Raw genomic sequence first — 56,558 nt, 5'->3', positions numbered from 1 at the left:
ACGCCCCCAGGAAGCTCTGCTCTGCGCGAAAGCGAAGCGTCAGCAATTGTTTTATCTGTGCGAAAGCGTAGCGACAGCAACAACAAAGCGCCCAGCCGGAACGGAAATCAACCACACGTTTTGGTGATGATCCATAAAATTGAGCAATAGGAAACAATTATGCTATGAGTGTAATTGATATAGGAAGGAATTTGAATATATGGCCAAGAATGTTGAAGAGCTATTCACACTGCAACCAGTCGTAATGAAGCAGCTTCAAACGATTTTTGACAAAAATAGATTAGCACATGCATACATTTTTGATGGCGAAAAGGGGACAGGCAAAGCTGATATAATGCGGTTTTTTGTCAAATTAATGTTATGTGAGCATCCAAATCAAAATGTTCCATGTGAAACATGTCGAAATTGCAGACGTGTTGATTCGGGTAATCATCCAAATATTCATCAAATTTATCCAGAGGGTCAATTTATAAAGATTGATCAAATACGTGAATTAATTGCAGAAATGAAGATGATGGGTGTTGAAGAGGGACGTAAGATTTATGTACTTCATCATGCAGACCGTCTCAATATTGCATCTGCAAACATGATACTTAAATTTTTAGAGGAACCTGATGGTGAGGTAACTGCGATTTTATTAACGGAGCAAATGCAGTCAATTTTACCAACGATTCGCTCTCGCTGCCAGCATATTAAATTTCAAAAAATGCCTCGACACATATTGTTAAAGCATTTACAAGATAACAATATTGCTTACTCGATGGCTTCTACAGTGAGCATGATGACGAACGAGCTCGAAACAGCTATGATTTTAGCAAATGATGAGCAGTTTGCACATGCTCGAAAAACAGTGTTAAAATTAGTAGAGGCAATTCGTCAGAACGTACATGAAGCAATGCTTGTTGTACATGAAGAATGGTTGCCATTGTTTAAAGAAAAAGGCGAGATGGAGCAGGCATTAGATTTACTACTATTTGCTTACCGTGATATAGTGTCAATAAAAGCTAATCCCGAATCAGCTTGTACTTACCCAGACATGTTACAGACATTTAAAGAAGCTGCGTTACATTCGACTTATGAACGTCTATCTAGTCAAATGGAGTCTATTTTACAGGCACGTTCATCTTTACAGCGTAACATGAATAGGACGTTAATGATGGAGCAGTTAATGCTAAATCTGCAGGAGGGGTATACATTTGTATAATGTAGTGGGTGTCCGCTTTAAAAAAGCGGGTAAAATATATTATTTTGATCCAGCATCATATCTACTAGAGGACAGTCAATATGTCATTGTAGAGACAGCTCGCGGTGTAGAATATGGTAAAGTAGTTGTCCCTCAAAAGGTGGTTGAGGAAAATGATGTTGTTTTACCACTTAAACAAGTTCTACGACCAGCGGATGAACGTGATCGTATTCAAGTAGAGGAAAATGCCGCCGAATCAAAACGCGCATTTGAACTAGCAAGTACAAAAATCATTGAGCATAATCTAGAAATGAAGCTCGTTGATGTTGAATATACATTTGATCGTAATAAAATCATCTTTTATTTTACGGCTGAAGGACGCGTTGATTTCAGGGATCTTGTAAAAGATCTAGCTTCGGTTTTTAGAACACGTATTGAACTTCGTCAAATTGGTGTACGTGATGAGGCGAAGTTGTTAGGTGGTATTGGTCCATGTGGCCGGATGCTTTGCTGCTCTACATTTTTAGGAGATTTTGAGCCGGTTTCTATTAAAATGGCTAAAGATCAAAACTTATCTTTAAATCCATCCAAAATTTCAGGTCTTTGCGGTCGTTTAATGTGCTGCTTGAAATATGAAAATGATGAATATGAGGAAGCGAAAGAGGGCATGCCAGACATTGGTGAATTGACGATGACACCAGATGGCCGTGGTAAAGTTGTAGGTTTAAATGTACTGGAGAGACTCATTCAAGTATATTTACATGAGCAGGAGCGTACAGTCGAGTATACACTAGAAGAACTGCTAGCATGCGAAAAAAATCTTATATAAGATAGAGAATTGAACGAGGTGGCTTGGGTGAAGGACCGTAATTTCTTAGATACCGTTATGGAGTTCGAACAACAGCTCGAAGCAATGCAGGAGCAATTTGGTGCATTGAAACAATTTGTAGCGTTAATGATGGAGGAGCATAAGACTCTCGAAACAGAAAATCATCACCTTCGTACACGTCTAGAAGAACTACTTTCTAATGAAAACTCTGTACAAGCTACTGATGAGAAGAAAGAGAATCCGTTAGATATTGGCGAGGGTTATGATAACCTAGCACGTTTATACCATGAAGGCTTCCATGTTTGTCATGTTCATTTCGGAAGTTCACGTAAAGGTGAAGACTGTCTGTTTTGTCTATCATTTTTAAATAAACAAAATGTGTAATAGAAGGCTGATTCCCACTTTAGTGGTGTCAGTCTTTTGTTTTGTATAGTAGGAGGAGGAAACATGGAAGATTGGTTGAGAGGTGACGAACGGTTAGACTATTTATTGGCTGAGAATTTACGTATTATTCAAAGCCCCTCTGTCTTTTCGTTTTCATTGGATGCAGTGCTACTTTCGAAATTTGTCAATGTCCCATACCATAAAGGGAAAATTGTTGATTTGTGTTCAGGTAATGGTGTAATCCCATTTTTTCTAAGTGCCAGAACAAAGGGACATATTACAGGAGTAGAAATTCAACCACGTTTATTTGATATGGCTGAGCGAAGTATCCGTTACAATAAGTTAGAAGAGCAAATTCATATGGTCCTTGGTGATGTGAAGGAAATTCCTAAGGAGCTTGGTATTGAAAAATATGACGTTGTAACCTGTAATCCACCATATTTTTTAGCACATGAAGCTAGTGATAAAAATTTAAGTGAGCATTACGCTATTGCCCGTCATGAACTATATTTAACGTTAGAGGAAGCAATACAATCTGCAAGTAAATTATTAAAACAGGGCGGAAAGGCCGCTTTTGTTCATCGTCCGGGTCGGCTATTAGATATTGTTACGGCAATGCGGGCAAACCGTATAGAGCCTAAACGTATGCAACTTATTTACCCGAAAGAAGGTAAGGAGGCCAACACACTATTAATAGAAGGGATTAAAGACGGTAAACCAGATCTAAAAATATTACCACCCCTGTATGTGTATAATGCGGATAATGAATATACAGCAGAAGTGAGAGAAATCCTTTATGGAAAAGAACAATAACCATTATTTTTATGTGTTAGAATGTGCCGATCAATCCTTTTACGCTGGCTACACGAATAATGTAGACAGGCGTGTCGCTGTACATAATGCTGGCAAGGGAGCAAAATATACAAGAGCACGAGGACCAGTGGAATGTATTTATGTAGAGGAATTCGATACGAAGCAAGAGGCGATGCGTGCAGAATATGCTTTTAAACAGCTAACACGCACGCAAAAAATGAAATATATAAGGAGGGATGAGTCATGAAATCTCAAAAAAGTACAATGCACGATCATACAGGTTGTTTATATTTAGTTGCAACACCTATTGGTAACCTAGAGGATATGAGTGTGCGTGCGCTACGTATTTTAAAGGAAGCAGATATTATTGCTGCCGAGGATACACGTAATACCAAAAAGCTATGCAACTACTTTGATATAGCAACACCACTGATAAGCTATCATGAACATAATTTAGAGGTGGGGGGAGAGAAGCTATTAGCCTTCTTACGTGAAGGAAAAACAGTTGCATTAGTTAGTGATGCAGGTCTACCTTGTATTTCTGATCCTGGTGCGGATATAGTCGAAAAAGCAATCGAGCAAGACTTTCCAGTTGTGCCGGTGCCAGGTCCCAATGCTGCAATATCAGCATTAATCGCTTCTGGATTAACACCCCAGCCATTTTTCTTTTATGGATTTTTAAATCGAGGAAAAAAGGACCGTCGACAGCAATTAGAGCAACTAAAAAAACGTCAGGAAACTATTTTGTTTTATGAGGCTCCTCATCGTTTAAAGGACACTTTAAAAGATATGGAATCTATTCTTGGTAATCGTCGAATTGTATTAGCTCGCGAGTTAACTAAAAAATTCGAAGAGTTTTTACGTGGTACGTTGGCCGAAGCAGTGGTATGGTCACAAACAGAGGAAATTCGAGGGGAATTTTGTATTGTCCTTGAAGGAAACGACAATGCCGAGGAAGAAAATAGTGAAGAAGCCTATTGGATGACAATGTCTGTCGTTGAACATGTCGATTATATTATTAATGATACAGGTGTTACATCAAAAGAAGCTATCAAGGAAGTAGCAAAACTACGTCAAGTAGCGAAGCGAGAAGTCTATAATGAATACCATAGTTAATGGAAAGAAAGAGGTTGCCTAAATAAGGCACCTCTTTTTTGTATATCTAATCAAATTAGTGGCTCATTACCAACAGTTCGGGATGACAATTGTTAAAACGCATGCCATATCAGTTGATTGGAGTGGAGGCTGGGCGACTCCTTGGATAGAGGAACGAAGGCTAAAAGCATCACGTCCTGTGATAACGCCTTCGTGACCAACTTCGGTGCCGCTGCCGCTTCGCTTTCGCGCAAAAAACATCTGTTGGCCCAAGCGGCTCATCGGACGCCCCCAGGAAGCTTTGCTCTGTGCGAAAGCGAAGCGTCAGCAACAAATGATTTAACTGTGCGAAAGCGAAGCGTCAGCAACAAATGTTTTAACTGTGCAAAAGCGAAGCGTCAGCAACAAATGTTTTAACTGTGCGAAAGCGAAGCGTCAGCAACAAATGTTTTCTGTAGCGAAAGCAAAGCGTCAGCTACAAAGCGCCCAGCCGGAACGGAAATCAACCCCACATTATGGTGGGGAGCATATAAATCATATGAATTGATAATAATTGTAAAAAATAGTATCCTTAATCATAAAAGGTCTGACCTGGACAATATAAGGGACTCAAGAATTGGGTATATTATAGTTATCTTCTATTAAATGAAGATAACGACTCCAGACGCAATTAAGCCAAGGAGATTGACAAAAAATAAAACACCCAAATCACTGTGTTTGATTTAGGTGTATATCAAATTATTTTTTTAAGTTAGATTGGATTTCATTCACTAACATTTCTGCGCCTTCAGGGCTTAAAATTAATTTGCCTCCAACTAGACGGAAGTTATCATCAGAAACTTCACCAGTTACAGCACATGTCATGTTAGGCATATATTTTTTTAAGATGATTTTGTCATCATCCACATAGATTTCTAAAGCGTCTTTTTCTGCAATACCTAATGTACGACGTAGTTCGATTGGAATTACTACACGACCTAATTCATCGACTTTACGAACGATTCCTGTTGATTTCATAATATTTTTCCTCCTAATGTTAAAAGTTATATTGGTATTTCGTCAAATTTCGACATAATTCCTTGTCTGATAGTTATCATACCAAGTAATGCCATAAACGTCAATTAATTAATACACTAATAATATTGTTTTGAAAAAATTTTTTGAGGAGAAAACAGATATTTTGGTTTTTTTAAAAGGTTTTTATTATATATTTTTATTTATAGTAAAAAAGCTTCTTATTAAAGACATTAAATGGATTGATTATATTATTCGACATTTTTCGCGTACGATAAACTTTCAATCAATTATGCCTCGGCATAATTGCGTCTGGAATCTGCTTTGTGCTTAGGCCTGCAGATGTTTTTTGTGCGAAAGCGAAGTGACAGCAACAGCACCGATGTTGCTGTCACTCAGGCGTTTTCACAGGATGTGAAGGTCTTAGCCTGAGTTCCTCTATTTCAGCGGGTGTTTGGACACCTGCTGAAAGAAGTTGAAACGAATTTCGTACTTAGTTAGAATAGATAGTATACTGTGAAACAATGGAGGCAGTTCTAGTGAGCGAAAAAAATAAAACATTCTATATAACAACCCCTATTTATTACCCAAGTGGGAAATTCCATATTGGTACTGCGTATACAACTGTAGCATCAGATACAATTGCACGTTATAAACGTTTACGTGGTTATGATGTACGTTTTTTAACTGGAATGGATGAGCATGGGCAAAAAATTCAAGAAAAAGCTGCTGAAGCGGGCAAACATCCTCAAGAATACGTGAATGAAATTGCAGATGCTGCGAAAAAACTTTGGGCATTAATGGACATTTCATACGATGACTTTATTCAAACAACGCAAGAGCGTCATACGAAAACTGTCGAAAAGATATTCCAAAAGTTTTTAGATAATGGTGATATTTATAAAGGTGAGTATGAAGGTTCGTACTGTACACCATGTGAATCATTCTTTACTGAGACACAATTAGTAGATGGTAACTGCCCAGACTGTGGTCGTCCAGTACACAAGGTTAAAGAGGAATCTTACTTCTTTAATATGAAGAAATACGCAGATCGTCTATTAGCTTATTATGAAGAAAACCTTGATTTCATTGAGCCTGAATCTCGAAAAAATGAAATGATTAATAACTTCATTAAACCAGGGTTAGAAGATTTATCTGTTTCAAGAACTTCATTTGATTGGGGCATCAAAGTTCCTGGAGATCCTAAACATGTAATTTATGTATGGGTAGATGCCTTAACTAACTATATAACGTCATTAGGTTATCTTTCAGAGGATGAAACACTATTCAATAAATATTGGCCGGCAGATGTACATGTAGTTGGTAAAGATATTGTTCGATTCCATACTATTTATTGGCCAATTTTCTTAATGGCACTAGATTTACCACTTCCGAAAAAAATATTTGCCCATGGTTTTATCATGATGAAAGACGGTAAAATGTCTAAATCAAAGGGCAATGTTATTTATCCTGAAATGTTAATAGAGCGTTATGGTTTAGATGCGACACGATACTTCCTATTGCGTGAGTTACCATTCGGCTCTGATGGTGTATTTTCGCCAGAATCTTTTGTTGAACGTACAAACTTCGACTTAGCAAATGATTTAGGCAATTTATTGAATCGTACTATTTCAATGATTAATAAATATTTCGATGGTATTATTCCAACTGAAAATCTTCAGTCGACAGAGTTTGATGCAGCTTTAAAAGGACAGGCTGAATCGGTACGTATTAAATATGAAGAAAGTATGGAAAAAATGCAATTTAGTGTCGTATTAGCCGACTTATGGACGCTAGTTTCGAGAACGAATAAATATATAGATGAAACTCAACCATGGGTGCTAGCAAAAGAGGAAACAGATAAGCCAAAATTAGGCGCTGTTATGCGAAATTTGGCGGAAAGTTTACACCAAATGGCTGTCATGTTACAACCATTTATGACATCTACTCCTAAGCGAATTATTGAACAATTGGGGTTAGATGACAAATTCTTAGCATGGGAAACAATTGAAACATTCGGCAATACTATTCCAGCAAACATTAAAGTGGTAGAAAAAGGGATTCCGATTTTCCCTCGTCTAGAAAGTGAAGTTGAAATTACGTATATTCGTGAGGAAATGCGTGGTTCAGTGAAAACTCCGCAAGTGGAAGAAGCAAAAGATGAGCAAAAAGCTGCGGATATTCCAGAAATTCCTGAAATTACTATTGATGATTTTATGAAAGTAGATTTACGTGTAGCCACTGTAACTGCATGTGAAACCATTCCGAAAGCAGACAAATTATTAAAGCTTCAAGTGGATCTAGGATATGAACAACGACAAGTAGTTTCAGGTATTGCAAAGTTCTATTCTCCAGATGAATTAATTGGTCAAAAAGTAATTGTAGTCGCTAACTTAAAGCCAGTTAAATTACGCGGTGAATTATCGCAAGGAATGATTCTAGCTGGTGAAAAAGATGGAATTTTAAAATTAGCATCGGTCGATTCAAAACTAGAGAATGGTGCAAAAGTAAAGTAAAAAATTTTAGGAAGGCCTGCTGAATGAAAAAAATTCAGCAGGCTTTTAAAATCCGTTAGAAAAATGGGTGATTTATTATCTTGAAATAATTTATGCACAGTAAATAATAGATTTTTTTAGGTATATAGTAATAGACGAGGGGTCTAGGGTTATGTGTAATGTCATAATACTAAATTGTTTGTAACAAATTTGTAACACTTATGCAAAATATGAAATAATAATTTTTAATAAAATCTATGTTAGGAGAATGACGATGTTCATTGATACACATGTACACTTAAATGCAGATCAGTATGAAGAAGACTTACAAGAGGTTATAGATAGAGCTCTTGAGGCCAAGGTAGAAACGATGGTTGTTGTTGGTTTCGATCGCAAAACCATTGAAAAAACAATGCAACTGGTTGAACAATATGATTTTGTTTATGGTGTTATAGGCTGGCACCCGGTTGACGCCATTGATTGTAGACAAGAGGATTTAAATTGGATTGAGGAATTAGCAGCACATCCAAAAATAGTGGGTATTGGTGAAACTGGGTTGGACTACTATTGGGATAAATCACCGAAAGATGTTCAACAAACACTTTTCCGCAAGCAAATTCATTTGGCGCAAAAACTGAATTTACCAATCATTATCCATAACAGGGATGCAACTGGAGATGTTGTACAAATTTTACGTGAAGAAAATGCAGCTTCCGTGGGAGGCGTTATGCATTGCTTTAGTGGCAGTGTGGAAACCGCACATGAATGTATTGCTATGAATTTTATGATTAGTCTTGGTGGGCCAGTGACATTTAAAAACGCACGAATGCCGAAGGAAGTGGCGACAGAAATACCATTAGAGCATTTAATGATCGAAACAGATGCACCGTATTTAGCGCCACATCCATATCGAGGAAAACGTAATGAGCCAGCTTTAGTACCGTTAGTTGCAGAAGAAATTGCACGTTTAAAAGGATTGACGATTGAGGAAATTGCACAGGTAACGACGGCCAATGCGAAAAAAATTTTTAAGATTGACAATTAACTAGCTGAGACGCCTCCAATACTAGGTTTGTGGTTGGCCAAAATAGCGATGTCAATTTTCTTAGAAATACATTCGGGTTGACAGTGCCAAATCTAGTACGTATAATCCAACTTTGTATTAAGGAGGCGTTTTTTCATGTCAAATAATTCCATGAAAAACTTGTTCTTAGGATCATTGAGGAGTAAGCAAACAGTAATAAGTATTATTTCACTTGTTCTGTTTGTATCTGTAATTTCATTCGTACTTTATCAAGGTACAAAAAAAACCGTAACGCTTGATGCGAACGGAGAAGCAATCGAAGTAACAACACATGCCAAAACTGTAGAACAATTATTACAAGGTCAAAATATAGACGTAGCAGAGCATGACAAAATATCACCCTCTCTGAACACCAAAATTGTTAATGGATTAGCAATTTCATGGGAACAGGCAAAAGAAGTAACTATTTCAGTTGATGGAAATCAGTCAAAAGTTTGGACAACTGAAACACAAGTGAAAGACATTTTGAAAGAAGCGAATATTGAAGTATCAGAGCATGATTCTTTAAAACAAGGCGTAGATACAGAAATAGGAGCAGACAACAAGATCGATATTCAAAAAGCGTTTCAAGTATCACTTGTCGATGGCGTAAACAAAAGACAAGTATGGTCCACTTCGACTACGGTCGCTAACTTTTTAAAACAACAAGGAATTCAGTTAAACGAATTCGATCGTGTCGAGAATAACCTGAAGGACGTAATCACTCCACAGAGTAAAATCACAGTAGTTCGCGTAGAAAAGGTTATCGATGTAGTGGAAGACTCTTTAGATTTCACAATTGAAAAGAAGCAGGATGCTTCATTGCAAAAAGGAAAACAAAAAGTTGTAACAGCAGGCCAAAAAGGTTTAATGACTAAAACGTATGAAATCGTTAAAGAGAACGGCCAAGTTGTAGCTAAAAATCTACAATCTAAAAATGTTGTAAAAGAACCGCAGACGCAAGTGGTTGCAGTAGGTACTAAAGCTGTAGTCGCAACTGTAGCTAGTGCATCGACTGCATCGACTGTATCACGTGGTTCAACAGAGCCAGCTAGCGGTAAAGAATTTTATGTAACGGCAACAGCCTATACACCTTATTGTAATGGCTGCTCAGGGACATCTGCCACTGGCATTGATTTACGATCAAGCTCTGGATTGAAAGTAATTGCAGTAGACCCTTCTGTTATTAAGCTTGGCTCAAAAGTTTGGGTTGAAGGCTACGGAACAGCTATAGCAGGGGATACTGGCGGTGCAATTAAGGGTAATAAGATCGACATACTTGTACAAACGGAATCTCAAGCTAGTACTTGGGGAGTAAGAAAAGTTCGTATAAAAGTATTAAATTAAAAAAATTGTAAAATTAATCAAAATGTTTTTCACTTATTGGCTTTCCTGTTTTGACTGGCGGGAAAGCTTTTTTATCTTTTTTCAGTAATTTGTACTGGAGGATAAAATATAGTCGTATCTACATAAAGTAAGCTGTAACATCAACTGCACGGTCTATTTGAAAGAGAAAGTACCAGCAATAGCATAGTCGAGGGAGAAAATTATAAGAAGATGAGTAGCCGTGTATTTCTGTACAATCATACAGTGCAGTTGTAAAATGGTCTGAAGATAAGGTAGAAAAGAGGAGCCTTTTTGCAAATAAAAGAAATCATTGTTGTTGAAGGAAAAGATGATACAACAGCTATTAAGCGAGCTGTACAAGCAGATACAATAGAAACAAATGGATCGGCGATTTCAGAGGAAACACTGAAGAGAATTCAACATGCACAGGATAAAAGAGGTGTTATTGTTTTTACTGATCCAGATTATCCAGGACGTCGAATTCGTGCCATTATCGAGGAGCATGTAAAAGGTGTAACACACGCTTTTTTACCAAAAGCAAAAACAATTGCGAAAAACGGTAAAGGACTTGGCATAGAGCATGCAGCAGATGAAGATATACGCGAGGCACTACGGCATGTCTATACCCCTAATGATGTTGAGCCAACCACTGATAACATTACGCTCGAAGATTTAATGATGGCACGTTTAATTGGTCATCCACAGGCGAAAATTCGTCGTGATCGTCTTGGAGAAATTTTGAATATTGGTGCAACAAACGGTAAACAACTTCATAAAAGATTAAAAATGTTTCAAATTACAGAAAAGCAATTTGGTGCGGCAATCGCACAGGTAGATCAGGAGGAAAATGATGCATAAGGATATTGCAACACCCATTAGAACACAAGAAATTTTAAAAAAATATGGATTTTCATTCAAAAAAAGCTTAGGTCAAAATTTTTTAGTAGATCCGAACATTTTGCGAAATATTGTTAGTCACGCAAATTTAACTGAAAATAGTGGTGCAATCGAAGTTGGTCCTGGCATTGGAGCATTAACAGAGCATTTAGCGAGAAGTGCAAAAAAAGTTGTATCTTTTGAAATTGATCAGCGATTATTACCTGTATTAGAAGACACGCTTAGTCCATATAATAATGTTACGATTGTACATTCAGACATTTTAAAGGCGGATGTTGCTAAGGTAATTCAGGAAGAGATGCCAGGTATTGAGGATATTATGGTTGTAGCGAATTTACCTTATTATGTGACGACTCCGATTTTAATGAAATTACTTAATGATCGTTTGCCAATTCGCGGATTTGTTGTCATGATGCAAAAGGAGGTAGCAGAGCGTATTACGGCTAAACCTGGAACGAAGGAGTACGGTTCTTTATCAATTGCGATTCAATATTATGTGAAAGCTGATATTGCCATGACAGTGCCGAAAACTGTTTTTATGCCCCAGCCGAATGTGGATTCTGCAGTGATCCGTCTTATTAAACATGATGAACCTCCAGTAAAAGTAATTGATGAGGATTTTTTATTTGTTGTTACTCGCGCGTCGTTTGTACAAAGACGAAAAACAATCTTCAATAATTTACAATCGGGTTTACCAAATGGTAAGGTACACAAAGAAAAAATAATGGATGCTTTACAAGCAGTAAATATTGAACCAACACGTCGAGGAGAGACCCTAACCATTCAAGAGTTTGGAAAATTAGCCGATGTACTACACCCTACGTTTGCAAAGTAAAAATTTTTTGTTAACTTTTTTGAGTATATGTAAAAAAATATGGTCTTTTTATGAAAAATAAGTTGACAACATTTATAATAGGCTGATAAAATATTATATTTTATTGACATTTTTGGGCGGGTCGCTTATACTATTAAATAGTGAGGTGTAAGCGAAAATGCCAAAAACTTTAGCGGACATTAAAAAGTCGTTGGATTGTCATTTGGGTAAACGTTTGCAGTTAAAAGCAAACGGAGGTCGCAAGAAAACGATCGAGTGTGCAGGGGTATTGCGTGAGACATATCGCGCTATCTTTGTGGTTGAGCTTGATCAAGAAGACAATACGTGCAAGCGCGTATCGTATAGCTACACAGATATTTTAACTGAAGCAGTAGAGATTACATTTTTAGACGAGGCAAAGACTGCTATCGCAAAATAGTTTCTAGTACTTATTTCTATATTTCGAAACACTCATGTATGTTAAAACTACATGAGTGTTTTGCGTTTTCTGGGGCATACTAAATTCGTCAGTTGTAAAAGGAGGAGTTTAGTATGCCTAGAAAAGGTATCATGTCACCTCGTTTAAAAGAAGAGATCGCTAAAGAGCTTGGATTTTATGATGTTGTGCAACGAGAAGGCTGGGGCGGCATTAAAGCTCGAGACGCCGGTAATATGGTCAAACGTGCCATCGAAATGGCTGAGAGAGCAAGTAGTGAGCAAGAGAATAATAAGTAGCCTGTGAACTAGACTACTTATTATAACTTCTTTCTGCAAACCACTATAAGTGGTGAGAGGAGTCACTTTTCAGCGGGTGTCCAAACATCTGCTGAAATAGAGGAATTCAAGCTAAGAACTTCACATCCTTGTGAAAACGCCTGAGGTCCAACATCGTGCTGTTGCTGTCGCTTCGCTTTCGCACAGACAAAACACCTTGCTGCCGCTGCGTTAGCACTACGCTTTCGCGCAAAAGCCATCTGTTGGATTAAGCCTCCGGCGGACGCAATTATGCCGAGGCATAATTGATCTTTATTAGCAGGGATGAAAGCTTCCTGTAGACACAACAACGCAACTGACGAAAGAGAACCGTTACACCAAATAGGGGTATACGGTTCTTTTTTTCCATTTTCGCTTTCCCATTATGGTAAAATAAAATGAATTAAAAGATGAACGACAGATTTATCTTCATTCAGGAAATCTTTAATATAGCGAAAATAAACGCCAGCTACTGATATTTTGTAACAGTTACAGAAGACACCTACATGTAAAGGTAGTGAGAGGTTCGAATATCGACTGAATGATCTGGCGGTAATTGATAAGTGTAGCTATAAGGAGGAAGAAAGATGCTTTATGTAAAGGCGCCTGCAAAAATAAATTTAACATTAGATGTGCTTTATAAAAGACCAGATAATTATCATGAAGTAGAGATGATCATGACAACTGTGGATTTAGCTGATCGTATTTGTTTAGAATCTCGAGAAGATGGTGTAATAGAAATAATTTCGACTGATAATTTCGTACCAAATGATCACCGAAATTTTGCTTATCAGGCAGCGCGTCTAGTTAAAGATACATACGGCATTGGACAAGGTGTATCCATTACTATAGAAAAGGAAATACCAATCGCAGCGGGATTAGCGGGTGGCAGTAGCGATGCGGCTGCTACATTGAAGGGTTTAAATGAGCTGTGGAATTTAGGGTTATCTATAGATGAGTTAGCTGAATTAGGTGCGAAAATTGGCTCAGATGTTTCGTTTTGTGTCTATGGAGGCACGGCATTAGCAACGGGGCGTGGAGAAAAAATTCAGGAATTGCCTGCACCACCAAACTGTTGGGTAGTCTTAGCTAAGCCTAAAATAGGCGTCTCTACTGCTGAAGTGTATGGAGGATTAAAGGTTGAAGGGTTAGAGCATCCAAATACGAAGCAAATGATTCGTGCTATTGAAACGGAAGATTATGAGCTACTATGTGCATCATTAGGAAATGTTTTGGAAACTGTAACATTTAAACTACATCCAGAGGTAGTAATGTTAAAGGAACAGATGAAGCGTTTTGGAGCAGATGCGACATTAATGAGCGGAAGCGGTCCGACGGTGTTCGGTTTAGTGGATAGTGAAGCTCGAGTAAGCCGCATTTATAATGGTTTACGTGGTTTTTGCGAAGAAGTATATGCAGTTCGGATTTTAGGTGAGCGAAATACGCTTGCTTAAAACCGCAAATTTATGTTAATTTTACCTATAAATATTCGTGTTTAGGAGAGGGTCGCATGAAATGGAAACGTAGTGAACGACTAGTTGATATGACGTACTATTTACTAGAACATCCACATCAGCTGATCCCGCTAACTTATTTTTCTGAACTATATCAATCTGCAAAGTCTTCCATTAGTGAAGATTTGACGATTGTAAAAGAAACTTTCGAAGAAAAAGGAATCGGGTTATTGATGACAGTACCGGGCGCTGCAGGAGGAGTTAAGTATATTCCTAAAATGTCCGAAGCCGAGGTCCGTTTAGTTATTCATGATTTAAAGGCGGAGCTTGAGCATTCAGATCGTTTGTTACCAGGCGGTTATTTATTTATGACGGATTTACTCGGCAATCCAGATTTAATTAATCGAGTTGGTAAGGTATTTGCATCCGCATTTGCTGATCAACAAATCGATGTCATAATGACTGTCGCTACAAAGGGAATTTCTATTGCTCACGCGATAGCAAGACATTTAAATGTACCGGTTGTTGTTGTCAGAAGAGATAGTAAGGTAACTGAAGGCTCTACTGTTAGCATCAACTATGTATCTGGTTCTTCCAGAAGAATTCAGACAATGGTATTATCAAAAAGAAGCATGAAGAGTGGGCAACGAGTGCTAATTACTGACGACTTTATGAAGGTCGGTGGTACAATGAATGGCATGAAAAATCTATTAGAGGAGTTTGACTGCCAACTAGCTGGTATTGCAGTGCTTGTAGAAGCTGAGCATGCAGACGAAACTTTAGTAGATGATTATTACTCACTAGTGAAGCTTCATGAGGTCAATGAAAAAGACCGTACAATTGCATTAAGTGAAGGTAACTATTTTTCTAAAAGGGGAAATGACAAATGAAAGTAGTAGCAACAACAAATGCACCAGCAGCAATTGGACCATATTCACAAGGAATTATTGTAAATGGCATGTTTTATAGCTCAGGCCAGATTCCACTAACAGCAACAGGTGAATTAGTGGAAGGTGATATCACTGTTCAAACAAACCAAGTATTTGCAAATCTAAAAGCCGTTTTAGAAGCTGCCGGAACATCTTTAGACAGTGTTGTTAAAACGACTGTTTTTATGAAGGATATGAACGACTTTGTTGCGATGAATGAAGTATATGCTAGCCACTTTGGTGATCATAAACCTGCTCGTTCAGCAGTAGAAGTTGCACGTCTACCGAAAGATGTTAGAGTAGAAATTGAAGTTATTGCAATCGTTAAATAAGAAATTTTTTAGCTCACTAGAAGAGAATCTCTTTTAGTGGGCTTTTTTTTATCCTTGTTTTCTGTAGCGAAAGCGAAGCGACAGCTACAATTACGCCAAGGAGAAATTGATTAAACTGTCAAAGAATTGTCAAAAATTAAGCAAATTAAAGGAAATATTATACTAATAAGTATTCAAATTTTTTAGAAAATTTGATAGACTATAAAAAGGAAAATATTCGGTAATAATGAATATTATATTTACATTTAGGCATCTAAGAAGAGAGGTGGTGAGAAAATGGAAGTTACTGATGTAAGGTTACGTCGTGTACAGACGGATGGTCGCATGCGTGCGATTGCTTCCATTACACTCGACAATGAGTTCGTAGTTCATGATATTCGTGTGATCGATGGCAATACAGGTTTGTTCGTTGCTATGCCAAGTAAACGGACGCCAGACGGCGAATTTAGAGATATTGCGCATCCTATTAATTCTACTACTCGTAATAAAATTCAAGAGATTATTTTAAACGAGTATCATAATTCAAGCGATGCAGAAGCAATAGAAAAAACAGAAGAATTCGAAGGAATTGGCGTATAGTTAAAAGGGAATAAGTGTAAATTTAACTACGGTGATTTATACTTATGGTGAAAGTAAATAAAAAGAACTCTTCTTAATTGGAGAGTTCTTTTTATTTTGAGAATAAGAGAAAACGAGCAGTTTTTAGGACATACATATTAACATTCGAGCATAAGGTGCATTTGATTTGGAAATTCACCTTTTTGTCAAGTCAACATGCCTTGAAAATAGATGGATTTTGCTATATAGTCATAAGAGAAAATGAGCGTATTGGAGGACTTACAGATGAGCAACATTTTTGCTGTCATTTTGGCTGCAGGTCAAGGTACACGTATGAAGTCCAAATTATATAAAGTGCTCCATCCAGTATGTGGGAAGCCAATGGTACAACATGTGGTGGATCACATTCAAACGTTAGATGTGAAGCGCATTGTAACGGTTGTAGGACACGGTGCAGAAATGGTGAAACAACAGCTTGGCGATAAAAGCGAGTATGTTTTACAGGCTGAACAGTTAGGGACAGCTCATGCTGTACAACAGGCTGAGACAATTTTAAGTAGCGAAGAAGGGACAACATTAGTTGTTTGTGGTGATACACCACTTATCCGCCCTGAAACGATGCAAGCTTTGTTCGAGCACCATCAAGCAAAGAATGCCAAGGCAACAATTTTAACAGCCATTGCTGAAAATCCAACAGGCTACGGTCGTATTTTACGTGGCGACAATGGACAAGTGGAGCAAATTGTTGAGCAAAAGGACGCTTCGGCAGAACAGCAATTAGTGAAAGAGATTAATACGGGCACATACTGCTTCGATAATAAGGCCTTATTTGAGACGTTAAAGCTTGTGAAAAACGACAATGCACAGGGTGAATATTATTTGCCGGATGTCATTGAAATTTTACAAAAACAAGGCGAAATCGTTGAAGCATATGTAACTGGAGATTTCGAAGAAACACTGGGTGTTAATGATCGTGTTGCTCTGTCTCAAGCAGAGGCGCTAATGCGTACAAGAATTAATGAAAAGCATATGCGTAACGGTGTCACAATTATTAATTCAGAAGCAACATACATCAGCGCTGAGGCAATGATTGGTCGTGATACTGTCATCCAACCAGGTTCTATAATTGAAGGTACAACTGTTATTGGTGAAGATTGTATAATCGGGCCAAACACACAAATCATTGATAGCCGTATCGGTGACCGAACAACTGTACATTCTTCTGTTGTACGTGAAAGCGCTGTAGCAGAAGACACAGCTATAGGACCGTTTGCAAATATTCGACCACTTTCTGATATAGGTAGCCATGTGAAAATTGGTAACTTTGTAGAAGTGAAGAAAAGTAAACTAGGTAATGACACGAAAGTATCCCACTTAAGCTATATTGGAGATGCTGAAATAGGAAGCAATGTCAATATTGGCTGTGGTTCCATTACAGTAAACTATGATGGGAAAAACAAGTTCCAAACAATTATTGAAGATGATGTATTTGTAGGATGTAATACTAACTTAGTAGCGCCAGTGAAAGTTGGAAAAGGTTCATTTATTGCAGCAGGATCTACAATTACAAAAGAAGTTCCTGAGGATGCGCTAGCAATTGCTCGTGCAAGACAAGAAAACAAGCCGAATTATGTAAGCAAATTAAATTCAAAATAATTATCAACTAAACAGGAGGCCATCATGCCGTATCATTATGCAAACTCACAATTAAAAATATTTTCACTTAACTCTAACAATCCGCTTGCTCAAGAAATTGCGCAAGAAATGGGTGTTGAATTAGGTAAATCTTCTGTTAAACACTTCAGCGATGGAGAGGTTCAAATTAGCATTGAAGAAAGTATTCGTGGTTGTGATGTGTTTATCGTGCAGTCTACTTCTGCGCCTGTAAACGAACATTTAATGGAGCTTTTAATTATGGTAGATGCTGTAAAACGCGCATCTGCTCGTACAGTAAACGTTGTAATGCCTTATTATGGATATGCTCGTCAGGACCGTAAAGCAAAAGCACGCGAGCCAATTACAGCTAAATTAGTAGCAAACTTACTTGAAACAGCTGGTGCAACACGTGTTATCGTTTTAGATTTACATGCACCACAAATCCAAGGTTTCTTCGATATTTTAATCGATCACTTGATGGCAGTGCCTTTATTATCTGATCACTTCAAATCAAAAGGTATCCCAGAAGAAGAAATCGTTGTTGTTTCCCCAGACCATGGTGGTGTAACACGTGCTCGTAAAATGGCAGAACGTTTAAAAGCACCTATTGCAATTATTGACAAACGCCGTCCAAAACCAAACGTTGCAGAAGTAATGAACATTGTTGGTAATGTTGATGGTAAAGTGGCAATCTTGATTGATGATATTATTGACACTGCAGGTACAATTACAATCGGCGCGGATGCATTACGTGCTGCTGGCGCGAAAGAAGTTTATGCTTGTTGCTCTCACCCAGTACTATCAGGCCCAGCAATCGAGCGTATCGAAAACTCTTCGATTAAAGAATTAGTTGTAACAAATACAATCCAGCTTCCAGAAGAGAAAAAATCTCCAAAAATTACAGAGCTTTCAGTAGCTAAATTGATGGCAGATGCAATCTCTCGTGTCTATGAAAATAAATCTGTAAGTACTCTATTTGATTAATATATATAAACGAGCCCCAATATGTGGCTTATTAAGGACAAATCTACGTTTGCAAGTAGATTTGTCCTTTTTATAAGTTTCTTTTGTTTGAATTTTCTTATAAAAGGGTATAATAGTAATTGTGACTTAATAATATTTACACTACTTTATAAAAAATAGAGGTAAATATTATTATAGCCTTATCAAATGTCATTGTTTTAACTTCTTTAAGCAAATGTTTTTTGTTCCGAAAGCATAGCTAGTAGTGACATTTATAATAAGGCGTAAATAATTTTTCTTGGAAGGGGAAGTAAGATATGAGTACAGTATTAAGTGTTAAAAAGCGCGAAGTTGGGTACCGTTCGACATTAACCCAACTTAGAAAAGGGGGAGCCATTCCTGCAGTTATTTACGGCTATAAATTAGATTCGACCCCAATTTCTATTTCAGCGAAAGAGTTCAGAAAATCCATTCAAAAGAATGGGCAAAATGGTGTGTTTTCGATGGAGTTAGATGGTAAAAAAGTGAATGTTGTTGTATCAGAAATCCAACAATGCTCTATGAAAGATGAAGTAAATCATATCGACTTTTTAGCAATTGATATGTCCGAAGCAATAGAAGCTGAAGTGCCTATTAAACTTGTTGGAGAGTCAGTTGGAGTTAGTGTGGGTGGCATATTAATGCAGCCTAACCTAGATGTGAAAATTAATGTAAAACCAGCAGATATACCAGAAGCTATTGAAGTTGATATTACTGAACTTAAAATTGGCGAAACAATTACGGTAGCAGATATTCGAGATATGATTGACTTTGATATTATCAGTGAAAATGGTCATACATTGGTATCAATTATGGCTCCAACAGTCGTTGAAGAATCGACAGTAGATAGTGAACAGGTACAAGAGTAAAAATATTTGTTAAGGAAAGGCTACAGAGGAAGCTAAGCTACCTCTGTAGCCTTTTGTATTTTATTTAGTAAGGGCATTGGCGACGTTATTCGTGCGTATGCTTCCTGTTTAAGCCCTAACCATTTTGCGATAGGTATGGTTGAAGTGATGATTTTAAATAATATCAAGCTGTTATTGAACTTTTACTTTCAAAAATTGTACAAACTGCTTTCTGAGTGCATGATATGGTAAAATAATGACTATTAGATTTGAAAGAAGAGGGGTACTTATGAAAATTATCGTTGGTTTGGGAAATCCAGGTAAACCTTATGAGCATACAAGACATAATATTGGCTTCGATGTTATTGATGCATTAGCTGAAAAATGGGGTGCACCTTTAACTAATTCAAAGTTTAATGGTATGTATGCAATGGTACATCGTCCTGAAGGAAAGGTTCTACTTGTTAAACCTTTAACATATATGAATTTATCAGGGGAATGTGTTGGTCCCCTAATGAACTATTTTGATATTGATGTGGAAGATTTAATTGTTATTTATGACGATTTAGATTTAGAAACAGGTAAATTACGCTTGCGTCAAAAAGGTAGTGCAGGAGGACATAATGGTATTAAATCATTAATTCAGCATTTAGGCACACAAGAATTTAATCGCATACGAGTTGGGGTTAATCGCCCACCAGCTGGTATGAAGGTAGCAGATTACGTGTTATCGAAATTTTCAAAAGAAGATCAGGCTGTCGTTGGCGAAGCTATTGAAAAGTGTGTAAATGCTGTAGAAGCATCTCTTTCAAAGCCATTTCTTGATGTGATGAATCACTTTAACGGGTAACAATAAGTTAAAGTGTAGCATGGATATTACAGTTGTTTAGGATGACGATTAAAATGTTTTTTCCTGCGACTACAGCTAATTAAATATATAGTATAGTCTTAAACACAATGCAAAAACTATTCTCTATTCTAAATGGCGCTAAGGCAAAATTGGAAGTGCATAATCTGTTTTAGAAATGTCTATACTTTAAGTAGAAAGTTGCTTAAAGGAGGATGATTTGGAGATGTCAGTTCGATACCGATGTCGGCATTGTGAAGTAGAAATAGGGACGCTACCATTTGATGCAGATGATACAATTCGAAAACTACATATTTTCGAATTGGGTGAAGCGGATGATTATGTTGAGAAAGATCAACATGGACAAACGACGGTGCACTGCATTTGTGAGCAATGTGAGGATTCGCTGAAACAATATCCAGATTATCACGCACTCAATAAATGGATTCAATAATTGGAAGGATGCTTTGGCGCACATCATGTGCGTTCAAAGCTTTTTCCGTTTAACTTCTTGCTACAAATGTTTTTTGTAACGAAAGTGAATTGGTAGTTACAGATGTCTCTTGAGCGAAAGCAAAGCGGCAGTTACAGATGTTCTTTGTAACGACAGCGAATTGACAGGAGTCTTCCACCTTTATAGGTTGTGAGATGAATGAAAGTATAAGTTGCTTTTCAACAGGTGTTCAAACATCTACTGAAATGGAGGAACTCAGTCTAAGAACACCACGTTCTGAGGCATTACTGAAACGGCTGACAATGTGTCGGCCCTCATGTTGTTGCCGCTGCCGCTTCGCTTTCGCGCAGATAAAACCCTGTTGACGCTGCCGCTTCGCTTTCGCGTAGATAAAACCCTGTTGCTGCTACGTTAACATTGCGCTTTCGCACAAAAAACATCTGCAGGCCTATGCTAAAGCATATTCCGAACGAAATTATGCCAAGGCATAATTTATAAAATAAACAATAAAAATGCGTATTATGGTACTAGATTACTAGAAATGGCGAAGAGAATTATGCGCTGAAAGGGGCTTTTGACATTGGAAGTTTTACGACAGCTTGTGATGCAAGACAAACATATCGCATCATTTTTACAGGAGATTCAGAGCGGTCACTCTGCAACACAGCTTATTACAGGATTAACTGGAAGCGCGCGCCCGATAATGGTCGATGCGTTATTTGAATATGTACAAAAACCTATTTATATTATATCTCCTAATCTATTGCAGGCTCAGAAAATGGCTGACGAGCTGGCGGGACTTTTAGGTGAGGAGCATGTTCATTATTATCCTGCCGATGAGTTTATTGCTGCAGATTTGTCTGTTGCCTCCCCAGAGCTACGTGCTGAGCGTATCGCAACACTCGATCGTCTTGCTAGAGGTGAAAAAGCTGTTTATGTGATACCAGTTGCGGGCTTACGTAAAATGATGCAGCCTAAAGAGCATTGGCTACAGTATTTTTTACAAATAGCAGTAGGTGAGGATATTCAGATTGATGAGTGGCTCCAAACATTAGTAGAGATGGGGTACGTACGTAATTCGATGGTGACAACACCTGGAGAGTTTGCGCTACGTGGTGGCATATTAGATATTTATCCACCATATTTAGAGTCACCGATTCGTATAGAATTATTTGATACGGAAGTGGACTCGATTCGAACATTTTCTGCCGATGATCAGCGTTCCATTGATAAATTGCAGAAGATTCGTATCCTCCCTGCGTCAGAAGTTATTTTGACAAAGGAAGAAAGAGTGGCATTGGCAGGTCGTTTAGAAACGGCATTAGCAACAAGCTTAAAGAAAGTTAAAAAGCAGGAGACGAAAGAGTTACTGTATCAGCATATTCAATATGATATTGAATTGTTGCAGCAAGGGAATTTACCGGACTACGTAAATAAATATGGTTCGTTATTGTATGAGAAAACAGCCTATTTAGGAGATTATTTTGCACATGATGGCATTGTGCTGTTTGATGAGCTCGGGCGTATCCAGGAGGTTATGGATGCCTGGGAGCGCGAAGAGGATGAGTGGTTTTTATCACTAATTGAAGAAGGGAAAATGGTGCACGATGTAAAGCCAGCGTTCTCTTTAAAAGAAATTCTAGCAATGCTGTCTCAGCAAAAACTATATTTCTCATTATTTTCGCGAACTTTTGCAGGTGTATCCTTTAATAAGACGACGAACTTTTCTTGTAAACCAATGCAGCAATTTCATGGTCAAATGTCATTATTACAAAGTGAGATTGAACGCTGGCTGCTTGGTAAATTTACAGTATTAATTGTTGCGAGAGATAAAGAACGTGTTAAACGTGTGCAGCAAATGCTTGAGGAATATGATATTCATACGACAATTGGTAATCCGACAGAAGCGGGTATTTATATTGTAGATGGCTCACTATCTAGTGGCTTTGAATTACCATTACAACGCTTGGTAATTGTTACAGAGGATGAGCTGTTTAAACAACAGGCGAAGAAAAAAGCACGTCCTCAAAAAATGACGAACGCGGAACGTATCAAAAGCTATACAGAAATTAAACCTGGCGACTATGTTGTACATGTACATCACGGTATTGGGAAATATATTGGTTTAGAAACACTAGAGGTAAATGGTACACATAAAGATTATCTACACATTCGATACCGCGCAGATGATAAGTTGTATGTTCCAGTAGAGCAAATAGATTTAATCCAAAAATATGTAGCATCTGAAGACCGTGAACCGAAGCTACATAAATTAGGTGGAGCAGAGTGGAAAAAAGCCAAAGCAAAGGTATCCTCTGCTGTCCAAGATATTGCTGATGATTTAATTAAGCTGTATGCGAGACGTGAAGCTGAGAAGGGTCATGCATTTGCGATTGACAACGACGATCAACGCAATTTTGAAGCTTCATTCCCTTATGAAGAAACAGAGGATCAGCTACGTTCAATTATCGAAGTAAAACGCGATATGGAGCGTGAGCGTCCTATGGATCGTCTTGTGTGTGGGGACGTAGGGTATGGTAAAACAGAGGTAGCGATTCGTGCCGCATTTAAAGCAATTCAGGATGGTAAGCAGGTAGCTTTCCTTGTACCGACAACGATTTTAGCGCAGCAGCATTACGAAACGATTCGTGAGAGATTCCAAGACTTTGCTATGAATGTAGGTCTCTTGTCTCGTTTCCGTTCGAAAAAAGAGCAAACAGCGACGTTAAAGGGCTTAAAAGAAGGGCAAGTTGATATTGTCGTTGGAACGCATCGAATTTTATCTAAAGATTTATTATTCCAAGACCTTGGACTACTGATTGTTGATGAGGAGCAACGTTTTGGTGTAACGCATAAGGAAAAAATTAAACAACTTAAGACGAATGTCGATGTATTAACGCTAACGGCAACTCCGATTCCAAGAACACTTCATATGTCGATGGTAGGTGTTCGTGATTTATCAGTAATTGAAACGCCACCAGCAAACCGTTTCCCTGTACAAACCTATGTAATGGAGCATAGTGGTGCATTAGTGCGGGAAGCTATTGAGAGAGAAATGGCGCGTGGTGGGCAAGTATTCTACTTATACAACCGTGTAGAGGATATGGCTCGTAAGGTCGATGAAATTCAAACGCTTGTCCCCGAAGCGCGTATTGGGCATGCACATGGCAAAATGACGGAGTCAGAATTAGAATCTGTCATATTAGCATTTTTAGAAGGTGCCTATGACGTGCTTGTAACAACAACCATTATTGAGACCGGCGTAGATATACCGAACGTTAATACATTGATTGTTCACGATGCTGATCGAATGGGCTTAGCACAGCTTTATCAATTGCGTGGGCGTGTTGGGCGTTCTAATAGGGTAGCATATGCTTACTTTATGTATCAACGCGATAAAGTTCTTACAGATGTAGCTGAGCAACGATTACAGGCGATTAAAGAATTTACAGAGTTAGGTTCAGGATTCAAAATTGCTATGCGTGACTTATCTATTCGAGGTGCTGGTAACCTGCTTGGAGCGCAGCAGCATGGCTTTATTGATTCTGTTGGTTTTGACTTGTATTCACAAATGCTGGAAGAGGCGATTGCTGAGCGCCAAACAGGTGTGAAAAAAGAAGAGAAGCCTGACATTGAAATTTTATTGAGCATTGATGCGTATATTCCAGATGTATACATTCCTGACGGCTATCAAAAAATACAAATGTATAAACGTATTAAAGCAATGGATCAAGTGGAGGAATATGGCGAAATCACGGAGGAATTAGAGGATCGCTTCGGAGATCTTCCAATTGAAACAGAGCGCTTACTGCGAATTGCGCGTATGAAGGTATGGGGCTTAGGTGCGGGTGTATTGTCAGTAAAAGAAAAGCAAAAAATTATCACAATATTGTTGTCTGAAGAGGGGACAGTACAAGTTGATGGCAGTAAAGTAGTTGAAGAATCCATGAAATTTGAACGAGCTGTCGGTTTTGGTATGGATGGTATGCAATTGAAATTAACGATTGATGAACGAAAATGTGGGAAATATCAACCCTTTGATATTTTAGAAGAAATGATGCATATTATTGCTAACGCAAAAAAACAACAATAGATGAAAAGCTGATCTTATCTCTCTAGGATAATGGTCAGCTTTTTATTATAGAAAAAACAAAACCGTCAAGGAGATCTTAGTGAATGTTGACGCTGTTGCAGACGTAACGTTAGCGCTGCGCTTACGCACAAAAACCCTTGTTGCAGACGCAACGTTAGCACTACGCGTACACACAAAAAACAGCTGATGCTGCTCCTTGCTTTCGTACAGATACATTGCTGAAGTTTTGTTTTGCCATTATTAACTTTGCGTGACGTGCCAAAAGATGCATGCCAATTGAAAATTTGAATGGACTGTAGATGGAGTGGCTTCTTGGATATCGATTTCGCAAATAAGACCGTGGAGCTAGCCAATAGGAGGGAGGAGGTTAAAAGAATTAAATCCTGTGAAAATGTCTTTATCATAAGAATCCTTTTGGCTCATTGACGCAATAACAAAAGTTGAATTATTATTATTTCTTGTTAAAAATTTTTTATAAATTATTTATAAAAATTTGTTTTTGTGGTTAATCTAAGATAAGTTGATTGAAGTTAAAAATTCTACATGCTAAATGTATTTGAAGTACAATTGTTTAGGTTTTAAGGCCTTTTTGAAAAATATTGTTGGGTGTGAAATCCTATTTCTTCAGTTTTTGCATAGATTGCTTCATAAAAAACCATACTAAAGTTGAAAAAAATTTTCATTGTAGCGAAAGCGAGGATTAAGAATGAAGGCAACAGGAATTGTTCGTCGTATTGATGATTTAGGGCGTGTGGTTATTCCAAAAGAAATTCGTAGGACGCTACGTATTCGCGAGGGTGACCCACTAGAAATTTATACAGACCGTGAAGGTGAAGTCATTTTAAAGAAATATTCTCCAATTAATGATTTAGGAGAATTTGCAAGGGAATATGTAGAAACGTTATATGAAACGTTAGGTACTCCAGCATTTGTAACCGACCGTGATGAAGTAATTGCTGTCGCAGGAATCGGTAAGAAAGAGTATATTAATCGTCGTATTACATCCTTTGCGGAAAGTTTTATGGAAGAGCGTTCAACAAAAATAGAAAAAATGGAAACAACTATCGAGATTGTTCCTGGACAATATGAGCAAGTGAAGTCTTATTGTGCAACACCTATTATGGTAAATGGTGATCCAATCGGTTGTATTATCGTTTTATCTAAGGTACATTTTGTCGGTGAGGTTGAAGTGAAAGTTGCAGAAACAGCTGCTAACTTCTTAGCTAAACAAATGAATAGTTGATGAGAATTGAAAGTTATTGCGCGGACCTTTTTAGGCTGAACAATAACTTTTTTTTCGTACATAGTTTTATGGTAACCCTATCGAGCGCGTCAAACTTTTGAGATATGCTATACTATTGGCATTGTTAAAGAAGGAAAGAGGGCAATTTATGTCGGAACGTTTTGGCATGAAAAGCTACATGAAGGGCGCGGCCTTACTTACAATTGCTGCCCTTATTGTGAAGGTTCTTAGTGCAATTTATCGTGTGCCTTTTCAAAACCTTGTTGGTGATGAAGGATTTTATATTTATCAGCAAGTGTATCCAGTTATATCTATTTTTGTCGTATGGACATCTAGTGGATTTGCAGTAGCTATTTCTAAAATGCTTGCAGATAATGATTGTGTTTTAGACCCGCTAGAGCGAAATCAGAAACGAAGCGGTATTATGCGTATTGTTTTTCGTTATTTAACAGTACTATCGTTGTTGTTTTTTTGTGTTTTATTTGGTGGAGCTGAAATAATTGCACGGCTCATGGGCGATACTCAGCTTGCTCCTTTAATACGGACGGGTTCATTTATAACACTTGTTATGCCAGCACTTGCTATTTTAAAGGGTGGCTTCCAATCAAGAGGTATTATGGAGCCAGTTGCTTATGCACAAGTCCTTGAACAAGCTGTGAGGGTATCCGTCATTTTAGCAGGTACATTTATCATTATGAAGACGACAGAATCACTATATAGTGCTGGACAAATGGCTATAATAGGTACAGTTATTGGAGAAATTGTAGGCTTTATATTACTTGCGTTTATCTTTAAAAAACGTTTTGGTCTATTTAATGATAAGAAACAGCGGCGACGTATCGAAAGTATCCCCATTATTAAAGAGGTCACATTGCTAAGTTTAAGTGTAAGCATGAGTGGTCTATTGTTGCTTGGCTATCAGCTAGTTGATTCCTTTACAATTTATTCACTATTAGTAGAAAGTGGTATGGATCAGAAGGTAGCTAAGGCAACAAAAGGCGTTTATGATCGTGGGCAACCATTGGTGCAGCTCGGAGTTGTTATTGCTTCTTCACTTTCACTTGCTATTGTACCCCTTGTTGCACATATGTCCAAAAGACAGGGAGGCCGTAGTGCAATTCCGTTTATACAATTAACGTATAGAGCGTCTGTATTATTTGGGTGGGCAGCATCTTTAGGTTTAATACTTGTTATGCCTTATATAAACGCAATGCTCTTTAAAACAGATGCGCTGTCGGAAGTACTCATGGTATATGTGTTACAAATTGTGCCTTTGTCGATTATTTTGACATTTACAGCTATTCTGCAAGGGTATGGTAAATTAAAAAAGCCGGCTTTATTTTTGATTGTAGGCTTTATGTTAAAAATAATATTGAATGTGCTGACAATTAGTTTGTTTGGTGTATTAGGTGCGGCAATTGCTAACAATGTGGGTCTGTTGTTTACTGCTCTCATGCTTGTTTTCTATTTAAAGAAAATAACTGCCATTCAATTAGCGCCAGCCAATTTTTACAAGAAAGTTGGAATAGCATCACTCAGCATGGCAGCTGTAGTACTAGTTTGGTTGCAGTTTATACCATCGTTGTTAAATCAATTCTTATCACCTCGATTTGTCGCAGTGGTAGCAGGTTTAACAGCCGTGAGTTTAGGTGCATTTGTAATGATGACAATAATTGCTAAGTTACGAGTGCTAGCCGAAAAAGAGTGGTACTTACTACCGTTTGGGCGCAAGATGGCAGTTTATCAATTATGGTTAAATCGGAAGAAGTAGGTGGAATTATTGAATACTTTAACAGTTATTGGTCTAGGTGCGGGTGATTTAAATCAGCTGCAAATGGGTGTCTATAAAAAATTAAAAGCTGCTAGAAAATTATATGTTCGTACAGTTGATCATCCGGTATTAGAAGAATTATCAGCTGAGGGCTTACAATTTGAAAGCTTTGACACAATCTATGAAAAACATAATTCGTTCCAGCCCGTGTATGAAGAAATTGCTGAAAAACTTGTGGCTGCTGCAGCGATTGAAGATGTAATGTACGCTGTACCAGGACATCCACTAGTTGCGGAGCAAACTGTACAATTGCTTATTGCTGCCGCGGATGCAGGAAAAGTAAACTTAGTCATTGAAGGTGGGCAAAGCTTCTTAGATCCAATATTTGGCGCGTTAAAAATCGACCCGATTGAGGGTTTTCAACTGCTGGATGGCACTAGCTTTTCTATGCATGATATTAACATGCGTCAACATATTTTAATAGCTCAAGTGTATGATACATTCAGTGCATCGGAAGTAAAGCTAACGTTAATGGAGAAATACGATGACGAATATCCTGTTACAGTCGTTACAGCAGCGGGCTCGTCACAGGAAAAATTAGTGACAGTACCACTTTATGAGCTCGACCAAAGCGTTGAGGTGGACAATTTAACAACGGTATATGTGCCGCCTGTGAAATCACAAGAGGACGCTTTACGAGACTGGACAACTTTCCGTCAAATTATTGCTGTTTTACGAGGTCCGAATGGCTGTCCGTGGGATCAAAAGCAAACACATGAATCACTGAAAAAATATTTACTAGAAGAAGCACACGAATATTTGGCAGCGGTAGATGCAGAGGATGACTTTGCGATGATCGAGGAGCTTGGAGATGTACTATTACAAGTATTCCTTCATGCACAAATCGGAGAAGATCAAGGTTACTTTACATTGGAAGATGTATTATCTTCAATAAGTGAAAAAATGATTCGTCGACACCCGCATGTGTTTGGAGATGTATTGGTGGAAGATGCAGAAGGTGTTGTAGCAAATTGGGAAGTTATAAAAGCGGAAGAAAAGGGTATAAGTGATAAGCCGCTATTAAAAGAGGAATACCGGGCGTCCTCTGCTCTACAAACAGCATATAATTATCAAAAAAGAGCTGCGAAGGTAGGATTTGATTGGCCTGATGTAGAGGGCGCATGGGATAAGTTTGCGGAGGAATGGCAGGAATTTCGTAATGAGGTGACGAAAGGTACTAATGCGTCACGTCTTGATGAATTTGGAGATGTCTTGTTCACGCTTGTGAATTTAGCGCGTTTCTACAAGCTATCTCCAGAAGAGGCTATGTTACATGCGAATGAGAAGTTTGCGAGCCGCTTTGGTTATGTGGAAGCAAAGGTAAAGGAAAGCGGAAAACCATTTTCTGATTATACATTAGAACAATTAGATGCTTTCTGGAATGAAGCGAAGCAGCTAGAAAAGGAGTAAAAATATGCGATTAGATAAATTTTTAAAAGTATCACGTTTAATTAAACGTCGTACATTAGCGAAGGAAGTAGCAGACCAAGGTCGTATTACGATCAATGGTAAGGTCGCGAAAGCTAGTAGTGCTGTTAAAGTTGGCGATGAGCTAGCTATTCGTTTTGGACAAAAAATTGTGACAGCGCGTGTAGAGGAATTACGTGATACTGTGAAAAAAGAAGATGCCGCAAAAATGTTTACTATTTTGAAGGAAGAGCGCCTTGAAAAAATTGAACCTGAATTTATTGATGATGATGACTAATTAATAATAGTGTAGGAGTCTTCTGAAGTTGTCCATGGCTTTTTCCGTAAATGGGGGATAAAAGTGTAACAACTTTAATAAAGTTGTCATGCTTTTAAGGTTGTCCGCATAAAGTGAACAGAAGCTAGGACGACTAAAGGAGGAAGAAAATGACGCTACATCAAGAAAGTAACCGTTACACAATTCCATCTGGAGAGCATATTTTAACGATTCGTAATCGTAAAAGAATGGACATGACTTCTGTAAAATCAATTGAACGCTTTGATCAGGAAGAGTTTTTCATCAAGACGTCCCAAGGGCATTTGTTAATCCGTGGAGAAGAACTGCATATCGTTCATTTAGATGTTGACAAAGGGTTATTGACACTTGAAGGAACTGTAAAAACCTTACAGTATGACGAGGAGGAAAGTGGCTTCTCGAAAGGTTTCCTTCATAAGTTATTTGGATGATTGTTAGTGAACAATTTGTTCAACTATTAGTCATGGTTTTGAGCGGTATAGCAGTCGGATTCATTATTGATAGTGTAAGGCTCATTGTTTTTTCAACTCCAAAAAGGTCAAGCCTTCGAAGATGGATGATGGTATTTGAACTACTTACCTGGATTCTGCTTGGGGGTATGACATACTATTTATTATTTTGGCTAAAAGATGGCGCTTGGCGGGCTTATGACCCGCTAGCGCAAATAGCCGGAATTTTTTTGTATCAAACATTTTTTCAGACTTTTTTACGTTTCATCGCAAGGGTTTTAGTGAATATAACATGGAGACCTTTGTGGTTCATCATACGATTAATATTTGCTACCATTCGACAAATTTTTAATATATTAATAAGTATTGGAGCATTTGTTTTAAGACCTTTTGTCAAAATTTATTCGTATTTGTCCAACACTTTTTTAAAAAAATTTCGATTTATAAAGTATAATAAAAGACAACAATAACTTTCGGAGGTGCGGGCATGACTAAACGTCGTTCATCAAATGATCGCAAACAAAACTATACTAAACTTGATAATGACTATGTCCGTAACACGGATAAAGCTATAAATCGTAAAATTGAAGCGCGAAAACGGAAAATGCGCCGTATTGCCTTTTTTGCGATTGTACCAGTCGTTATTATTGCCGTTCTCTTAAATATACTTTTGAATCAAAATGAAACGCTAGCTGCAAAAGAGCAGGAAAAGGTTGAAGCGAAGGAGCATCTTTCTGATTTGAAAGAAGAGCGAGAATCATTAAATCTTAGAATTAAACAGTTAGAGAATGATGAGTATATCGCAAAGTTACTACGCAAAGAGTATTTCCTATCCAAAGAAGGCGAAAGAATTTTCATTATGCCGGATGAAAAAGATGAAAAAGATGAAAAAGATGAAAAAGAAAAAAAGGGCGATATACCAGATAAAAAGGACGCCGTATCAGAAAAGAAAGGTAAAAAAGACGACTGAAAAGCTATGTATTGTTGACACTCTTTTTTTGTTATATATAATGAAGAGAGAAACTTATTGTAGTAAAAAGTTTGATAAATTGATTACATGACTCAAAAGAGTCGCTTAATTTTTAAGGAGGAGCATTTTTTTTATGTCAATTGAAGTAGGCAGCAAGGTACAAGGTAAAGTAACAGGAATCACAAATTTTGGAGCATTCGTTGAGCTGCCAGATGGCAAAACAGGCTTAGTACACATCAGTGAAGTTGCTGACAATTATGTAAAAGATATCAATGAGCATCTAAAAGTTGGAGATGAAGTTGAAGTAAAAGTGATGAATGTTGAAGCGGACGGAAAGATCGGTCTTTCAATCCGTAAAGCAAAGCCTCAAGCAGAGAGACCAGAGCGTCCAGAGCGTCCAGCACGTCCACGTCGCGATAATCGTTCTAATGATCGTAACGATCGCCATCAACCAAAAGAGAATTTTGAACAAAAGATGGCACGTTTCTTAAAAGATAGTGATGAACGTCTAGCAACACTAAAACGTGCTACAGAGTCAAAACGCGGTGGTCGCGGAGCTAGAAGAGGGTAGTTTGCTGACTGTTTTAATCGTAGAAAAAGTGTATAAATAGAGTTGGGATTAGCTTGTATTAAGCTAATCCCTTTTTTAATAATCTTTCCATCGCATCTAGCTATAAGTCATAATAACTTTTCTAGTAGGATCTACGTGTCGTCCTACAACGTGGATGTTGGTCTGTTCTTCTTTTTAGGAGCTGGTACGGATGATTGTTCAGTGAGTGTTTCTGAAGTCTTTTCGGCTGGATTAACAACCATTTTGACGAGTAAAAACACACCGTATACACTAACCGCTAATCCGGTTAGGAGTAAAAATATTTGTACAGCAAATGGTAAATTTAGAAGAATGGATACGAGAATAATCATAGAGCCGCTTCCGCAAATTAAAGCAGCTTTAGTTAATGAACTCAAAGGAAATAAACCTCCTAGTTAACACGTTCTTTTCATTATTAGTATGCCATATTTTTCAGAGTATCACCATAATGTGGGGCTGATTCTGTTTCTACTGGGCGCTTTCCAATGAGCGGCAGCAACAGATGTTTATGTGCGAAAGCAAAGTGCTAACGTAGCGACAGCAACAACGGGGTTTTGTCTGTGCGAAAGCGAAGCGACAGCAACAACGGGGTTTTGTCTGTGCGAAAGCGAAGCGACAGCAACAACAACAACAACGGAGAGTTGGCCGAGAAGCCGTCATTATAGGACAGGATGTTTTTTAGCCTTCGTTCCTCTACTTGTTGCTCCTGCGTCTCATACAGTGAAAAAATAAGTAATGTGATATTGCTAATATGTTACTTTGTAGTTTAAAAGGCTGTTGCACTGTTAAGTTACAAAAAAACAGGCGTCTCAGAAATAATTCTGAGACGCCTGTTTGAGATGACCCCTACGGGATTCGAACCCGTGTTACCGCCGTGAAAGGGCGGTGTCTTAACCACTTGACCAAGGGGCCTACTATGGTGGCGGCCGAGGGGATCGAACCCCCGACCTTACGGGTATGAACCGTACGCTCTAGCCAGCTGAGCTAGGCCGCCAATAAGATTATGGAGCGGAAGACGAGGTTCGAACTCGCGACCCCCACCTTGGCAAGGTGGTGTTCTACCACTGAACTACTTCCGCGTTTTGTTTTAACAACAAGTTATATAATACAAGCCTTTGTTACTAACGTCAAGTAGTTTTTTAAAAAAAATTAATAAAAATATATGGTTTTATTCATTAATTAAAGATTTGCTAATAAAAAGAGGGAGTATTATCTTTTGATGGCTCATCAACATAACGTCTGGTTGATTTCCGTCCTCACTTGGCGCTCTCCTGGGGGCGTCGGAGCAACAAATGTTTTCTGTGCGAAAGCGAAGCGGCAGCAACAAATGTTTTCTGTGCGAAAGCGAAGCGGCAAGATGTTGGTCACGGAGGTGTTAGCACAGGACAGGATGCTTTTAGCCTTCGTCCCCATATGCACTGCAAGGTCTCATCTGTGACGCTAATTCCCAAGGAGTCTCCTAGTCTCCACTCAATTTTATAATAAATGACATCCGCAACTTTTGGTGATGAGCTCTTTTTATGGGAAATTTATCAAACCTTTTGTTCTTAAGTAGAAAAGTATCATCGACACTGTTGACTAGAGTAATTATGACGAATAAAGGAACATCAATCGATGAAAAAGAATGGATGAAGGGGCATTAGACCTCTCGGGGTATAGATTTTGTAAAGTATCTTATATAACGACAGCAGAACAAAATTAATTAAATTTTCCGTCATTTAAGACCTGCCCCATACGAAGAAATGTTTCTAATCTTGTACAGCTTAATAGTTTATGTAGAAATTGTTGCCATTTCTCGTATTTATGCATATGTATTCGTCGAAATGTTTATATTTTTTTCTGCCACCGTCAGACAATCTTTCCATACATAATTTTTTATAATAACTCCAAAGTGCGGAAAGGGGATAGTGAAATGACGAGTATTGAATGGTATAACACGGCAAATGTAGACGAACAAAAATCAGGAGTAAAAAAAAGGCAATTGTTAATAGGCTCTTTATTTTTTTTAACATCCTTCTTTTTAGCTCAGTCCGTTGTATTTGAAGCAGCCGTGCCTTTCTCGGTTCCTTTTTGGGCAATTATTCGAACGAAGTATAAGGAATACGCCAAATATGTTTTGTTTGGTGGTCTGATAGGATGTTTTTTCCTTGGTCTTGGACAAGTCTTCATTTTAGCATTACAAATCGTCATGTATGAATGTATCATGCGCTTCCGCTATTGGCAGCTACCACAAAGTATAGCAGTCTCCTTATCGGTACTATTTGTGCAAATAATGTGGCAGGGAGTTATGTATCAAGGTTTACCACCGGTGCTTGTGCAATTTTATGTAGGTTGTGAAGCGGCTTTAGCTCTTATTATGACGCTGTTTATACAAGTGTTGTTTGTCAATTCTCATGAGTGGTTTACGACTCATTGGACTTATGAGAAGCTAGGCTCTGGATTAGTTGTATTCGCTGCTATGCTTACAGGGATGCAAGCAGTTGTCATTAGCTATTTTTCACTGCCCGTTTTTTTATTACAACTATTCATTTGCTTCGGTGCGTTAGTAGGAAGTGTACCATTAGCGACGGTTATCGGAGCCGTGCTCGGAACTCTTATTGGTGTTGCAAAACTTTCATTTACGGGTATGCTGTCTGTAGCCACCTTAACGGGATTGTGTGCAGGGATGGGTGCTCGCGTTGGAAGATTTGGTGTAGCAATTGGTAGTATTTTGCCAAGTGTGTTTTTTTTATTTTACGATGCAACATTGCCGTTAGATAGCGTTCATTTTACATCGATTGCTGTTGGGAGTATTATTTTTCTAACCATCCCAAAAAAATATTCTGATAAGGTTCGGGACAAGCTGTTTCCGCAGCGCGAAGAGGTCTTACTTGCCCGTCAAAATTGGTTAACAGAGCATGTTGCGTTTAAATTAGAGCATTTTCAGCATTTTGTACAATTTATGAAGGAGCTTGTGTTTGAGCGCTTTATGACAGCCCCAATAGAAGAGGCGAAGGAAGTGTCACCGATGAATACATGCTTAAGCTGTTTCCGCTATGATCGCTGTTGGGGAGCGCAAAATAACGGAATGGACAAGCTTATGACAGACTGGTTCCATATGAAGGGCGTTGGGAAGGATTCTTCTCTGCATCGTGTCGAAGAACAAATACGCTATAAATGCGTAAAATCAACGAAAATTTTCGAAGAATTGGAAACAGAGCTGTACAGAGAACGCATTAATGGACAGTATTTTCATGGTAAGAAAATGATTGCGCTTCAGCTACGTGATATGAGTAATCATCTAAATCAGTTAATAGCGGAGATGAAAGAAGAGACTATTTCATTCGTTAGTGTGGAAAAAGACATTACCCAACGATTAAAGGATGCACATATTGAATGTTTTCAACTAGATGTGCTAAGTAATAAGCCGGGAGCGCGAAAAATTGTCTGCGCTTTAGCACCAGCACGAGTCAATTGGGAGGAAGACACAACATTAGCTGAACGGATGATATTGCCAATTTTATATGACATTTTTGAAGAACCATTTGAAATTGAAAAAGTAGTAGCAAGTGATATACCATTTCGTCATATTCAGGTAAGCTTTAGATCAGCTATTAGCTTTGAAGTAGAGTATGATATATATAGCATGTCTAAAGATGCGACGTTATATTCCGGTGATTCCCATGCATTATTTCAATTACATCCAGGACTATTTGCAATTTTATTGTCAGATGGTATGGGTCAGAGTAAAGAAGCACAGCATGAGAGTAGAAAGTTAATACATTTAATGCGAGAATGTTTAAATTACAATATGAATCCAGAGACGGCGATGCATACGTTGCATTATGTCATGTCCTTAAAGCAACAAGATGATATGTATGCAACGCTTGATTTTGCACTTGTCGATTTACAACACGGTGATTTATGGTCGTGGAAGGCTGGGGGAATGTCTACGTACATTTTACGTGGGAAAGAGGTGCTGAAGGTTGAAAGTAATGCAGCGCCAGTAGGTTTTTTATCCATTTCAGCAGTAGAGGCGGAAAAAAGAAAGCTTAAGGCGGGCGATGTAATTTTGATGCACTCTGATGGATTATTTTCAAGTGTTGATGATTGGGACGAGCAGGAAGAGACATTTTTAGCGTATGCCCAGCAGGTAGCAAGCACTACTAAAACCATCCAGGAAAAACTAACGACGATTATGCAATCTTTTCAATCTTACTATGCCATTGAAGACGATTGCACTGTATTAATGTTAGAGGTTACACATGTTGTGCCTACATGGGCTGTGTTTAGACCGGTTCAACACTCTATGAGCAATTCATCATAATAGAGAACGAAAAGGGGAGGAGAAGCGTTTGTCACTTGAATTAAAGATCAAAAAATTTATCGAAAAAGAGCAATTATTACAGCAAGACGACCATCTTCTCATCGCCGTTTCGGGTGGAGTGGATTCAATGGCTTTGCTCCATTATTTTGTCAAAACAAAAGAGCGGTGGGGAATTACGGTAGAAGCCGTGCATGTTGATCATATGCTAAGGGGTGAAGCATCTGCTGAGGACAGAGCTTTTGTCCAAAAATATTGTGATGAGTATGGTGTATACTTATATGCAAAGGCTATTCCTATACCAGAGATTATGGCTTTAGAAAATGGGAATACACAGCTTATTTGTCGTAGAGAACGGTATCAATATTTCAAAGAGGTCATGGAAAAAACAAATGCTAGCAAGCTTGTAACTGCACATCATGCGGACGACCAACTGGAGTCAGTATTAATGGCCCTGACAAAAAATGCAACGATAAATGGTATGCAAGGTATACGTTCACAGCGTGTTTTTGAAGGAAAAACATTAATTCGTCCGTTTTTAACGGTTACAAAGTCCGAAATAAGGGAATATTTACTTAAGCAAGGTTTAGATTATCGGGAAGACGCTAGCAATGCTAAGGACACTTATGTACGCAATCGTTTTAGACATCATGTGGTGCCTTTGTTGGAGGCGGAAAATCCACGAGTAACAGAGCAAGTAACCCACTTTACAAAACAATTGCAAGAAGACGATGCCTATTTAATGACATTAGCGGAGGATGTATTTTCTAGAATAGTAAAAAGAATAGACGGAAATACATATAGCATGGAAATTAAGGCTCTTCAATTGGTACCACTTGCTTTACAAAGGAGGCTCATTTTAATACTATTAAACTATCTTTACAAAGATTCAAGTACGATACAAAGTTATGCTTTATTGATTTCAATTACAAAGCTTTTTGATACGACAGCTGGGTATGCTGAAGTTCACTTGCCAGAAAATTTTATAGCAGTTCGCCGTTACGGTAAATTTACGATTCGGAAGAGAGGGCCATTAGAAGGTCAAGCTTCTCCTGAGAAAATAATTATTTCAACTGCTAATGAGTGGACAACGCTGACAAAGGGTGAACGTTTATGCGTAGTCGAGTTGCCTGATTTATCGTCTGAAATGCTGACGGATACTGCACAACTTTTTTATTTTAACGCTAGCAAACTCAAACTTCCACTCTATGTTAGGGCGCGTAAGGACGGGGATAGAATGCTGTTAAAAGGAATGGATCAGCCAAAACGCTTATCTCGCCTTTTTATTGATGAAAAGATTCCTTTAAATGAGCGGAATAGCTGGCCGTTACTGATTTCTCAATCTGAAGAGGTCGTAGCGGTAATTGGTGCGCGTATGGGAACGTTGTTTTCAACCTCTCCGCAACCAAACGATGATACAGTGCTCATCGTAGACTAAGGTCTTTGTAAAATTTCACCGCAAATGGTTGAACATTTTTTTATACACATGAGGAGGAATCGATATGTTACAAAATGACATCGAAAAAGTTATGATTACAGAAGAACAATTGCAAGAAAGAATCGCTGAATTAGGAGCACAATTGACAGCGGATTACAAAGATTCATTCCCGTTAGCTGTTGGTGTTTTAAAAGGAGCGATGCCTTTTATGACAGACTTAATGAAACGTTTCGATTCTTTCATTGAGCTAGATTTTATGGATGTTTCTAGCTATGGCAATGCTACAGTTTCATCTGGTGAAGTAAAGATTCTAAAGGATTTAAATACAAGCGTCGAGGGGCGTGACGTAGTAATCATCGAGGATATCATTGATAGTGGCTTAACGTTAAGCTATTTAGTAGACTTATTTAAATACCGTAAAGCAAAATCCATCAAAATCGTTACATTGTTAGATAAACCATCAGGTCGTAAAGTAAACTTAGCAGCTGATTATGTTGGTTTTGAAGTACCAGACGGTTTTGTTGTAGGATATGGTTTAGACTATGCGGAGAAATACCGTAATTTACCATACATCGGCATTTTAAAGCCAGAAGTTTATTCTTTCTAACAAGGAAGAAGTTAACGAAAGAACACCAGCTATGAAAAGTAAGGGCATCCAGCGAAACATAATTCAAAAATCTGGGTACACTGTTAGATACAACTACGCTGAAACATACTTGCATAAATATTTTCGATTTCGACAAAAATCGGATGAAACTTTTTTTATGTAGGGCTTTTCGTTGTATGATGAAATCATGATATGTTAAGATTTTACTTATAATTTTTCTGTTTGTAATGAGGAGGCTGGAGATGAATCGAATATTTCGATATACCATATTCTATTTACTGATTTTCTTAGTGATTATCGGTATATTTGGTACTTTCAATGGTGGAAAGGCACCGACGAAAGAGTTAACTTATCCTGAGTTTCAAGAAGCTCTAGATAAGAAAGAAATAACAAGTGCTACAATTCAACCTGATAAATCAGTATACATCGTTGAAGGTACATTGAAGGGGTATGAAAAAGGGGAAAGCTTTACTGCAAACATCCCTACCAATAACCAATCTTTAATGGAACGCATCGATGAGGCTGCTAAGGATAAGAATAGTAATATTAAATATTTAACAGCACCAGAAACAAGTGGATGGATTCAGTTCTTTACAGGAATTATTCCTTTCATCATTATCATTTTCTTATTCTTCTTCCTAATGAGTCAATCTCAAGGTGGCGGTAATAAAGTGATGAGCTTTGGTAAAAGTAAAGCTAAACTTTATGACGATCAGAAGAAAAAAGTTCGTTTTACAGATGTAGCGGGTGCTGATGAAGAGAAAGCTGAGCTTGTAGAGGTTGTTGATTTCTTAAAAGATCACCGCAAATTTACTGAAATAGGTGCTCGAATTCCAAAGGGTATCTTACTTGTAGGTCCTCCTGGTACAGGTAAAACATTACTTGCACGAGCAGTAGCAGGTGAGGCAGGCGTACCATTCTTCTCGATTTCAGGTTCTGACTTCGTAGAAATGTTTGTCGGTGTCGGTGCATCACGTGTGCGTGACTTATTCGAAAATGCAAAGAAAAATGCACCTTGTATCATCTTTATCGATGAGATTGATGCAGTAGGTCGTCAACGTGGCGCAGGTCTTGGTGGTGGCCATGACGAGCGTGAACAAACATTAAACCAATTGTTAGTTGAAATGGATGGTTTCGGAGCAAACGAAGGTATTATTATTATCGCTGCAACAAACCGCCCAGATATTTTAGATAAAGCGTTATTACGCCCTGGTCGATTTGACCGTCAAATTACAGTAGGACATCCTGATGTAAAAGGTCGTGAAGCAATTCTAAAAGTACATGCGCGTAACAAGCCTTTATCAGATACAGTGGATTTGGCAGCTGTTGCACAACGTACACCAGGTTTCTCAGGCGCTGACTTAGAGAACTTGTTAAATGAAGCTGCACTTGTAGCAGCTCGTAAAAGCAAACGTACAATCAATATGGCAGATATCGATGAGGCATCTGACCGAGTAATTGCTGGTCCAGCAAAAGCTAGCCGCGTTTACTCAGCGAAAGAGAAGAAACTTGTAGCCTTCCATGAAGCTGGGCACGTAGTTGTTGGTTTAGAGTTAGATGAAGCAGATACAGTACACAAAGTAACAATCGTCCCTCGTGGCCAAGCTGGAGGTTACGCGATTATGTTACCGAAGGAAGAACGTTTCTTCACAACAAAACAAGAACTACTAGACCGTATTGCTGGACTTCTTGGTGGTCGTGTGGCAGAGGAGATCGTACTTGGTGAAGTATCTACTGGGGCACATAATGACTTCCAAAAGGTAACGAGTATTGCGCGTGCCATGGTCACTGAATATGGTATGAGTGAAAATCTTGGTGCAATGCAGTTTGGTTCAAGTCAGGGTGGGAATGTATTCCTTGGTCGTGACTTTAATTCAGATCAAAACTACTCTGATTCAATCGCTTATGAAATTGATAAGGAAATGCAAAAAATTATCGATTCACAATATGAGCGTACTAAACGAATCCTAACTGAAAAAAGTGGATTACTTGATTTAATTGCTAACACATTAATGAAAAAAGAAACATTGAATGCGCAAGAAATCGAGCATTTACGTGATCACGGTGTCTTACCGGAACCAGAGGTAGAACCGGTTGTTGAAAAAGCTCCTAATGCTGAAGGTCAGCCAATAGTAGATGTAGTTGGTGAACAGGCTGTTAAAAAAGAATTGCTTAGCAATGAGCCAGATCCAACAACAGCTGATTTACCTAAAGAAGGCCGAGAGTCGAATGATACACCAAAAGGTATCGATGAAAAGCGTGATTAATATGGGAAAGACTGTTTACGATTTTAGTAAGCAGTCTTTTTCTTTGCCTTTTTTCGGCATTAGGTATTACGATAACGTTATATAGGTTCTTTCATATGTTAGGACCAAAATAGATAGGAGTGTTGAAACATGGGAAGTGTAACATTGAATAATGGTTTAGAAATGCCGTTAATCGGCTATGGCGTTTTTCGAGTACCTGAAGGGGATGACTTGGCTGAGGCGGTAAAAACAGCTATTGCAAAAGGTTACCGTAGCATTGATACAGCCCAAGTATATCGCAATGAAGAAAGTGTTGGACGAGGGATTCGTGCAGCGATTGACGAGGGCTTAGTAACACGTGAAGAACTATTCGTAACATCAAAGGTTTGGAACGATGGACTTTCCTATGAAGAAACACTGGCAGCTTATGATAGTAGTTTAGAGAAATTAGGATTAGACTATCTAGATTTATATTTAGTTCACTGGCCAGGTATAGATACAAATTATGTTGATGTTTATAAAGCGCTTGAAAAAGTCTATCAGGATGGACGTGTACGCTCAATTGGTGTTAGTAATTTCCATGTTCATCATTTAGAAAATTTATTAAAGGAAACATCGGTTGTTCCTGTTATTAATCAAATTGAATTTCATCCGCACTTAACTCAAGAGGAAGTACGTGCATTTTGTAAGGAGAAAGGAGTACAGGTAGAAGCGTGGTCACCATTAATGAATGGTTCTTTATTGGAAGAATCATTGATTCAGCAGCTAGCTTCTAAATATGGCAAAACTCCTGCACAAATCGTGTTACGTTATGATGTGCAGCATGATGTAGTCACTATTCCAAAAACAATGACTCCTGCACGCATGACGGAAAATCTAACGGTCTTTGACTTTGCATTAACAGAAGAAGAAATGGCTCAGTTAGATGCACTAAACGACGGATTACGTTGCGGACCAGACCCAGAAAAATTTAATTTTAAATAATATGAAAGGAGCTACCAATATGGGGTAGCCCCTTTTTCATAGTATGGCTCTTCGGCAAAACGAGGGGGTGATTTCCGTTCCGACTGGGCGCTTTGTTGCTGACGCTTCGCTTTCGCACAGTTAAAACATTTGCCGCTGACGCTTCGCTTTCGCGCAGAGCAGAGCTTCCTGGGGGCGTCCGATGAGCCGCTTGGGCCAACACGATGTTGGTCACGAAGGCGTTATCACAGGACGTGATGGTTTTAGCCTTCGTTCCCCTAGCTGCTCGCTCCAGGGTCTCATCTGTGACGCTAATCCCCAAGGAGTCGCCCAGTCTCCACTACAATCAACCAAATCACATGACATACGTTTTAACAAAGTAAATCAACTGATTCACATAGCAAGTATCCTTAGACATGTAGTTTTATAGCAAAAGGGTTTCGTCTGTGCGACAGCAACAACAAATGAATAAATTTTATAAAAGTTCTATACTATTGCTGATTGGAGTGGAAGGCTACTCGACTCCCGTGGGAAAGCGAGACAGGCGAGACCCTGCACGGAGCGGAGGAAGCGGCTCGTCGCTCGCCCACAGGAAAGCGAGTAGCCTGGAACGGAAATCAACTGCACTTTTTAGTATTAGATTTAATTTGAAAGAGTTACCTAACAACTAGGGTTTCTCCTTTTTACAGTGAGCATGAATGCTATTTCAGAGGAATAAAAGTGTGGTATCATTTTCTAAAGTGTTTTAACTTCTTTCCGATTCCGGACGCAATTATGCCGAGGCATAATTGATCTTTACTTTTTGTGCATGAATATGCATTGTTTTAGTTGTATCAATTGCATAGTGACAGGTACAATTACGATGAGGGGCAATAAATTGGAGGCATCAACCATGATTTTAGTTTTAGATGCAGGAAATTCGAATATCGTATTGGGTGTCTATGATGACAACGATCAATTGGCCTTCCATTGGCGTATGGTGACAGACCTTCATAAAACAGAAGATGAATACGCGATGCAAGTATTAGCTTTCTTTAATCATGCAGGCCTTTCATTTGAACAGGTTAAAGGCATTATTATATCCTCTGTTGTACCACCAATCATGTTTTCGTTAGAAGCGATGTGTCAAAAGTATTTTCGAAAAAAACCGCTCGTCGTAGGACCAGGTGTGAAAACAGGATTGAATATTAAATATGAAAACCCTCGTGAAGTTGGCTCAGACCGTATAGTGAACGCTATTGCGGCTCTTGATGATTATAAAGCACCACTGATTATTGTTGATTTTGGTACTGCCACGACATATTGTTACTTAAACGAAAAGGGCGATTATATGGGCGGTGCCATCGCTCCAGGTATATCGATTTCAACAGAGGCGCTTTATACACAGGCAGCTAGATTACCGCGTATTGAAATATTGCGCTCTGCACATATTGTTGGAAAGACAACCGTATCTGCTATGCAGGCCGGAATTTTTTATGGCTTTGTTGGGCAAGTTGAGGGAATTGTCAATCGTATGAAAGCACAAAGTAAGGAAGAACCTTTAGTAATTGCTACTGGAGGATTAGCAAATTTAATTGCTGGGGAGACACAAGCTATTGATGTAGTCGACCCGTTTTTAACATTAAAAGGCTTATATAAGCTATATAAACGCAATCAATAAGAAATGAGGGACATTTCATTTATGAAGGACTATTTAGTACGAGGTTTAGGATTCAATGGGCAAGTTCGTGTTTTTGCGGCTTGTACAACAGCAACAGTAGGAGAAGCACAACGACGTCATAATACATGGCCAGTTGTATCGGCGGCCCTTGGTCGTTCTATGACTGCTGCGGTGATGATGGGTGCCATGTTAAAAGGTGAGGAAAAAATCACTGTTAAAATTGAGGGGAACGGTCCAATCGGTCCAATGGTAATTGACAGTAACGCGCATGGTGAAGTACGTGGCTTTGTGACAAATCCTCACGTTCATTTCGATTTAAACGAGCACGGTAAGCTTGATGTTCGAGCGGGTGTTGGAACAGAGGGTGCATTAACAATCGTAAAAGATCTTGGCTTGAGAGACATGTTTTCTGGACAAACGCCAATTGTATCAGGTGAAATTGCTGAGGACTTTACTTACTATTTTGCTACATCAGAGCAGGTACCTTCATCAGTTGGGTTAGGGGTTTTAGTAAATCCTGATAATACAATTCTTGCAGCTGGTGGCTTTATCCTTCAATTAATGCCAGGCTGTGATGAAGAGACAATCAATGAAATCGAGCAGCATCTAGCTACTTTAGAGCCGGTTTCAAAAATGATTGAAAAAGGTTTTACACCTGAGCAAATTTTAGAGGCTGTATTAGGAGAAGGTCATCTACAAATTTTAGATTCCATGCCTGTAGAATTTAAATGTCAATGTTCAAAAGAGCGATTTGGTGCAGCGATTTTAGGGTTAGGGACACAGGAAATTCGAGAAATGATTGAAGAGGATGGCGAAGCAGAAGCACAATGTCACTTCTGTTTAGAAACATACCGTTTCTCAAAAGAAGAGTTAGAAGGATTTATTGATGAGCTCAACGCGTAATCGACGACCTTTATCCGCTGGAACACCTAACCAAACGCCCTTACTGCAACGACGTCTTAAGACAAAACCGGCTTTAACAGTTATTGCAATCTTGTTATTAGGAAATATTTTATGGTTTATTACTTGGTTAATCCCTAATAAAGACCAGGAAATTGGTAGCGACGAGCAAGTCGCTGCCGTTGACGGGGATAATATTACACGTCAAGAGTGGATGAATGCCATGGAGGAACGCTATGGTAAAGAGACGCTACAAAATTTAGTGAATGAATCTGTGATGGAAAAGGCTGCTAAAAAATTTAAAATTCAAGTGACGGATAAGGAGATTGATTTAGAGTTAGCCTTAATGCGTTCTGCTCAAGATAAATTTGATACTGCGATGCAAAACCTTTCATCAGAGCAACTACGACAAAAAATTCGCTCACAGCTTATTTTGGATAAGGTGTTGACGAAAGATGTGGTTATAAAAAAAGGTAGTATTGAGAAATATTATGAGGAAAACCAAGCGCTATACAATACGAAAACAAGCTATCGTACGAATTTTATAGAGGTGGACTCAAAAAAAGCTGCTGAGGAAGCATTAAGTGAAATAAAAAATGCCTCTGATTTTTCGGTGCTAGCACGTGAAATATCCTTAGACAGTGCGTCGGCTAGCTTAGGTGGAGATATCGGTTTCCTTACAGAAAACCAAGAAAATGTCGATGCTGCCATTTTAAAATCAGTGAAAGCTTTAAAAGCAGGTGAGGTTAGTAAAGCATTTAAGCTTGCTAACGGTCATTATGGAATTGTACAAGTACAAGAGATATTAGAAGGGCAATCCTTTACATATGACGATGTGAAAGAACATATTGAACGAGAGCTTGCCTTAGAGCAGTTGTCACAATCTGTTACACCAGAAGCATTTTGGTCTGAATTTAATGCAACTTGGTATTACGGCGAAGCGAAAAAAGGTAAATAACAGATTGCTCTGAAATGAGTATCAACGTTTCGCTTACGTTACAAAAAACATCTGTACCTGTCGCTACGCTTTCGGTACAAAAAACATCTGTAGCTGCCGTTTTACTTTCGCTACAAAAAACATCTGTAGCTGCCGCTTCGCTTTCGCTACATAAAACATTTGCTGAAAGAAGTTAAAGAATCTGCGAGATATCTGCGGGAAAAGTGAGCCAGGGAAACCCCTGCAGACGTTTAGCGTCAACAGAGTAACGGCCACCCAAGGATATTGAGCAGATTTTTGTTTCTCTTCATTCGCAAATGGTGGTGAAAGCTTTATGATGTAATTACGCCATTTCAAGTTGAGATTGGATCGGTTGTAATAAATATTCTGAAAATATAAGTTATATTTATTGACAATCGAATGGAAAAATTGATAAAATCAAAAATAAGTAAAACCTATAAAATTAGTAGGGATTAGGAGTGGATTGATAAATGAGTAGATTAGCAAACTCAGTGGCTGAATTAGTTGGTAAAACACCAATTGTTAAATTAAATCATGCGACAGGTGAAAACGAAGGTACTGTTTATGTAAAATTAGAATACTTTAATCCGGGCAGCTCAGTGAAAGACCGTTTAGCTTTAGCGATGATTGAAGCAGCTGAGAAAGATGGTACATTAAAGCCAGGTGGTACAATTATTGAGCCTACTTCTGGAAATACAGGTATTGGTCTTGCAATGATTGCTGCAGCAAAAGGCTATAAAGCAATTTTAGTAATGCCAGAAACAATGAGCTTAGAGCGTCGTAACTTATTACGTGCATATGGTGCAGAGCTTGTATTAACTCCAGGACCAGCAGGGATGAAAGGTGCAATTTCTAAGGCGGAGGAATTGTCTGCTGAGCATGGCTACTTCTTACCACAACAATTCACGAACCCAGCTAATGCTATTGTTCACCGTTTAACAACTGGTCCAGAAATTGTAGAAGCATTTGAAGGCTTAAAATTAGATGCATTTGTTGCTGGTGTTGGTACAGGAGGTACAATTACGGGTGCAGGTGCTGTGCTAAAAGAGAAATACCCAGATATTGAAATTATTGCTGTTGAACCAAAAGATTCACCAGTACTTTCTGGTGGTCAACCAGGGCCTCATAAAATTCAAGGTATCGGAGCTGGCTTCGTACCTGAAGTATTGGATACAGATGTTTACTCTACTGTATTCCCAGTTGAAAATGAGATTGCTTTCGAGGTAGCTCGTAAGGTAGCACGTGAAGAAGGCATCTTATGTGGTATTTCATCAGGCGCAGCTATCCATGTTGCTATTGAAGCAGCGAAACGTTTAGGTAAGGGTTCAAATGTCCTTGCAATTGTTCCTTCAAATGGGGAACGTTATTTATCAACACCTTTATATCAATTTGAAGACTAATCCAATTATATGTATGAAGGGCTCCTTTAATGAGGAGTCTTTTTTTATGATCAATTGTGCCGAGACGTAATTGATCATAAAAAAACTGCCCGTAAATGTTAGCGGTATAACTAACATTTACGGGCAGTTCAAAAAATGATTAGAATAGACTTCACTAGACAACTGTATTGCTTAAGACTTTTACGAAGCCGTTGTTAGTGGCAGTATTCATTAATTGATTAATAGATTCAAGTGCTTTATCAGTGAATAAATACCATCTATCTGCAGTGACATCATGAATTAATACTTCCGGGTACCCTTTCAATTCTTCATCTGGGAAGGCTGTATTTAAAGAATAAAGGTCAAACTGTTGAATGCTTTTATTTTCATGACTCATAAATTTATATTGTCCAAGTTTATAATAGGAACCTGGATTGTCTATATCATACTGCCATGAATAGTTAGCAGGAGCATCGACTAGGTTTCCTTTATTTTCAACGAACACTTTATATAAGGCTTTATTATAGGTGTTCCCTTGGATCTGCTGTATGACCCCACCCATTGTCATGTGGTATTCATATTGAACAGCTTTTACTTTAACATTGTTCATAACCAATGGCTCAGTATCCACTGTTACTGTTGAATTTTGATAATTGACCTGACAACCAAAAGTCTCTGCAATAAATCGAATAGGAACAAATAGTCTATTGTTCTTTAAATATGGTTTGACATCAAGTAACTCTGTTTTACCGTTTTTTATGACGGTGTTGCTATTCGGTTTTAACGTGATCTGCATTTTGTTATTAGTTAGTGTTACTTTGGAATCTGTCCAATTTACTGTTGCCCCCAAATTTTCACTGATAACACGCAAGGGCACCATTGTTCGATTATTCTTAACTTCTGGTGCCGCATCGGTAGTAACGACAACACCATCTATCTTAATAGTACTATGTGCTGCATATGCAGGTAGAGAAGTCAGCATGAGGATCATTGCTAGGAAAATCCCTGAAAAAACCTTTTTCATTTGTAACAGCTCCTTTTCTGTAAAATAAACATACATAATTAGTAAATATTTCTATTTTCGATTAGTATAGCAAAAGCCTTTCCTTTAGACAATTTATAAAGAAGTTGAATTAAGTGCCAATTGAAAAATAGTCGCTTCAAAGCAATATTCAAGTTAAGATGGAATCACATCATATGACTTAAAGGGGAATAGCAACTTGAAGACAATACTAACGAAAACAATATCGATGGATGCAGACTCGTTTTTTTATAGTTATAAGAAGCAAACAGAAGCAGAACAAGCGCATGTATTTTTAGAAAGTGGACGCGGGGGACATTTTACAATAGCTGCTTGGAATCCGCTAGCTACAGCACAATCGGTCGAAAATGGTTTGCTTGTAAATTGGAGAAATGGTGAGACTGAAAATTTAATCGGTGAACCTCTTGCCTTGTTAGAGAAATTAGTGGAGAACTATCGCATTTCAAATAATGCGGAGCTTCCTGTTTTTCAAGGTGGAGCTATCGGGTTTGTTACATACGATTATGCTCGTAAAATTGAAGTGTTACCTAATACTGCTGTAGATGATTTACATATACCAGATATCTATTTTTATATATTTGATTGTTGGGCAGTACACGATGTGAAAACAAATAAAGTTACGCTTATGAAGCTAGCTGATTGTCATGTAGATTTGGAAGAATGGGCTAATACGTGGCAAGGGGCCGCGCAAGAAGGGTTGCTTACACGTAAATTTGAAAAGACAAGCGCTGTAGAAATAGTAAATGATGAAAATGAATTATTAGTATCATTCGCTGGGACTGCCTTTGAGGAAGCAGTACGTAAAATCCAAACATATATAGCGCAAGGTGATGTATTTCAAGTGAATTTGTCAGTACGTCAATCTAAAAAGTTAAACGCAACTGCAATGGATGTATATGAAGCGTTACGTGCATTTAATCCTTCACCTTACATGGCTTATATAGAGGCACCGGATTTTGCTGTTGTTTCTGGTTCACCTGAGCTTTTGGTGAAGCGTCACGGTAATGAATTGTCTACCCGACCGATTGCTGGTACACGACCAAGAGGAAAATCCGAGGCGGAGGATTTAGCGTTAGCTCAGGAATTGATTGATAACGACAAGGAACGTGCTGAACATGTAATGCTTGTTGATTTAGAACGCAATGATTTAGGGAGAGTATCTACGTATGGGACGGTTGAAGTGGATGAGTTCATGGTGATTGAACGCTATTCACACGTGATGCACATTGTTTCCAATGTACGAGGAGAAATAGCTGAAGGGAAAACCAATGCAGACGTTATTCGTGCCATGTTCCCAGGAGGGACAATAACAGGTGCACCGAAAATTCGTACGATGCAGATTATTGAAGAATTAGAACCTGTAAGAAGAGGATTATACACGGGTTCGATTGGCTGGCTAGGCTACACAGGTGATATGGAGTTTAATATTGTCATTCGTACAGCATTTGTTAAAGATGGAGTAGCACATATTCAGGCGGGAGCAGGCATTGTTATTGATTCTGTTCCGGAAAGAGAATACCAAGAATCTTTAAATAAAGCGAAGGCGATGTGGCAGGCAAAGGCAATGGCGGAGGAGCGAGCAAAATGATTTTAATGATTGATAACTACGATTCTTTTACGTATAACCTTGTACAGTATTTTGGGGAATTTGGTCATGAATTAGTGGTTAAAAGAAACGATGTATTGACGGTGAAAGATATTGAGCAGCTTGCACCAGATATGATTGTCATTTCTCCGGGGCCATGTAGTCCGAATGAAGCGGGTGAAAGCCTGAACATTATTAAGTATTTCGCGGGAAATATTCCGATTTTAGGCGTTTGTCTTGGTCATCAAGCCATTGCTCAAGTATTCGGGGGGAATGTCATACGAGCTGAGCGTTTGATGCATGGTAAAACATCACCTGTTCTACATGCTGAAATAGGTTTGCATAAAGGGATGCCAAATCCATTTGCAGCTACTCGTTACCATTCTTTAATTGTAGAGAAGGGAACATTACCTGCATGTTTTGAAGTGACGGCATGGACAGAAGAAGGCGAAATTATGGGCATTCGTCATAAGGATTATCCAATAGAGGGAGTGCAATACCATCCTGAATCGATTATGACAGAACAAGGTAAAAAGCTTCTACGCCAGTTTATAGATTTGTATGTTGAGGGAGCGAAGTAAATGCTGTGCTGGATGAATGGAGACTACATAGCGGCGCAGGATTTGCGCATATCACCATTTGATCATGGATTCTTATACGGGTTAGGCTTTTTTGAAACGTTTCGAACGTATAAAGGAAAGGTGTTTTGCTGGGAAGCACATATGGAAAGGTTGCAAAACGCGCTTTCTCAATATCGTATTCATATGTCCTATACCGAAGAGGATTTACTTAAGATTGTTCAACAATTAAATGAACAGGCCAATGGACAAGATGGTTATTTCCGTATAAATGTTTCAGCTGGAGAGCATGGTATCGGGTTACAGCCTACTGAATACAGACAACCGAATGTTATTGTTTTTCGCAAAGAATTACATGATACACCTCGAGGTATGGAAAAAAACGCACAGTGGCTTGTAACACCACGTAATACTCCTGAAAAAGGGCTTCGAGTAAAATCACATCATTATGGCAATAACGTTCTTGGGCGTTTTGAGATACCATCTTTGGCACAACAAGAGGGCTTCTTTTTAACGGAAGATGGCTTTGTTGCTGAAGGTGTTACGTCAAATATCTTTTGGATGAAAAATGATATACTATATACGCCTTCCTTAGAGACTGGTATTTTACCTGGTATTATCCGAGCGTGGGTAGTTGAGCGAGCACAATCTCTAGGGGTTAAGGTAAAAGAAGGTTTCTTTACTAAAGAGGATATAGAGCAAAGTTCAGAGTGCTTTATTACTAACTCTATACAAGAGCTTGTTCCGATTCGTAACTTAGAGAACAAGCAGTTATTAGGCAATAAAGGGCCTGTTTATTCGCGTTTATATGAAGCATTTGTCAATGAAGTGGAACAAGAATAGAAGGAGAGTTTACATGCTAGAAAAATATACAACAACATTAACTATTAACGGTATCACGTTAGACTATACAGCAGAAACTTTTGTGATGGGTATTTTAAATGTCACACCGGATTCATTTTCAGATGGAGGAAAGTACAATAACGTTGAAGCTGCTGTTGTACAAGCGAAAAAAATGGTAGCTGAGGGTGCGAAAATTATTGATGTTGGTGGAGAATCAACGCGACCAGGTTATGAACGTATTTCTGATGAGGATGAAATTGCACGAATTGTACCGGTTATTCAAGCGTTAGCAGCTGAAGTACCAGCAATTATTTCGGTTGATACGTATAAAGCGAACGTAGCGCGTGCAGCCATTGAAGCAGGTGCTCATATTATTAATGACATTTGGGGAGCGCAAGCTGAACCTGAGATTGCTCAGGTTGCTGCAGATTTAAATGTACCGATTATTTTAATGCATAATCGAGACAATACTAATTATGGTACTGATTTCTGGATGACGGCAAAGGCCGACTTAGAGAAGAGTATTGCTATTGCTCGGAATGCAGGTGTACCAGATCATCATATTATTTTAGATCCGGGCATAGGTTTTGCGAAAACTACCGCTCAAAATATAGAAATGATGCAGCATTTAGAGGATTTGGTAGCAATGGGTTATCCTGTTTTGCTTGCGGCTTCACGTAAATCAATGATTGGTAATGTCTTAAAGCTACCTGTTGAGGAGCGTATAGAAGGTACAGGAGCAACAGTTGTTTACGGTATTGAAAAGGGCTGTCATATGATTCGTGTGCATGATGTAAAGGAAATGGCGCGAGCTACACATATGGCTGATATTTTAGTTGGTAAGCGTATCTATAAGGAGGAAGCGTAATGGACTATATTCATTTAAAGGATATGCAGTTTTACGGCTATCACGGTGTTTTAGCAGCGGAAACAACACTCGGTCAACGCTTCCGTGCCAATGTTTCACTTGCTGTAGATATGACAAAGGCTGGAGAGACAGATGACTTGGATTATACGGTGAACTATGCAGAGGTTTATGCGTTATGCCGTGATATCGTAGAAGGCGAGCCGTTCAAGCTTATTGAAGCACTTGTTTCAAAAATAGCAAACAGTATTTTAGAGACATACTCAGAAAAGGTTAAGGGTGTTCGCGTGGAGCTTATTAAACCAGACCCACCGATACATGGTTATTATAAAGAGGTGTCAGTAGAGGTAACGAGAGGTGATTACTAATGAATGATGTGTATTTATCGATCGGTACAAATATGGGAAATCGATTTGAAAACCTACAACATGCTGTGAAACTTTTAGAGGGAAAAGATGAAATTGAAGTTGTACAAATTTCTTCAGTTTATGAAACAGCAGCTGTAGGCTACACGGACCAAGCAGACTTTTTAAATATTGCTGTTCATATTAAAACGAGTTATTCATCTTCCGAAATGCTGAAAATTTGCCAATGGGTTGAAAGTGAACTAGGGCGGGTTCGTGAATTTCGATGGGGCCCACGAATCATTGACCTTGACATTTTGCTCTACAATCACGAAAATATTGAGACGGAAAGCTTAATTGTTCCACATCCAAGAATGTATGAGCGAGCTTTCGTACTAGTACCACTGATAGAAATTAACCCTGCGCCAGTTGGAGAACAACTGCAAAGGGTACATGATATAATGCGACAGATGGATTGTGAAGAGGAAGGCGTAACTTTATGGCGAGCATCGGCAGAGCTGAAAATGTTGCAGTCCGTCAATTAAGTTTCTAATCCAGTAGTTAAAGGTTATTGGGATATGCTGCATAGCATTAACGATAGATATATAGAGGAATAGGTGAGAACCTATAGAAGGGGGAAAAACATCGTTGAGTCAGACAACTGAGAATCCGTTTCAAATTGGCGATATAGTTATGGACAACCGTGTCGTATTAGCGCCAATGGCTGGAATTTGTAACTCTGCTTTCCGTTTAACTGTTAAGGAGTTTGGAGCAGGGCTAGTATATGCAGAAATGATTAGTGATAAAGGAATTGTCCAGAAAAACGAAAAAACACTAGGCATGCTTTATATCGATGAGCGTGAAAATCCACTTTCATTGCAAATTTTCGGTGGTGATAAGGCCACATTAGTGGAAGCGGCCAAGTATGTAGATGAAAATACATCTGCCGATATTATCGATATTAATATGGGCTGCCCAGTTAATAAAATTATTAAATGTGAAGCAGGCGCTCGGTTACTTTTAGACCCGAATAAATTATATGAAATGGTAGCTGCTGTTGTAGATGCTGTAAAAAAACCTGTCAGCGTAAAAATGCGTATTGGTTGGGATGACGAGCATATCTTTGCTGTTGAAAATGCACAAGCTGCTGAACGTGCTGGTGCTTCGGCAATAGCTGTTCATGGACGTACACGTGTACAAATGTACGAAGGAAAAGCAAATTGGGATATCATTCGTCAAGTAAAGGAAAATGTGAAAATTCCTGTGCTTGGTAATGGTGATGTAGAAACTCCTCAAGATGCAAAACGTATGCTTGATACTACTGGGGTAGATGCAGTAATGATTGGACGCGCTGCTTTAGGTAATCCATGGATGATTTATCGTACAGTTCAATACCTTGAAACGGGTGAGCTAAAGGAAGAGCCAAGTGTACGTGAAAAAATTGATGTGTGTTTGCTTCATTTTGAACGCCTTATGCAATTAAAAGGAGAGAGTGTGGCAGTACGTGAAATGCGTAAACATGCTTCATGGTATTTAAAAGGTATTCGCGGTAATGGTAAAGCGCGTAAAGCGATTAACCAAACAGAAACTGCGGTAGAGCTTCGTGCACTGTTAAATGGAATAGTACAAGACTATGAAGAGCTTGAATCTACATTAATAGTACCAGAAGCGAAAGAATTGTTTATTTAACTTCTTTCAGCGCGTGTCCAAACAAACATCCGCTGAAATAGAGGAACTCAGTCTAAGAGCGCCACGTCCTGTGGCAACGACTGAGTAACCAACATCGTGTTGGCCTAAAGCCTCCGGCGGATGTCACGGAATCGGAAAGGAGTTCATAAAGGATGTTAGCCTAAAATCATCGCATCCATGCGATAACGGCTAACTGACCTGCATCGGTGCTGTTGCTGTCGCTTCGCTTTCGCACAAAAAAACATCTGCAGGCCTAAGCACAAAGCCGATTCCGGACGCAATTATGCCGAGGCATAATTGATTACATTAAAAAGGCGTCTCATTGTTTTGAGACGTCTATTTTTCTGCCAATATCAATTTTTAGAATTATTAATCATTTTTTCTGCTATGGAAATTAAAACGAAACAGATGATTACAGCAATAAAATTGTGTACAATAGAAATATTATGGATGTAAACGCAACGCGGACAATTTAATAAGGAGTGAATCAAGTGTCAAACATAGAAGAATTAAATGATCAGCTTTTGGTGAGACGCCAAAAAATGACGGCTATTCGAGAAAATGGTCAAGATCCATTTGGTAGCCGTTTTGAACGTACGCATTTATCAACGGAAGTGCGTGAACAATTTGCAGATCAAACAAAAGAGCAGCTAGAGGAAAACCTACAAGAGGTAATTATTGCGGGTCGTATTATGACGAAACGCGGTAAAGGAAAAGCTGGCTTTGCACATATTCAAGATTTAGGTGGCCAAATTCAAATTTACGTTCGTCAGGATCATGTTGGCGAAGAAGCATATGAATTATTTAAACAAGCTGACCTAGGTGATATCGTAGGGATTCGTGGTAATGTATTCCGAACACAAGTGGGAGAGCTTTCAGTAAAGGCTGAAGAATTTACATTCTTATCAAAAGCGTTACGCCCTATGCCAGAAAAGTTCCATGGCTTACAAGATGTTGAACAACGTTACCGTCAACGTTATTTAGATTTAATGACGAATGAGGAAAGTAAAACAACATTCATTACACGTTCTAAAATTATCCGTGCTATTCGCAATCATTTAGATAATGCAGGATATTTAGAAGTAGAAACACCAATGCTTCATACAATTGCTGGTGGTGCAGCGGCTCGTCCGTTTATTACACACCATAATGCACTTGATATGGAATTATATATGCGTATTGCAATCGAACTGCATTTGAAACGTCTAATTGTTGGTGGACTAGAAAAAGTATATGAAATTGGTCGTGTTTTCCGAAATGAGGGGATTTCAACACGCCACAACCCTGAATTCACAATGATAGAGCTGTATGAAGCTTATGCGGATTACAAAGATATTATGTCTCTAACAGAAAACCTTATTGCTCATGTAGCGCAAGAAGTTTTGGGTACTACTACAGTTCAATACGGTGAAGATGACATTAATCTTGCTGTAGGCTGGAAACGAATTCATATGGTAGATGCAGTAAAAGAGGCTACAGGTGTAGACTTCTGGCAACCTATGACTAAGGAACAAGCTCAAGCGCTTGCTAAAGAACATGGAGTAGAGGTTAAAGAAACACATGAGGTAGGGCATATTATTAACGAGTTCTTCGAGCAAAAGATTGAGGAGACTCTTGTTCAGCCTACATTTGTTTATGGTCACCCAGTAGAAATCTCACCTCTAGCAAAGAAAAATCCAGAGGACGAGCGTTTCACTGACCGTTTCGAACTATTTATCGTTCGACGCGAGCATGCAAATGCCTTTACAGAACTAAATGATCCTATTGACCAACGTGAGCGCTTTGAAGCTCAGTTAGTTGAAAAAGCAGCCGGTAATGATGAAGCGCATGAAATGGACAATGATTTCATTGAAGCGTTAGAATACGGTATGCCTCCAACAGGTGGATTGGGTATTGGTATCGACCGTTTAATCATGCTTCTTACAAATTCGCCATCAATTCGCGACGTATTATTATTCCCTACAATGCGTCATACTACTAAATAGTTGTTTTAACTTCCGGACGCAATTTTGCTGAGGCATAATTGATAAAAGGATATAGCACGACTACTACCCGGGATAAAAAGCGGTAATCGAACTAGAAAAGAACAGCTTTGTTAAGAGGTAATCGTGAAAAAGCAGGAGTCGTGGTGTAGGAGAAGCACTAAGACTCCTGTTTTGCATCTTCTGCGATGACTATTTAGTTAATGTTTGAAAAGTTTAAATTAGAAAGAATTAAGTAGAGTATTTAAATGATGAATGAATATAAGGTATACTTTTAGAGTTCTGTAATTTGCAGATAAAGTAGAAATAGACATTTAGAAGTATTATTGGAGGCTTATAATGAATTATAAAATCTTTAACAAACTAGTATTTGAACAGGCGCAAGTACGCTCAGTTTCAGATGTTCTGTTTACTGAGGAAGAGCTAGAAAACGGTATGAAATTAGCGGTTTCTAAGTCGGAACCGACCCTTGCTTTATATTTAGTGGATGTAAATGGTCAGAAGAAGTTCGATGTCCGTTGGGATGATTCTTCCGAAATTTTCAGTGGCTGGTATTCGGCATGGGATAATTTCTCTTGGTGCTTAGATGTAGTTGACAAACAAAATAATTAATTAGAATTAGTAGATTCTTTATATTTTAGTTTGAAAACACACTTTCAATTTTGAATTCCGTATTTGAAAAGCGAACATATTATTGTATCCTTCTTTCTTTTATTATTATGTGCGGAACAATAAAGTTAAAAAAGTAATAAACATGAATAAGTAGGAGTCGAGGTGTAGGAGAAGCACTTTGGCTCCTTTTTTCGTGATTGAGTATTTGATAGGGCAATGTGTAAAAGACGAGAGGGAGATGGAGCGTTCTGATGTGTAGGGTCTTTGATGCATTATCAAGGAGAGCTCGAGAAAGTATCCTTTAAAAAGAACTATATTTTGATAGTGGTAAGGATCTTTTTATTTAGTTTGTTGAGAATTATGAGAAAGAGATGTATAGTAAAACAAATAAAGTGATTGCTAGAAGATTATAAGATTTATTTAATACTCGAAAAATCGTAAAATAGCTTATTAATTCGGTATTTATATAAAATATATTTTTATAGCAAAAAAACACTTGCGGTTGCATTGGAATCGTGATAAATTATTACTTGTCGTTAAGACGACGTAAGAAATAAAACGGATTCGAAAAAACATCGAAAAAAGATGTTGACATCGAAAACCGAGAGTAGTATTATATAAGAGTTGCTGCTTTTAAAGAAGAGATGAAAAACTTCTAAAAAAGAGTTGACAACAAAAACAAGAAAATGTTATACTATAAAAGTTGTCGAAACAAAACGGCGACGAAATGAACCTTGAAAACTGAACAAGCAAAACGTAATCAATAAAGTTTTTAGTAGCTAACCTTGAGTTGGTGAACGAAACAAAATTTTGGACATCAAACATGATGCCAGCAAAACAATTTGAGCTAATCAAATTTCTTTTATGGAGAGTTTGATCCTGGCTCAGGACGAACGCTG

Annotated in this window: 62 protein-coding genes and 3 tRNA genes (1 of these 65 running past the window's edge); 56 read left to right on the top strand and 9 right to left on the bottom strand. The window is 38.4% G+C overall.

Annotation, left to right across the window (positions count from 1 at the left end; translation table 11 throughout):
- The 7 genes from ACFCYJ_RS19660 to rsmI form a co-directional block, all read left to right on the top strand.
- Positions 1 to 150 carry the 3' portion of a hypothetical protein gene (locus ACFCYJ_RS19660; RefSeq protein ID WP_376076035.1) on the top strand. 21 nt of this gene lie to the left of the window's left edge, so only the last 150 of its 171 coding nucleotides appear in the window; its start codon lies beyond the left edge, outside the window; its stop codon occupies positions 148 to 150.
- A 49-nt stretch (positions 151 to 199) separates the two neighbouring features.
- Positions 200 to 1,204, top strand: coding sequence for a DNA polymerase III subunit delta' (holB, locus tag ACFCYJ_RS19655; RefSeq protein ID WP_376076033.1), 1,005 nt, complete (start codon positions 200 to 202; stop codon positions 1,202 to 1,204).
- Positions 1,197 to 2,012: a PSP1 domain-containing protein gene (locus ACFCYJ_RS19650; RefSeq protein WP_197142774.1), complete on the top strand. Its 816-nt coding sequence runs from the start codon at positions 1,197 to 1,199 to the stop codon at positions 2,010 to 2,012. Before holB ends, ACFCYJ_RS19650 begins: the two co-directional genes overlap by 8 nt.
- A gap of 27 nt (positions 2,013 to 2,039) precedes the next feature.
- Positions 2,040 to 2,396: a DNA replication initiation control protein YabA gene (gene yabA, locus ACFCYJ_RS19645; RefSeq protein ID WP_053485308.1), complete on the top strand. Its 357-nt coding sequence runs from the start codon at positions 2,040 to 2,042 to the stop codon at positions 2,394 to 2,396.
- Between the two features lie 63 nt (positions 2,397 to 2,459).
- The gene (locus ACFCYJ_RS19640; protein WP_376076031.1) at positions 2,460 to 3,209 is read left to right on the top strand and encodes a tRNA1(Val) (adenine(37)-N6)-methyltransferase; all 750 of its coding nucleotides are present in this window, start codon (positions 2,460 to 2,462) and stop codon (positions 3,207 to 3,209) included.
- The gene (locus ACFCYJ_RS19635; RefSeq protein ID WP_376076029.1) at positions 3,193 to 3,456 is read left to right on the top strand and encodes a GIY-YIG nuclease family protein; all 264 of its coding nucleotides are present in this window, start codon (positions 3,193 to 3,195) and stop codon (positions 3,454 to 3,456) included. Before ACFCYJ_RS19640 ends, ACFCYJ_RS19635 begins: the two co-directional genes overlap by 17 nt.
- Positions 3,453 to 4,325, top strand: coding sequence for a 16S rRNA (cytidine(1402)-2'-O)-methyltransferase (rsmI, locus tag ACFCYJ_RS19630; RefSeq protein ID WP_376076027.1), 873 nt, complete (start codon positions 3,453 to 3,455; stop codon positions 4,323 to 4,325). Before ACFCYJ_RS19635 ends, rsmI begins: the two co-directional genes overlap by 4 nt.
- A 66-nt stretch (positions 4,326 to 4,391) precedes the next feature.
- On the opposite strand, the gene ACFCYJ_RS19625 is transcribed toward rsmI, so the two are convergent.
- Positions 4,392 to 4,586, bottom strand: a complete 195-nt coding sequence (locus ACFCYJ_RS19625; protein ID WP_376076025.1) for a hypothetical protein — start codon at positions 4,584 to 4,586, stop codon at positions 4,392 to 4,394.
- Here ACFCYJ_RS19625 and ACFCYJ_RS19620 point away from each other — a divergent pair.
- On the top strand, positions 4,569 to 4,721 hold the full coding sequence (locus ACFCYJ_RS19620) for a hypothetical protein (RefSeq protein ID WP_376076024.1): 153 nt from the start codon (positions 4,569 to 4,571) through the stop codon (positions 4,719 to 4,721). The genes ACFCYJ_RS19625 and ACFCYJ_RS19620 overlap by 18 nt on opposite strands.
- Positions 4,687 to 4,851 carry a hypothetical protein gene (locus ACFCYJ_RS19615; protein ID WP_376076023.1) on the top strand — a complete coding sequence of 55 codons (165 nt, stop codon included), beginning with the start codon at positions 4,687 to 4,689 and terminating at the stop codon, positions 4,849 to 4,851. The genes ACFCYJ_RS19620 and ACFCYJ_RS19615 overlap by 35 nt, the downstream gene beginning before the upstream one ends.
- Positions 4,852 to 5,042: 191 nt before the next feature.
- Here the strand turns inward: ACFCYJ_RS19615 and ACFCYJ_RS19610 are convergent, their stop codons facing one another.
- Positions 5,043 to 5,321, bottom strand: a complete 279-nt coding sequence (locus tag ACFCYJ_RS19610; protein WP_079563673.1) for a transition state genes transcriptional regulator AbrB — start codon at positions 5,319 to 5,321, stop codon at positions 5,043 to 5,045.
- A gap of 521 nt (positions 5,322 to 5,842) precedes the next feature.
- Between ACFCYJ_RS19610 and metG the strand changes: the two genes are divergently transcribed.
- The 7 genes from metG (at position 5,843) to ACFCYJ_RS19575 (ending at position 12,669) form a co-directional block, all read left to right on the top strand.
- Complete coding sequence (metG, locus tag ACFCYJ_RS19605; protein ID WP_376076021.1) at positions 5,843 to 7,834, top strand: methionine--tRNA ligase; 1,992 nt, start codon at positions 5,843 to 5,845, stop codon at positions 7,832 to 7,834.
- 253 nt (positions 7,835 to 8,087) lie between these two features.
- Positions 8,088 to 8,858 carry a TatD family hydrolase gene (locus tag ACFCYJ_RS19600; RefSeq protein ID WP_376076019.1) on the top strand — a complete coding sequence of 257 codons (771 nt, stop codon included), beginning with the start codon at positions 8,088 to 8,090 and terminating at the stop codon, positions 8,856 to 8,858.
- A 135-nt stretch (positions 8,859 to 8,993) separates the two neighbouring features.
- A complete protein-coding gene (locus ACFCYJ_RS19595; RefSeq protein WP_376076018.1) occupies positions 8,994 to 10,223 on the top strand; it encodes a resuscitation-promoting factor in 1,230 nt (409 codons plus the stop codon).
- Between the two features lie 291 nt (positions 10,224 to 10,514).
- Positions 10,515 to 11,081 (top strand): ribonuclease M5, encoded by a 567-nt coding sequence (rnmV, locus tag ACFCYJ_RS19590; protein ID WP_376076017.1) that lies wholly within the window; start codon positions 10,515 to 10,517, stop codon positions 11,079 to 11,081.
- A complete protein-coding gene (gene rsmA / locus ACFCYJ_RS19585) occupies positions 11,074 to 11,955 on the top strand; it encodes a 16S rRNA (adenine(1518)-N(6)/adenine(1519)-N(6))-dimethyltransferase RsmA (protein WP_376076047.1) in 882 nt (293 codons plus the stop codon). The genes rnmV and rsmA overlap by 8 nt, the downstream gene beginning before the upstream one ends.
- Before the next feature lie 157 nt (positions 11,956 to 12,112).
- Positions 12,113 to 12,373: a biofilm formation stimulator Veg gene (veg, locus tag ACFCYJ_RS19580; protein WP_376076016.1), complete on the top strand. Its 261-nt coding sequence runs from the start codon at positions 12,113 to 12,115 to the stop codon at positions 12,371 to 12,373.
- Positions 12,374 to 12,486: 113 nt separating this feature from the next.
- Complete coding sequence (locus ACFCYJ_RS19575) at positions 12,487 to 12,669, top strand: small, acid-soluble spore protein, alpha/beta type (RefSeq protein WP_323651183.1); 183 nt, start codon at positions 12,487 to 12,489, stop codon at positions 12,667 to 12,669.
- A 62-nt stretch (positions 12,670 to 12,731) separates the two neighbouring features.
- On the opposite strand, the gene ACFCYJ_RS19570 is transcribed toward ACFCYJ_RS19575, so the two are convergent.
- The gene (locus ACFCYJ_RS19570; RefSeq protein WP_376076015.1) at positions 12,732 to 12,908 is read right to left on the bottom strand and encodes a hypothetical protein; all 177 of its coding nucleotides are present in this window, start codon (positions 12,906 to 12,908) and stop codon (positions 12,732 to 12,734) included.
- Between the two features lie 366 nt (positions 12,909 to 13,274).
- Here ACFCYJ_RS19570 and ispE point away from each other — a divergent pair, with 366 nt between their 5' ends.
- From ispE to ACFCYJ_RS19480, 18 genes are all read left to right on the top strand, one after another.
- Complete coding sequence (gene ispE, locus ACFCYJ_RS19565) at positions 13,275 to 14,141, top strand: 4-(cytidine 5'-diphospho)-2-C-methyl-D-erythritol kinase (protein WP_376076014.1); 867 nt, start codon at positions 13,275 to 13,277, stop codon at positions 14,139 to 14,141.
- 56 nt (positions 14,142 to 14,197) lie between these two features.
- The gene (gene purR / locus ACFCYJ_RS19560; protein ID WP_079563681.1) at positions 14,198 to 15,031 is read left to right on the top strand and encodes a pur operon repressor; all 834 of its coding nucleotides are present in this window, start codon (positions 14,198 to 14,200) and stop codon (positions 15,029 to 15,031) included.
- The gene (locus tag ACFCYJ_RS19555; protein WP_376076011.1) at positions 15,028 to 15,402 is read left to right on the top strand and encodes a RidA family protein; all 375 of its coding nucleotides are present in this window, start codon (positions 15,028 to 15,030) and stop codon (positions 15,400 to 15,402) included. Before purR ends, ACFCYJ_RS19555 begins: the two co-directional genes overlap by 4 nt.
- A gap of 276 nt (positions 15,403 to 15,678) precedes the next feature.
- Positions 15,679 to 15,981, top strand: a complete 303-nt coding sequence (spoVG, locus tag ACFCYJ_RS19550) for a septation regulator SpoVG (RefSeq protein ID WP_376076009.1) — start codon at positions 15,679 to 15,681, stop codon at positions 15,979 to 15,981.
- 264 nt (positions 15,982 to 16,245) lie between these two features.
- Complete coding sequence (gene glmU / locus ACFCYJ_RS19545; protein ID WP_376076007.1) at positions 16,246 to 17,616, top strand: bifunctional UDP-N-acetylglucosamine diphosphorylase/glucosamine-1-phosphate N-acetyltransferase GlmU; 1,371 nt, start codon at positions 16,246 to 16,248, stop codon at positions 17,614 to 17,616.
- A gap of 24 nt (positions 17,617 to 17,640) precedes the next feature.
- Positions 17,641 to 18,600: a ribose-phosphate diphosphokinase gene (locus tag ACFCYJ_RS19540; RefSeq protein WP_370047888.1), complete on the top strand. Its 960-nt coding sequence runs from the start codon at positions 17,641 to 17,643 to the stop codon at positions 18,598 to 18,600.
- A 296-nt stretch (positions 18,601 to 18,896) separates the two neighbouring features.
- On the top strand, positions 18,897 to 19,487 hold the full coding sequence (locus tag ACFCYJ_RS19535) for a 50S ribosomal protein L25/general stress protein Ctc (RefSeq protein ID WP_376076004.1): 591 nt from the start codon (positions 18,897 to 18,899) through the stop codon (positions 19,485 to 19,487).
- 268 nt (positions 19,488 to 19,755) lie between these two features.
- A complete protein-coding gene (gene pth / locus ACFCYJ_RS19530; RefSeq protein ID WP_376076002.1) occupies positions 19,756 to 20,316 on the top strand; it encodes an aminoacyl-tRNA hydrolase in 561 nt (186 codons plus the stop codon).
- Positions 20,317 to 20,539: 223 nt separating this feature from the next.
- A complete protein-coding gene (locus ACFCYJ_RS19525) occupies positions 20,540 to 20,767 on the top strand; it encodes an anti-sigma-F factor Fin (RefSeq protein ID WP_004229176.1) in 228 nt (75 codons plus the stop codon).
- Between the two features lie 580 nt (positions 20,768 to 21,347).
- Complete coding sequence (gene mfd, locus ACFCYJ_RS19520) at positions 21,348 to 24,860, top strand: transcription-repair coupling factor (RefSeq protein WP_376076001.1); 3,513 nt, start codon at positions 21,348 to 21,350, stop codon at positions 24,858 to 24,860.
- Between the two features lie 706 nt (positions 24,861 to 25,566).
- Positions 25,567 to 26,103, top strand: coding sequence for a stage V sporulation protein T (spoVT, locus tag ACFCYJ_RS19515; RefSeq protein ID WP_197142735.1), 537 nt, complete (start codon positions 25,567 to 25,569; stop codon positions 26,101 to 26,103).
- A 148-nt stretch (positions 26,104 to 26,251) separates the two neighbouring features.
- Complete coding sequence (locus tag ACFCYJ_RS19510) at positions 26,252 to 27,874, top strand: putative polysaccharide biosynthesis protein (RefSeq protein ID WP_376075999.1); 1,623 nt, start codon at positions 26,252 to 26,254, stop codon at positions 27,872 to 27,874.
- Between the two features lie 9 nt (positions 27,875 to 27,883).
- Positions 27,884 to 29,344 (top strand): bifunctional methyltransferase/pyrophosphohydrolase YabN, encoded by a 1,461-nt coding sequence (yabN, locus tag ACFCYJ_RS19505; RefSeq protein ID WP_376075998.1) that lies wholly within the window; start codon positions 27,884 to 27,886, stop codon positions 29,342 to 29,344.
- 4 nt (positions 29,345 to 29,348) lie between these two features.
- Positions 29,349 to 29,639, top strand: coding sequence for an RNA-binding S4 domain-containing protein (locus ACFCYJ_RS19500; RefSeq protein ID WP_376075996.1), 291 nt, complete (start codon positions 29,349 to 29,351; stop codon positions 29,637 to 29,639).
- 149 nt (positions 29,640 to 29,788) lie between these two features.
- On the top strand, positions 29,789 to 30,088 hold the full coding sequence (gene yabP, locus ACFCYJ_RS19495) for a sporulation protein YabP (protein ID WP_004229167.1): 300 nt from the start codon (positions 29,789 to 29,791) through the stop codon (positions 30,086 to 30,088).
- Positions 30,085 to 30,576, top strand: a complete 492-nt coding sequence (gene yabQ, locus ACFCYJ_RS19490; RefSeq protein ID WP_376075994.1) for a spore cortex biosynthesis protein YabQ — start codon at positions 30,085 to 30,087, stop codon at positions 30,574 to 30,576. Before yabP ends, yabQ begins: the two co-directional genes overlap by 4 nt.
- A gap of 17 nt (positions 30,577 to 30,593) precedes the next feature.
- Entirely contained in the window at positions 30,594 to 31,076 is a 483-nt protein-coding gene (locus tag ACFCYJ_RS19485; RefSeq protein WP_376075992.1) for an FtsB family cell division protein, read from the top strand.
- A 133-nt stretch (positions 31,077 to 31,209) separates the two neighbouring features.
- Positions 31,210 to 31,647: a S1 domain-containing RNA-binding protein gene (locus ACFCYJ_RS19480; RefSeq protein ID WP_008180281.1), complete on the top strand. Its 438-nt coding sequence runs from the start codon at positions 31,210 to 31,212 to the stop codon at positions 31,645 to 31,647.
- Positions 31,648 to 31,790: 143 nt separating this feature from the next.
- Here the strand turns inward: ACFCYJ_RS19480 and ACFCYJ_RS19475 are convergent, their stop codons facing one another.
- The gene (locus ACFCYJ_RS19475) at positions 31,791 to 32,042 is read right to left on the bottom strand and encodes a hypothetical protein (protein ID WP_376075990.1); all 252 of its coding nucleotides are present in this window, start codon (positions 32,040 to 32,042) and stop codon (positions 31,791 to 31,793) included.
- A 133-nt stretch (positions 32,043 to 32,175) separates the two neighbouring features.
- Here ACFCYJ_RS19475 and ACFCYJ_RS19470 point away from each other — a divergent pair, with 133 nt between their 5' ends.
- A complete protein-coding gene (locus tag ACFCYJ_RS19470) occupies positions 32,176 to 32,397 on the top strand; it encodes a hypothetical protein (protein WP_376075989.1) in 222 nt (73 codons plus the stop codon).
- Between the two features lie 108 nt (positions 32,398 to 32,505).
- On the opposite strand, the gene ACFCYJ_RS19465 is transcribed toward ACFCYJ_RS19470, so the two are convergent.
- The 3 genes from ACFCYJ_RS19465 to ACFCYJ_RS19455 form a co-directional block, all read right to left on the bottom strand.
- Positions 32,506 to 32,577 (bottom strand) — tRNA-Glu (locus ACFCYJ_RS19465).
- A gap of 5 nt (positions 32,578 to 32,582) precedes the next feature.
- Positions 32,583 to 32,659, bottom strand: a tRNA-Met gene (locus ACFCYJ_RS19460).
- Between the two features lie 10 nt (positions 32,660 to 32,669).
- Positions 32,670 to 32,744: transfer RNA gene (locus ACFCYJ_RS19455), tRNA-Gly, on the bottom strand.
- Between the two features lie 140 nt (positions 32,745 to 32,884).
- Here ACFCYJ_RS19455 and ACFCYJ_RS19450 point away from each other — a divergent pair.
- From ACFCYJ_RS19450 to ACFCYJ_RS19420, 7 genes are all read left to right on the top strand, one after another.
- Entirely contained in the window at positions 32,885 to 33,103 is a 219-nt protein-coding gene (locus ACFCYJ_RS19450) for a hypothetical protein (protein ID WP_376075987.1), read from the top strand.
- Between the two features lie 82 nt (positions 33,104 to 33,185).
- On the top strand, positions 33,186 to 33,308 hold the full coding sequence (locus tag ACFCYJ_RS19445; RefSeq protein WP_376075985.1) for a hypothetical protein: 123 nt from the start codon (positions 33,186 to 33,188) through the stop codon (positions 33,306 to 33,308).
- 269 nt (positions 33,309 to 33,577) lie between these two features.
- Positions 33,578 to 35,971 carry a SpoIIE family protein phosphatase gene (locus ACFCYJ_RS19440; RefSeq protein WP_376075984.1) on the top strand — a complete coding sequence of 798 codons (2,394 nt, stop codon included), beginning with the start codon at positions 33,578 to 33,580 and terminating at the stop codon, positions 35,969 to 35,971.
- Between the two features lie 28 nt (positions 35,972 to 35,999).
- Entirely contained in the window at positions 36,000 to 37,406 is a 1,407-nt protein-coding gene (gene tilS / locus ACFCYJ_RS19435; RefSeq protein ID WP_376075983.1) for a tRNA lysidine(34) synthetase TilS, read from the top strand.
- A 64-nt stretch (positions 37,407 to 37,470) separates the two neighbouring features.
- A complete protein-coding gene (hpt, locus tag ACFCYJ_RS19430) occupies positions 37,471 to 38,013 on the top strand; it encodes a hypoxanthine phosphoribosyltransferase (protein ID WP_376075981.1) in 543 nt (180 codons plus the stop codon).
- Positions 38,014 to 38,255: 242 nt separating this feature from the next.
- Complete coding sequence (gene ftsH / locus ACFCYJ_RS19425; RefSeq protein WP_376075980.1) at positions 38,256 to 40,280, top strand: ATP-dependent zinc metalloprotease FtsH; 2,025 nt, start codon at positions 38,256 to 38,258, stop codon at positions 40,278 to 40,280.
- 129 nt (positions 40,281 to 40,409) lie between these two features.
- Positions 40,410 to 41,243 carry an aldo/keto reductase gene (locus ACFCYJ_RS19420; RefSeq protein WP_376075978.1) on the top strand — a complete coding sequence of 278 codons (834 nt, stop codon included), beginning with the start codon at positions 40,410 to 40,412 and terminating at the stop codon, positions 41,241 to 41,243.
- Here ACFCYJ_RS19420 and ACFCYJ_RS19415 read toward each other — a convergent pair.
- Positions 41,236 to 41,544 (bottom strand): hypothetical protein, encoded by a 309-nt coding sequence (locus tag ACFCYJ_RS19415; RefSeq protein ID WP_376075977.1) that lies wholly within the window; start codon positions 41,542 to 41,544, stop codon positions 41,236 to 41,238. The two genes, ACFCYJ_RS19420 and ACFCYJ_RS19415, sit on opposite strands and share 8 nt — an antisense overlap.
- Positions 41,545 to 42,114: 570 nt before the next feature.
- Between ACFCYJ_RS19415 and ACFCYJ_RS19410 the strand changes: the two genes are divergently transcribed.
- The 5 genes from ACFCYJ_RS19410 to cysK all read left to right on the top strand — a co-directional run bounded on the left by ACFCYJ_RS19410 (position 42,115) and on the right by cysK (position 46,140).
- On the top strand, positions 42,115 to 42,882 hold the full coding sequence (locus ACFCYJ_RS19410; protein ID WP_376075975.1) for a type III pantothenate kinase: 768 nt from the start codon (positions 42,115 to 42,117) through the stop codon (positions 42,880 to 42,882).
- A 21-nt stretch (positions 42,883 to 42,903) separates the two neighbouring features.
- Positions 42,904 to 43,785 carry an Hsp33 family molecular chaperone HslO gene (gene hslO, locus ACFCYJ_RS19405; protein WP_376075974.1) on the top strand — a complete coding sequence of 294 codons (882 nt, stop codon included), beginning with the start codon at positions 42,904 to 42,906 and terminating at the stop codon, positions 43,783 to 43,785.
- Positions 43,769 to 44,740: a peptidyl-prolyl cis-trans isomerase gene (locus ACFCYJ_RS19400; RefSeq protein ID WP_376075973.1), complete on the top strand. Its 972-nt coding sequence runs from the start codon at positions 43,769 to 43,771 to the stop codon at positions 44,738 to 44,740. Before hslO ends, ACFCYJ_RS19400 begins: the two co-directional genes overlap by 17 nt.
- Before the next feature lie 14 nt (positions 44,741 to 44,754).
- Complete coding sequence (locus ACFCYJ_RS19395) at positions 44,755 to 44,916, top strand: hypothetical protein (protein WP_376075971.1); 162 nt, start codon at positions 44,755 to 44,757, stop codon at positions 44,914 to 44,916.
- A gap of 294 nt (positions 44,917 to 45,210) precedes the next feature.
- A complete protein-coding gene (cysK, locus tag ACFCYJ_RS19390; RefSeq protein WP_376075969.1) occupies positions 45,211 to 46,140 on the top strand; it encodes a cysteine synthase A in 930 nt (309 codons plus the stop codon).
- 154 nt (positions 46,141 to 46,294) lie between these two features.
- On the opposite strand, the gene ACFCYJ_RS19385 is transcribed toward cysK, so the two are convergent.
- Complete coding sequence (locus ACFCYJ_RS19385; protein WP_376075968.1) at positions 46,295 to 47,143, bottom strand: copper amine oxidase N-terminal domain-containing protein; 849 nt, start codon at positions 47,141 to 47,143, stop codon at positions 46,295 to 46,297.
- 196 nt (positions 47,144 to 47,339) lie between these two features.
- Here ACFCYJ_RS19385 and pabB point away from each other — a divergent pair, with 196 nt between their 5' ends.
- From pabB to ACFCYJ_RS19340, 9 genes are all read left to right on the top strand, one after another.
- Complete coding sequence (gene pabB / locus ACFCYJ_RS19380; protein WP_376075967.1) at positions 47,340 to 48,749, top strand: aminodeoxychorismate synthase, component I; 1,410 nt, start codon at positions 47,340 to 47,342, stop codon at positions 48,747 to 48,749.
- Positions 48,746 to 49,327, top strand: coding sequence for an aminodeoxychorismate/anthranilate synthase component II (gene pabA / locus ACFCYJ_RS19375; protein ID WP_376075965.1), 582 nt, complete (start codon positions 48,746 to 48,748; stop codon positions 49,325 to 49,327). Before pabB ends, pabA begins: the two co-directional genes overlap by 4 nt.
- Positions 49,328 to 50,167 (top strand): aminodeoxychorismate lyase, encoded by an 840-nt coding sequence (pabC, locus tag ACFCYJ_RS19370; RefSeq protein WP_376075964.1) that lies wholly within the window; start codon positions 49,328 to 49,330, stop codon positions 50,165 to 50,167. It begins immediately after the preceding gene.
- Positions 50,168 to 50,180: 13 nt separating this feature from the next.
- A complete protein-coding gene (gene folP / locus ACFCYJ_RS19365) occupies positions 50,181 to 51,035 on the top strand; it encodes a dihydropteroate synthase (RefSeq protein WP_376075963.1) in 855 nt (284 codons plus the stop codon).
- Positions 51,035 to 51,400, top strand: a complete 366-nt coding sequence (gene folB / locus ACFCYJ_RS19360; RefSeq protein WP_079563711.1) for a dihydroneopterin aldolase — start codon at positions 51,035 to 51,037, stop codon at positions 51,398 to 51,400. The genes folP and folB overlap by 1 nt, the downstream gene beginning before the upstream one ends.
- Positions 51,400 to 51,921 (top strand): 2-amino-4-hydroxy-6-hydroxymethyldihydropteridine diphosphokinase, encoded by a 522-nt coding sequence (gene folK, locus ACFCYJ_RS19355; RefSeq protein WP_376075961.1) that lies wholly within the window; start codon positions 51,400 to 51,402, stop codon positions 51,919 to 51,921. The genes folB and folK overlap by 1 nt, the downstream gene beginning before the upstream one ends.
- Positions 51,922 to 52,024: 103 nt before the next feature.
- Positions 52,025 to 53,065 (top strand): tRNA dihydrouridine synthase DusB, encoded by a 1,041-nt coding sequence (dusB, locus tag ACFCYJ_RS19350; protein WP_376075960.1) that lies wholly within the window; start codon positions 52,025 to 52,027, stop codon positions 53,063 to 53,065.
- A 482-nt stretch (positions 53,066 to 53,547) separates the two neighbouring features.
- Positions 53,548 to 55,050: a lysine--tRNA ligase gene (gene lysS / locus ACFCYJ_RS19345; RefSeq protein WP_376075958.1), complete on the top strand. Its 1,503-nt coding sequence runs from the start codon at positions 53,548 to 53,550 to the stop codon at positions 55,048 to 55,050.
- 336 nt (positions 55,051 to 55,386) lie between these two features.
- On the top strand, positions 55,387 to 55,659 hold the full coding sequence (locus tag ACFCYJ_RS19340) for a hypothetical protein (protein WP_376075956.1): 273 nt from the start codon (positions 55,387 to 55,389) through the stop codon (positions 55,657 to 55,659).
- The last annotated feature ends 899 nt before the right edge of the window (positions 55,660 to 56,558 follow it).

It is taken from the genome of Lysinibacillus sp. NPDC056232, assembly GCF_042267565.1.
Taxonomy (GTDB): Bacteria; Bacillota; Bacilli; order Bacillales_A; family Planococcaceae; genus Lysinibacillus.
The sequence above is the reverse complement of the archived record's forward strand: the minus strand, read 5'-3'. Positions and strand labels throughout refer to the sequence as shown.

Excerpts from the sequence above, each read along its gene's own strand:
- holB (WP_376076033.1), top strand. The coding sequence starts at position 200 with ATGGCCAAGAATGTTGAAGAGCTATTCACACTGCAACCAGTCGTAATG.
- ACFCYJ_RS19640 (WP_376076031.1), top strand. The coding sequence starts at position 2,460 with ATGGAAGATTGGTTGAGAGGTGACGAACGGTTAGACTATTTATTGGCT.
- ACFCYJ_RS19635 (WP_376076029.1), top strand. The coding sequence starts at position 3,193 with ATGGAAAAGAACAATAACCATTATTTTTATGTGTTAGAATGTGCCGAT.
- rsmI (WP_376076027.1), top strand. The coding sequence starts at position 3,453 with ATGAAATCTCAAAAAAGTACAATGCACGATCATACAGGTTGTTTATAT.
- ACFCYJ_RS19625 (WP_376076025.1), bottom strand. The coding sequence starts at position 4,586 with ATGAGCCGCTTGGGCCAACAGATGTTTTTTGCGCGAAAGCGAAGCGGC.
- ACFCYJ_RS19610 (WP_079563673.1), bottom strand. The coding sequence starts at position 5,321 with ATGAAATCAACAGGAATCGTTCGTAAAGTCGATGAATTAGGTCGTGTA.
- metG (WP_376076021.1), top strand. The coding sequence starts at position 5,843 with ATGGAGGCAGTTCTAGTGAGCGAAAAAAATAAAACATTCTATATAACA.
- ACFCYJ_RS19600 (WP_376076019.1), top strand. The coding sequence starts at position 8,088 with ATGTTCATTGATACACATGTACACTTAAATGCAGATCAGTATGAAGAA.
- ACFCYJ_RS19595 (WP_376076018.1), top strand. The coding sequence starts at position 8,994 with ATGTCAAATAATTCCATGAAAAACTTGTTCTTAGGATCATTGAGGAGT.
- rsmA (WP_376076047.1), top strand. The coding sequence starts at position 11,074 with ATGCATAAGGATATTGCAACACCCATTAGAACACAAGAAATTTTAAAA.
- veg (WP_376076016.1), top strand. The coding sequence starts at position 12,113 with ATGCCAAAAACTTTAGCGGACATTAAAAAGTCGTTGGATTGTCATTTG.
- ACFCYJ_RS19575 (WP_323651183.1), top strand. The coding sequence starts at position 12,487 with ATGCCTAGAAAAGGTATCATGTCACCTCGTTTAAAAGAAGAGATCGCT.
- ACFCYJ_RS19570 (WP_376076015.1), bottom strand. The coding sequence starts at position 12,908 with ATGGCTTTTGCGCGAAAGCGTAGTGCTAACGCAGCGGCAGCAAGGTGT.
- ispE (WP_376076014.1), top strand. The coding sequence starts at position 13,275 with ATGCTTTATGTAAAGGCGCCTGCAAAAATAAATTTAACATTAGATGTG.
- purR (WP_079563681.1), top strand. The coding sequence starts at position 14,198 with ATGAAATGGAAACGTAGTGAACGACTAGTTGATATGACGTACTATTTA.
- ACFCYJ_RS19555 (WP_376076011.1), top strand. The coding sequence starts at position 15,028 with ATGAAAGTAGTAGCAACAACAAATGCACCAGCAGCAATTGGACCATAT.
- spoVG (WP_376076009.1), top strand. The coding sequence starts at position 15,679 with ATGGAAGTTACTGATGTAAGGTTACGTCGTGTACAGACGGATGGTCGC.
- glmU (WP_376076007.1), top strand. The coding sequence starts at position 16,246 with ATGAGCAACATTTTTGCTGTCATTTTGGCTGCAGGTCAAGGTACACGT.
- ACFCYJ_RS19540 (WP_370047888.1), top strand. The coding sequence starts at position 17,641 with ATGCCGTATCATTATGCAAACTCACAATTAAAAATATTTTCACTTAAC.
- ACFCYJ_RS19535 (WP_376076004.1), top strand. The coding sequence starts at position 18,897 with ATGAGTACAGTATTAAGTGTTAAAAAGCGCGAAGTTGGGTACCGTTCG.
- pth (WP_376076002.1), top strand. The coding sequence starts at position 19,756 with ATGAAAATTATCGTTGGTTTGGGAAATCCAGGTAAACCTTATGAGCAT.
- ACFCYJ_RS19525 (WP_004229176.1), top strand. The coding sequence starts at position 20,540 with ATGTCAGTTCGATACCGATGTCGGCATTGTGAAGTAGAAATAGGGACG.
- spoVT (WP_197142735.1), top strand. The coding sequence starts at position 25,567 with ATGAAGGCAACAGGAATTGTTCGTCGTATTGATGATTTAGGGCGTGTG.
- ACFCYJ_RS19510 (WP_376075999.1), top strand. The coding sequence starts at position 26,252 with ATGTCGGAACGTTTTGGCATGAAAAGCTACATGAAGGGCGCGGCCTTA.
- ACFCYJ_RS19500 (WP_376075996.1), top strand. The coding sequence starts at position 29,349 with ATGCGATTAGATAAATTTTTAAAAGTATCACGTTTAATTAAACGTCGT.
- yabP (WP_004229167.1), top strand. The coding sequence starts at position 29,789 with ATGACGCTACATCAAGAAAGTAACCGTTACACAATTCCATCTGGAGAG.
- yabQ (WP_376075994.1), top strand. The coding sequence starts at position 30,085 with ATGATTGTTAGTGAACAATTTGTTCAACTATTAGTCATGGTTTTGAGC.
- ACFCYJ_RS19485 (WP_376075992.1), top strand. The coding sequence starts at position 30,594 with ATGACTAAACGTCGTTCATCAAATGATCGCAAACAAAACTATACTAAA.
- ACFCYJ_RS19480 (WP_008180281.1), top strand. The coding sequence starts at position 31,210 with ATGTCAATTGAAGTAGGCAGCAAGGTACAAGGTAAAGTAACAGGAATC.
- ACFCYJ_RS19450 (WP_376075987.1), top strand. The coding sequence starts at position 32,885 with ATGGCTCATCAACATAACGTCTGGTTGATTTCCGTCCTCACTTGGCGC.
- ACFCYJ_RS19445 (WP_376075985.1), top strand. The coding sequence starts at position 33,186 with ATGGGAAATTTATCAAACCTTTTGTTCTTAAGTAGAAAAGTATCATCG.
- ACFCYJ_RS19440 (WP_376075984.1), top strand. The coding sequence starts at position 33,578 with ATGACGAGTATTGAATGGTATAACACGGCAAATGTAGACGAACAAAAA.
- hpt (WP_376075981.1), top strand. The coding sequence starts at position 37,471 with ATGTTACAAAATGACATCGAAAAAGTTATGATTACAGAAGAACAATTG.
- ftsH (WP_376075980.1), top strand. The coding sequence starts at position 38,256 with ATGAATCGAATATTTCGATATACCATATTCTATTTACTGATTTTCTTA.
- ACFCYJ_RS19420 (WP_376075978.1), top strand. The coding sequence starts at position 40,410 with ATGGGAAGTGTAACATTGAATAATGGTTTAGAAATGCCGTTAATCGGC.
- ACFCYJ_RS19410 (WP_376075975.1), top strand. The coding sequence starts at position 42,115 with ATGATTTTAGTTTTAGATGCAGGAAATTCGAATATCGTATTGGGTGTC.
- hslO (WP_376075974.1), top strand. The coding sequence starts at position 42,904 with ATGAAGGACTATTTAGTACGAGGTTTAGGATTCAATGGGCAAGTTCGT.
- ACFCYJ_RS19400 (WP_376075973.1), top strand. The coding sequence starts at position 43,769 with ATGAGCTCAACGCGTAATCGACGACCTTTATCCGCTGGAACACCTAAC.
- ACFCYJ_RS19395 (WP_376075971.1), top strand. The coding sequence starts at position 44,755 with ATGAGTATCAACGTTTCGCTTACGTTACAAAAAACATCTGTACCTGTC.
- cysK (WP_376075969.1), top strand. The coding sequence starts at position 45,211 with ATGAGTAGATTAGCAAACTCAGTGGCTGAATTAGTTGGTAAAACACCA.
- ACFCYJ_RS19385 (WP_376075968.1), bottom strand. The coding sequence starts at position 47,143 with ATGAAAAAGGTTTTTTCAGGGATTTTCCTAGCAATGATCCTCATGCTG.
- pabA (WP_376075965.1), top strand. The coding sequence starts at position 48,746 with ATGATTTTAATGATTGATAACTACGATTCTTTTACGTATAACCTTGTA.
- pabC (WP_376075964.1), top strand. The coding sequence starts at position 49,328 with ATGCTGTGCTGGATGAATGGAGACTACATAGCGGCGCAGGATTTGCGC.
- folP (WP_376075963.1), top strand. The coding sequence starts at position 50,181 with ATGCTAGAAAAATATACAACAACATTAACTATTAACGGTATCACGTTA.
- folB (WP_079563711.1), top strand. The coding sequence starts at position 51,035 with ATGGACTATATTCATTTAAAGGATATGCAGTTTTACGGCTATCACGGT.
- folK (WP_376075961.1), top strand. The coding sequence starts at position 51,400 with ATGAATGATGTGTATTTATCGATCGGTACAAATATGGGAAATCGATTT.
- ACFCYJ_RS19340 (WP_376075956.1), top strand. The coding sequence starts at position 55,387 with ATGAATTATAAAATCTTTAACAAACTAGTATTTGAACAGGCGCAAGTA.